The 57,671-nt window shown below is 61.7% G+C and carries 50 protein-coding genes, 1 tRNA gene and 2 pseudogenes (2 of these 53 running past the window's edge); 30 read left to right on the top strand and 23 right to left on the bottom strand.

Annotation, left to right across the window (positions count from 1 at the left end):
* A protein-coding gene (locus V1289_RS46125) for an ATP-dependent helicase (RefSeq protein ID WP_334406216.1) crosses the window boundary here: on the bottom strand, positions 1-1,747 show its 5' portion. It extends 311 nt beyond the left edge of the window; the window shows 1,747 of its 2,058 coding nt (coding positions 1-1,747); it begins with the start codon at positions 1,745-1,747; its stop codon lies beyond the left edge, outside the window.
* A gap of 933 nt (positions 1,748-2,680) precedes the next feature.
* On the opposite strand from V1289_RS46125, the gene V1289_RS46120 reads away from it, so the two are divergent.
* From V1289_RS46120 to V1289_RS46110, 3 genes are all read left to right on the top strand, one after another.
* Positions 2,681-2,833, top strand: coding sequence for a hypothetical protein (locus V1289_RS46120; protein ID WP_309176677.1), 153 nt, complete (start codon positions 2,681-2,683; stop codon positions 2,831-2,833).
* A complete protein-coding gene (locus V1289_RS46115; RefSeq protein WP_309176678.1) occupies positions 2,823-3,050 on the top strand; it encodes a hypothetical protein in 228 nt (75 codons plus the stop codon). The genes V1289_RS46120 and V1289_RS46115 overlap by 11 nt, the downstream gene beginning before the upstream one ends.
* Positions 3,051-3,231: 181 nt before the next feature.
* On the top strand, positions 3,232-3,480 hold the full coding sequence (locus tag V1289_RS46110; protein ID WP_334406214.1) for a hypothetical protein: 249 nt from the start codon (positions 3,232-3,234) through the stop codon (positions 3,478-3,480).
* Between the two features lie 23 nt (positions 3,481-3,503).
* Here the strand turns inward: V1289_RS46110 and V1289_RS46105 are convergent, their stop codons facing one another.
* Positions 3,504-3,704, bottom strand: a complete 201-nt coding sequence (locus V1289_RS46105; RefSeq protein WP_334406212.1) for a hypothetical protein — start codon at positions 3,702-3,704, stop codon at positions 3,504-3,506.
* Positions 3,705-3,993: 289 nt separating this feature from the next.
* On the opposite strand from V1289_RS46105, the gene V1289_RS46100 reads away from it, so the two are divergent.
* Together V1289_RS46100 and V1289_RS46095 are read left to right on the top strand one after the other, a co-directional pair.
* On the top strand, positions 3,994-4,848 hold the full coding sequence (locus tag V1289_RS46100) for a 3-hydroxybutyryl-CoA dehydrogenase (protein WP_334406210.1): 855 nt from the start codon (positions 3,994-3,996) through the stop codon (positions 4,846-4,848).
* A gap of 61 nt (positions 4,849-4,909) precedes the next feature.
* Positions 4,910-5,050: a hypothetical protein gene (locus V1289_RS46095; protein WP_334406208.1), complete on the top strand. Its 141-nt coding sequence runs from the start codon at positions 4,910-4,912 to the stop codon at positions 5,048-5,050.
* 27 nt (positions 5,051-5,077) lie between these two features.
* On the opposite strand, the gene V1289_RS46090 is transcribed toward V1289_RS46095, so the two are convergent.
* Positions 5,078-5,317, bottom strand: a complete 240-nt coding sequence (locus V1289_RS46090) for a hypothetical protein (protein WP_309176683.1) — start codon at positions 5,315-5,317, stop codon at positions 5,078-5,080.
* A gap of 129 nt (positions 5,318-5,446) precedes the next feature.
* Between V1289_RS46090 and V1289_RS46085 the strand changes: the two genes are divergently transcribed.
* Both V1289_RS46085 and V1289_RS46080 read left to right on the top strand, forming a co-directional pair.
* Entirely contained in the window at positions 5,447-5,713 is a 267-nt protein-coding gene (locus V1289_RS46085) for a DUF3551 domain-containing protein (protein ID WP_334406206.1), read from the top strand.
* Between the two features lie 87 nt (positions 5,714-5,800).
* A complete protein-coding gene (locus tag V1289_RS46080; RefSeq protein ID WP_334406204.1) occupies positions 5,801-6,235 on the top strand; it encodes a hypothetical protein in 435 nt (144 codons plus the stop codon).
* A gap of 106 nt (positions 6,236-6,341) precedes the next feature.
* On the opposite strand, the gene V1289_RS46075 is transcribed toward V1289_RS46080, so the two are convergent.
* Both V1289_RS46075 and V1289_RS46070 read right to left on the bottom strand, forming a co-directional pair.
* Complete coding sequence (locus V1289_RS46075) at positions 6,342-6,602, bottom strand: DUF3551 domain-containing protein (protein ID WP_334406202.1); 261 nt, start codon at positions 6,600-6,602, stop codon at positions 6,342-6,344.
* Positions 6,603-7,327: 725 nt separating this feature from the next.
* Positions 7,328-7,489 (bottom strand): hypothetical protein, encoded by a 162-nt coding sequence (locus tag V1289_RS46070; RefSeq protein ID WP_334406200.1) that lies wholly within the window; start codon positions 7,487-7,489, stop codon positions 7,328-7,330.
* 576 nt (positions 7,490-8,065) lie between these two features.
* Here V1289_RS46070 and V1289_RS46065 point away from each other — a divergent pair.
* Positions 8,066-8,926 (top strand): hypothetical protein, encoded by an 861-nt coding sequence (locus V1289_RS46065; protein WP_334406198.1) that lies wholly within the window; start codon positions 8,066-8,068, stop codon positions 8,924-8,926.
* Positions 8,927-9,076: 150 nt separating this feature from the next.
* Here the strand turns inward: V1289_RS46065 and V1289_RS46060 are convergent, their stop codons facing one another.
* The 4 genes from V1289_RS46060 to V1289_RS46045 form a co-directional block, all read right to left on the bottom strand.
* Entirely contained in the window at positions 9,077-9,379 is a 303-nt protein-coding gene (locus tag V1289_RS46060; protein ID WP_334406196.1) for a hypothetical protein, read from the bottom strand.
* A 1,078-nt stretch (positions 9,380-10,457) separates the two neighbouring features.
* Positions 10,458-10,652 (bottom strand): TenA/THI-4 family protein, encoded by a 195-nt coding sequence (locus tag V1289_RS46055; protein ID WP_074273924.1) that lies wholly within the window; start codon positions 10,650-10,652, stop codon positions 10,458-10,460.
* 175 nt (positions 10,653-10,827) lie between these two features.
* A complete protein-coding gene (locus V1289_RS46050) occupies positions 10,828-12,063 on the bottom strand; it encodes an IS701 family transposase (protein WP_334397144.1) in 1,236 nt (411 codons plus the stop codon).
* 173 nt (positions 12,064-12,236) lie between these two features.
* On the bottom strand, positions 12,237-12,656 hold the full coding sequence (locus tag V1289_RS46045) for a hypothetical protein (protein WP_334406194.1): 420 nt from the start codon (positions 12,654-12,656) through the stop codon (positions 12,237-12,239).
* 406 nt (positions 12,657-13,062) lie between these two features.
* Between V1289_RS46045 and V1289_RS46040 the strand changes: the two genes are divergently transcribed.
* A protein-coding gene (locus tag V1289_RS46040) for an IS3 family transposase (RefSeq protein WP_442895933.1) occupies positions 13,063-14,240 on the top strand; the annotation gives its coding sequence in 2 pieces (ribosomal slippage) (positions 13,063-13,354 and positions 13,354-14,240; 1,179 coding nt in all).
* 37 nt (positions 14,241-14,277) lie between these two features.
* On the opposite strand, the gene V1289_RS46035 is transcribed toward V1289_RS46040, so the two are convergent.
* The 5 genes from V1289_RS46035 to V1289_RS46015 all read right to left on the bottom strand — a co-directional run bounded on the left by V1289_RS46035 (position 14,278) and on the right by V1289_RS46015 (position 22,471).
* Positions 14,278-14,928, bottom strand: coding sequence for a hypothetical protein (locus tag V1289_RS46035; protein WP_334406192.1), 651 nt, complete (start codon positions 14,926-14,928; stop codon positions 14,278-14,280).
* Positions 14,929-15,197: 269 nt separating this feature from the next.
* Positions 15,198-16,934 carry a restriction endonuclease subunit S gene (locus tag V1289_RS46030; protein ID WP_334406190.1) on the bottom strand — a complete coding sequence of 579 codons (1,737 nt, stop codon included), beginning with the start codon at positions 16,932-16,934 and terminating at the stop codon, positions 15,198-15,200.
* A 65-nt stretch (positions 16,935-16,999) separates the two neighbouring features.
* The gene (locus V1289_RS46025; RefSeq protein WP_334406189.1) at positions 17,000-18,385 is read right to left on the bottom strand and encodes a type I restriction-modification system subunit M; all 1,386 of its coding nucleotides are present in this window, start codon (positions 18,383-18,385) and stop codon (positions 17,000-17,002) included.
* A 2-nt stretch (positions 18,386-18,387) separates the two neighbouring features.
* Positions 18,388-20,832, bottom strand: coding sequence for an EcoAI/FtnUII family type I restriction enzme subunit R (gene hsdR, locus V1289_RS46020; protein WP_334406188.1), 2,445 nt, complete (start codon positions 20,830-20,832; stop codon positions 18,388-18,390).
* A gap of 820 nt (positions 20,833-21,652) precedes the next feature.
* Positions 21,653-22,471 (bottom strand): aspartyl/asparaginyl beta-hydroxylase domain-containing protein, encoded by an 819-nt coding sequence (locus V1289_RS46015; protein WP_334406187.1) that lies wholly within the window; start codon positions 22,469-22,471, stop codon positions 21,653-21,655.
* A gap of 154 nt (positions 22,472-22,625) precedes the next feature.
* Between V1289_RS46015 and V1289_RS46010 the strand changes: the two genes are divergently transcribed.
* The 5 genes from V1289_RS46010 to V1289_RS45990 all read left to right on the top strand — a co-directional run bounded on the left by V1289_RS46010 (position 22,626) and on the right by V1289_RS45990 (position 26,669).
* The gene (locus tag V1289_RS46010) at positions 22,626-24,368 is read left to right on the top strand and encodes an ArnT family glycosyltransferase (protein WP_334406186.1); all 1,743 of its coding nucleotides are present in this window, start codon (positions 22,626-22,628) and stop codon (positions 24,366-24,368) included.
* Position 24,369: 1 nt separating this feature from the next.
* Entirely contained in the window at positions 24,370-25,215 is an 846-nt protein-coding gene (locus V1289_RS46005; RefSeq protein ID WP_334406185.1) for a phosphatase PAP2 family protein, read from the top strand.
* Positions 25,216-25,301: 86 nt separating this feature from the next.
* Complete coding sequence (locus V1289_RS46000; RefSeq protein ID WP_334406184.1) at positions 25,302-26,054, top strand: glycosyltransferase family 2 protein; 753 nt, start codon at positions 25,302-25,304, stop codon at positions 26,052-26,054.
* Positions 26,047-26,364 (top strand): lipid-A-disaccharide synthase N-terminal domain-containing protein, encoded by a 318-nt coding sequence (locus V1289_RS45995; RefSeq protein WP_334406183.1) that lies wholly within the window; start codon positions 26,047-26,049, stop codon positions 26,362-26,364. The genes V1289_RS46000 and V1289_RS45995 overlap by 8 nt, the downstream gene beginning before the upstream one ends.
* A gap of 32 nt (positions 26,365-26,396) precedes the next feature.
* Positions 26,397-26,669, top strand: coding sequence for a hypothetical protein (locus V1289_RS45990; RefSeq protein WP_334406181.1), 273 nt, complete (start codon positions 26,397-26,399; stop codon positions 26,667-26,669).
* On the opposite strand, the gene metC is transcribed toward V1289_RS45990, so the two are convergent.
* Positions 26,670-27,863: a cystathionine beta-lyase gene (gene metC / locus V1289_RS45985; RefSeq protein ID WP_334406179.1), complete on the bottom strand. Its 1,194-nt coding sequence runs from the start codon at positions 27,861-27,863 to the stop codon at positions 26,670-26,672.
* A gap of 345 nt (positions 27,864-28,208) precedes the next feature.
* Between metC and V1289_RS45980 the strand changes: the two genes are divergently transcribed.
* Genes V1289_RS45980 through V1289_RS45965 form a run of 4 tightly spaced genes read left to right on the top strand, consistent with a single transcriptional unit; the run spans position 28,209 to position 32,723 of the window.
* Positions 28,209-29,225 carry an amino acid ABC transporter substrate-binding protein gene (locus V1289_RS45980; RefSeq protein ID WP_334406177.1) on the top strand — a complete coding sequence of 339 codons (1,017 nt, stop codon included), beginning with the start codon at positions 28,209-28,211 and terminating at the stop codon, positions 29,223-29,225.
* A gap of 21 nt (positions 29,226-29,246) precedes the next feature.
* Complete coding sequence (locus tag V1289_RS45975) at positions 29,247-30,452, top strand: amino acid ABC transporter permease (protein WP_334406175.1); 1,206 nt, start codon at positions 29,247-29,249, stop codon at positions 30,450-30,452.
* Positions 30,449-31,972, top strand: a complete 1,524-nt coding sequence (locus V1289_RS45970; RefSeq protein ID WP_334406173.1) for an amino acid ABC transporter permease — start codon at positions 30,449-30,451, stop codon at positions 31,970-31,972. Before V1289_RS45975 ends, V1289_RS45970 begins: the two co-directional genes overlap by 4 nt.
* A 10-nt stretch (positions 31,973-31,982) precedes the next feature.
* Positions 31,983-32,723: an amino acid ABC transporter ATP-binding protein gene (locus V1289_RS45965; protein ID WP_334406171.1), complete on the top strand. Its 741-nt coding sequence runs from the start codon at positions 31,983-31,985 to the stop codon at positions 32,721-32,723.
* A 138-nt stretch (positions 32,724-32,861) separates the two neighbouring features.
* Here the strand turns inward: V1289_RS45965 and V1289_RS45960 are convergent, their stop codons facing one another.
* From V1289_RS45960 to V1289_RS45945, 4 genes and pseudogenes are all read right to left on the bottom strand, one after another.
* Entirely contained in the window at positions 32,862-33,902 is a 1,041-nt protein-coding gene (locus V1289_RS45960; RefSeq protein WP_334406169.1) for a cysteine synthase A, read from the bottom strand.
* A gap of 88 nt (positions 33,903-33,990) precedes the next feature.
* Positions 33,991-35,220, bottom strand: a complete 1,230-nt coding sequence (locus V1289_RS45955) for a cyclopropane-fatty-acyl-phospholipid synthase family protein (protein ID WP_334406168.1) — start codon at positions 35,218-35,220, stop codon at positions 33,991-33,993.
* A gap of 56 nt (positions 35,221-35,276) precedes the next feature.
* A pseudogene (locus V1289_RS45950) lies at positions 35,277-36,141 on the bottom strand (DUF1365 domain-containing protein).
* A gap of 117 nt (positions 36,142-36,258) precedes the next feature.
* Positions 36,259-36,498, bottom strand: a pseudogene (locus V1289_RS45945) (NAD(P)-binding protein); the annotation flags it as partial.
* Positions 36,499-36,777: 279 nt separating this feature from the next.
* On the opposite strand from V1289_RS45945, the gene V1289_RS45940 reads away from it, so the two are divergent.
* From V1289_RS45940 to V1289_RS45915, 6 genes are all read left to right on the top strand, one after another.
* On the top strand, positions 36,778-38,373 hold the full coding sequence (locus V1289_RS45940; RefSeq protein ID WP_442896151.1) for an efflux transporter outer membrane subunit: 1,596 nt from the start codon (positions 36,778-36,780) through the stop codon (positions 38,371-38,373).
* Positions 38,363-39,799 (top strand): efflux RND transporter periplasmic adaptor subunit, encoded by a 1,437-nt coding sequence (locus V1289_RS45935; RefSeq protein ID WP_334406167.1) that lies wholly within the window; start codon positions 38,363-38,365, stop codon positions 39,797-39,799. The genes V1289_RS45940 and V1289_RS45935 overlap by 11 nt, the downstream gene beginning before the upstream one ends.
* Positions 39,800-39,851: 52 nt before the next feature.
* The gene (locus V1289_RS45930; protein WP_334406166.1) at positions 39,852-42,980 is read left to right on the top strand and encodes an efflux RND transporter permease subunit; all 3,129 of its coding nucleotides are present in this window, start codon (positions 39,852-39,854) and stop codon (positions 42,978-42,980) included.
* Positions 42,980-46,126 carry an efflux RND transporter permease subunit gene (locus tag V1289_RS45925; RefSeq protein ID WP_334406165.1) on the top strand — a complete coding sequence of 1,049 codons (3,147 nt, stop codon included), beginning with the start codon at positions 42,980-42,982 and terminating at the stop codon, positions 46,124-46,126. Before V1289_RS45930 ends, V1289_RS45925 begins: the two co-directional genes overlap by 1 nt.
* A gap of 72 nt (positions 46,127-46,198) precedes the next feature.
* Positions 46,199-46,930, top strand: a complete 732-nt coding sequence (locus tag V1289_RS45920) for a tRNA-uridine aminocarboxypropyltransferase (protein WP_334406163.1) — start codon at positions 46,199-46,201, stop codon at positions 46,928-46,930.
* 171 nt (positions 46,931-47,101) lie between these two features.
* Positions 47,102-47,175: transfer RNA gene (locus V1289_RS45915), tRNA-Cys, on the top strand.
* A 369-nt stretch (positions 47,176-47,544) separates the two neighbouring features.
* Here V1289_RS45915 and V1289_RS45910 read toward each other — a convergent pair.
* From V1289_RS45910 to V1289_RS45900, 3 genes are all read right to left on the bottom strand, one after another.
* Entirely contained in the window at positions 47,545-47,691 is a 147-nt protein-coding gene (locus V1289_RS45910; RefSeq protein ID WP_309176610.1) for a hypothetical protein, read from the bottom strand.
* Positions 47,688-47,963 (bottom strand): hypothetical protein, encoded by a 276-nt coding sequence (locus tag V1289_RS45905; protein ID WP_334406160.1) that lies wholly within the window; start codon positions 47,961-47,963, stop codon positions 47,688-47,690. The genes V1289_RS45910 and V1289_RS45905 overlap by 4 nt, the downstream gene beginning before the upstream one ends.
* Positions 47,964-49,112: 1,149 nt before the next feature.
* On the bottom strand, positions 49,113-49,304 hold the full coding sequence (locus V1289_RS45900; protein ID WP_334406158.1) for a hypothetical protein: 192 nt from the start codon (positions 49,302-49,304) through the stop codon (positions 49,113-49,115).
* Between the two features lie 253 nt (positions 49,305-49,557).
* On the opposite strand from V1289_RS45900, the gene V1289_RS45895 reads away from it, so the two are divergent.
* The 6 genes from V1289_RS45895 (at position 49,558) to V1289_RS45870 (ending at position 56,710) form a co-directional block, all read left to right on the top strand.
* A complete protein-coding gene (locus tag V1289_RS45895) occupies positions 49,558-49,803 on the top strand; it encodes a hypothetical protein (RefSeq protein ID WP_074276987.1) in 246 nt (81 codons plus the stop codon).
* Positions 49,804-49,995: 192 nt separating this feature from the next.
* Positions 49,996-50,910, top strand: a complete 915-nt coding sequence (locus tag V1289_RS45890) for an ABC transporter substrate-binding protein (protein WP_334406156.1) — start codon at positions 49,996-49,998, stop codon at positions 50,908-50,910.
* A complete protein-coding gene (locus V1289_RS45885; protein WP_334406155.1) occupies positions 50,910-52,514 on the top strand; it encodes an amino acid ABC transporter permease/ATP-binding protein in 1,605 nt (534 codons plus the stop codon). Before V1289_RS45890 ends, V1289_RS45885 begins: the two co-directional genes overlap by 1 nt.
* Before the next feature lie 64 nt (positions 52,515-52,578).
* A complete protein-coding gene (locus V1289_RS45880; RefSeq protein WP_334406154.1) occupies positions 52,579-53,820 on the top strand; it encodes an acetamidase/formamidase family protein in 1,242 nt (413 codons plus the stop codon).
* A 137-nt stretch (positions 53,821-53,957) separates the two neighbouring features.
* Entirely contained in the window at positions 53,958-56,309 is a 2,352-nt protein-coding gene (locus V1289_RS45875) for an acetamidase/formamidase family protein (RefSeq protein WP_334406152.1), read from the top strand.
* A 17-nt stretch (positions 56,310-56,326) separates the two neighbouring features.
* Positions 56,327-56,710, top strand: coding sequence for a RidA family protein (locus V1289_RS45870; RefSeq protein WP_334406150.1), 384 nt, complete (start codon positions 56,327-56,329; stop codon positions 56,708-56,710).
* Positions 56,711-56,789: 79 nt separating this feature from the next.
* On the opposite strand, the gene V1289_RS45865 is transcribed toward V1289_RS45870, so the two are convergent.
* A protein-coding gene (locus tag V1289_RS45865; protein WP_334406148.1) for a hypothetical protein crosses the window boundary here: on the bottom strand, positions 56,790-57,671 show its 3' portion. 1,833 nt of this gene lie beyond the right edge of the window; 882 of the gene's 2,715 nt are visible here — the last part of the coding sequence; its start codon lies beyond the right edge, outside the window; it ends in the stop codon at positions 56,790-56,792.

Raw genomic sequence — 57,671 nt, 5'->3', positions numbered from 1 at the left:
CGTCGACCACGTTCATCACGAACACCGACTTCCACTCCTGACCTTTGGCCGAGTGAATCGTCGACAGGATCAGATAATCCTCGTCGAGCAGGGGCACGCCGGCCTGGTCGCTGGTGGCGTCCGGCGGATCGAGCGTGAGCTCGGTCAGGAACCGTTCGCGCGAGGGATAGCCGGCCGCGATCTGCTCGAGCTGGATCAGATCGGCGCGGCGAACCTCGGCGTCTTCGTGAATGCGATCCAGATGCGGCTCGTACCAGAGTCTCGCGCGCTCGAGATCGGCGGGCCATTCGCCATAGCGCAGATTGCCGACCGCCTCGGTGAAGTCGCGCCAGTCCGCGCCGGCGCGGGGCGGCGACGGCAGGCCGCACAGCGCTGCAAGCGGATCGGCGGCCTCACTCATGTGGTCGAGCACGCGCTTCGCCGACGCCGGTCCCACGCCCGGCAACAGATGCAGGATCCGGAAGCCTGCGACGCGGTCGCGGGGATTTTCCACGAACCGAAGCAGGGCCAGCATGTCCTTGACGTGGGCGGCGTCGAGAAATTTCAGCCCGCCGAATTTCACGAAGGGAATGTTGCGGCGGGTCAACTCGATCTCCAGCGGACCGCTGTGGGAAGAGGTGCGGAACAGCACGGCCTGCTGCTTCAGCAGCGATCCCTCCTCGCGATTTTCAAGTACGCGTTCGACGATGTAGCGCGCCTGGTCGGCCTCATCGCGCACCGCGACCAGCTGTGGCTTGCGCGTCGAGGCGCGATCGGTCCAGAGGTTTTTGGTGAAGCGCTCCCTGGCCAGCCCAATGACGCCGTTGGCGGCGGACAGGATCGGCTGCGTCGAACGGTAGTTGCGATCGAGCGTGACGATTTCTGCGTTTGGGCTGAACTGGCCAGGAAAATCCAGAATGTTGCGCACAGTCGCGGCGCGAAACGAATAGATCGATTGCGCGTCGTCGCCGACAACCGTCAGTCCGCGTCCGCCGGGCTTGAGCGCCAGCAGGATCGACGATTGCAGACGGTTGGTGTCCTGATATTCGTCGACCATCACGTGATCGAAGCGCGAGCCGATCTCTTCCGCCAGCGCAGGCTCCGCCATCGTCTGCGCCCAGTAGAGCAGGAGATCGTCGTAATCGAGCACGTTCTGCTTCTGCTTCGCCTCGACATAGGCCGCGAATAATTGCTTAAGCTCACCTGACCAGCCGGCGCACCACGGAAAGAACTGCCCCAGCACCTGGTCGATCGGGATTTCCGCATTGACGCAACGCGAATAGATCGCAAGGCAGGTACCCTTGGTGGGAAAACGCTTCTCGGTTTTCGATCGTCCCTGCTCATGCCGGACCAGGTTCATCAGGTCGGCAGAGTCCTCGCGGTCGTGGACCGTAAAGGCGGGATCGAGACCGATCCGCTCGGCATATTCTCGCAGCAGCCGCGCGCCGATGCCGTGAAATGTGCCGGCCCAGTTCAGCGCGTCGGTCATGACCCCGGCATTGTCGCCGAGCACTTTGCGGGCGATGCGTTCGACGCGCGTGGTCATTTCGGCGGCCGCCCGGCGCGAGAATGTCATCAGGAGGATCCGCCGCGGATCCGCGCGATGGATGATCAGATGCGCGACACGGTGGGCGAGGGTGTTGGTCTTGCCCGATCCGGCGCCGGCGATGACAAGAAGCGGCGGTCCTGCCGAGGCATCCGTTCCTACGCCATGCTCGACCGCGCGCCGTTGTTCGGGATTGAGGCTTGAAAGGTAGGCTGCGGGCACCGTCGAATCATTCCTGGCATGGGCGCCGGAGACTCGCCGTTTCTCGTTTTGTTCGCAAGTGGCGGAAGCGCTGCCTGTATTTGACTCAGTGTCCCAAGCGGAATTTGCCAGCGTCCAGGACGGGTATCAGGACGGCCTTCTCGAAAACAATACGGCCCCACCGATGGGGATCACCCGTGAGGCCGCCGATGGCCGGGCCCAAGCGGGGTGCCTGTCCAGTCATCAATTCCGGATGATTGCATACAATGCGGCAGCCGCAATGGGGTGTTTTACGTATCCGATGTCGTCATCATCGCTTCAAAGCAATTCACCCCGCGGTGCTTAATAGTAGCGGCGCCTCGGACGACGTTCGTAATAATCGTCTTCGTCATATTGGGGACTGCGATAGATCCGGCCCTGTTGAAATTGCGGTGGCACCGTGCCGTTGGGATAACAGAGGCCATCCCGAATATCGACGTCGGCACCGTTGCCGCACGGTACCGGGTATCTGCCACCGCGATACACGGGCCCCGGATATCGCCGGGCTGCCTGATCTTGTGGAGCGAGATAACCGTTGAGGTAGCAGAGCCCGTCACGGGCACTGAGATCGAAACCGTCCCCACACGGTGGCGGATGCGCATAGACCCGGTACTGCGTTTGAAGCACGAAGGCTTCGCCCTGGCTCGGCGTGTGGACAGGGCCGCCCAGTTGAGCAATGAGCCGCGACGGCGGCAAGGCTCACGAACATATTTTACGTTCCCCCCAATGATGACCGGAGCTTCATCCGACGGCAAGTTGCGGCCAAGCGCCACTGCCGGCTCGTGTGCACGCCTTTCGGACCGCGCCGGCCGAAGGCCCCGAGATAGGGTGCAGCCATGGCCGGGGACGCTATTCCTAGCGGCTTGCGATTTGTTCTCTTTTCGTTCACATTGGGCAAAACCGCGAGTGAACGTCATGGACGCCGAAAAAGAGCGTGAAATCATTCGTCTGTGGAACCGGCTGCGCCTTCTCGAGCGGGAAGGCCGCGCGACCGCAGCCATTCGCCGGCAGATTGAAAGAGCCCTGATTGAAAGAGCTCTGGCCGAACGGGAACCTCATGCAGCTTGATGATGTCAGGTCCGAAATCGAACGGATGCGCGCGCAGGTGAACCGGCAGCGCGGGGAAATCCGCCAGCTTCAGCGGGCAGGAATTTCGACGGCCGCGGCCGAGGCGCTGCTGGAGCGAATGCTCAACAGGGTCGACGAGCTGTGCACCGAACGCGACCGGCTCAAGAAGGAACTGGAACCGGTGAAGCGCAGGGCCCTCGGCGGCCGGAGCTGGTGACGCTTCATGAGGCAGTCATCGTTTCGATCTACCGATGCGGGGAACCGAGTCGCCGCAGTCGTTTTTTTTGAGCACGCTGTATCGGATCGGCGTGCCGTTAGAGAATGATACAACCAAGTGCTGATTTAAGGCTGTTTACAAACGATCGTGAATCGAAGATTTTGCCTTGATGGATCGTGGCATGGGCAAATTGAAAATTGGCAGGATTTACCGGCTCGAATTCCCTGGAATTGCCGCACGAGTCATCGAACCGCCTGCCGGGCATAGCTCCGCAAAGTTCCCGTTCCTCGTGGAAAGTCTTGTTCTTCGCAGCCGCTGGTACGTCAACGAACTCGGTGAGCCCGATAACGTTCACAGCCCCAGGCTGGTCGTTCCGGACGGGGATTCGGAACCTCCGCGCCCGGTTTCAAATTACCCGGTGTCGAATTAAACAACGGATAATGAAACAACGGATCACGCGTCGTTGGTCCGCCCCGGATGCTTGGTTGCCCCCGAAAGCGCACCGTCGATCAGAAGCACGACCTGCGTGATAGCCTCACCCCGGCTCTTTGTTTCACCAGTCTTGGTGGTGAGGTCGTCGAGGGTCACGGCCCATCGCCATGAATTCGGCTCGTCGCCTTCAAATATCAAATATTGCTTGCCCCGATATTCCATCGAAAAACACTTCAATTAATTGCGCATGACGGCTAATTGCGCATGACGGCGGCGGTTCAATTCACCGATAATGCATCCGGCAATATCCGATTTCATCGCTCGAAGCGACTCGGTTTCTCGTCTGAGCAATCTATGCAACGCCCGAACGGGCCCCAATTCCGCGCGGTACCGGTTTCGCCCGCCGCAGCGTGTTGGTATGCATGCGTGATGGCGGGCATAGCGCGTCCGCATGTCAAACGGATGTGAGCCGCCGTCGGGCCGCTTGGGCAACGAAAAAGGACCAAACGCAATGATCGAACAGGTTGGCATCATCGGGGCAGGCACCATGGGCAACGGCATCGCCCAGGTCTGCGCGGCCGCAGGGCTCGGCGTGACCATGGTCGATATCTCGGACGCCGCCGTCGCGCGCGGTCTGGCCACGGTGGGCACGAGCCTCGACCGCCTGGTCAAGAAAGAGAAAATCTCCGCCGCCGAGAAGGAGGCCACGCTGGCGCGCATCGTCGCGACGACGGACAAGGCGAAGCTCGCGCCTTGCGACCTCGTGATCGAGGCCGCGACCGAGAACGAGGACCTGAAGGTCAAGATCCTGAAGGATATTTGCGCGACGTTGAACCCGCGGGGACTGATCGCCACCAACACCTCTTCGATCTCGATCACCAAACTCGCCGCCGCGACCGACCGGGCCGACCGCTTCATCGGCATGCACTTCTTCAACCCGGTGCCCGTGATGGCGCTGTTGGAACTGATCCGGGGCCTGCAAACCTCCGACGACACCGTCGCCAAGGCCGAAGCGTTTGCAAAACGGATCGGCAAGGTTTCGATAACCGCCAGGAACAGCCCAGGCTTCGCGGTCAATCGCATCCTGTGCCCGATGATCAACGAAGCCATCTTCGCGCTGCAGGAGGGGATCGCGACGGCGGAGGAGATCGACGCCGGCATGAAGCTCGGCTGCAATCACCCGATCGGCCCGCTGGCGCTGGCCGACCTGATCGGCCTCGACACGATGCTGTCGGTGATGGAGGTGTTCTACAAGGGATTCAACGATCCCAAATATCGTCCGGCCCCGCTCTTGAAGGAGATGGTCGATGCCGGCCACCTCGGCCGCAAGACCGGCAGGGGGTTCTACAGCTACGGCACGTCGTGATGACACGCAGGGCGGGTTCCGACGGTAACCAATGTTTCGCACCCTCCTGCTAGGAGGGAGCATGCAGGCCCTGATCGACACCATCAAAGCCGAGCCGTGGCCCTTTATCGCCGGCGGTATCGTGCTCGTGGTGATGATTCTGTCCGAGTTCTTCGGCAACGATGACGGCACCGAATTCCCCGACATTAGCGGCTGGGACTGAGAGGGGCGCGCAGCCCACGGGCCGAGCCTATTTGCCTGCCGCAGTTTCCAGGCAGTGGTTGATGTGCACGGCCCGGTCCCTCGGCAGCACCTTGGCCTCATCGGCCTTATGCTGGCATTCCACCATTTTGACCTGTTCGGCGCGCCGTTTTTCCGCGGCTTCGCGAAATTCGGGGGCGACGGAATTGGGGTCTACCAGCTTTTGGGCAACGCCGGGCTCGGCAAACAGGATCGCCGCAGAAAAAATCAAATATCGAAACGAAGGCATGGCAAGCCGCTCCAGGGGCCGACCGGAAGGGGTCACCGGTTGGTAGCTCCGCCGGCGGGCGGCGCGTATGAAGGAGGTCACATTCCGGGGAGACAGTGCTATGACCCGCCCATCCCAACGGAGGCTCCGATGCGCATCCCGGCTTTGGGGATTTTGACGATTGTGTTGCTTTTGACGGCGGCGCCGGCCCGGGCCCAAAGGTATGATCCGGACTATCCCGTCTGCCTGCAGACCTACGGCATCGGGGGAGACAGCATCGGATGCGGCTATACCTCGCTGGCGCAATGCGCGCAGTCGGCATCGGGGCGTTCCGCCCAGTGCATCGTCAATCCCTATTTTGCAGGCGCCCGCGTCCCGGCGGGAGCCAATTACCGGCGGCATCGCGGCGCTTATTGAAGGTCTTGCGGCCGGTGGTCCGGCCTCATCTCCAGGTATCGATTAGTCCGCGCCGAAGCAGGTTCGGCAAACCCGGCAGGAATTGACATGCGGATCGAGGCGGTGGTCACCGAGGGCGGTGGCTGGGCGAGCGGCAGAACCAACCCGAACGGCGGTCCCGGGACCATCGAACTTCAGAAGCCGCTGATGCGGAGTTATTTTCCCGAGATCATCCATTGTCACAACGGCACCATCAATTTGCAGCTGGATCGTCCGCTGCAGGTCAGGCTGCCTGATATCGTGACCCCGCCGCTCGATTGGAATCCAGCGGCCTTTCCCGATGGCGAGAGGTTCGGCATAACGGCGATCGAATTCGAGCTGGCGGGAAAATCCCACAGGGCATGGCTCTATACGGCCGAACACTCGCCGCATCGCTTCAACAACAACGTCGCGGAGGTGCTGACCGGGAAGCTGGACGGAATTGCACTGGGGGTCAGGTGCGCCATCCATGTCAGGCGCGTGAGCCAGCTCCTCGTGATCTGACGGTTCGGCGCAGGCCACCCAAAGCATCGCGCGGCGGCTCCAATCCCGACCGCTCGTCGGCGGGATTGGATCGCGTGCGGACTACGGTGAGGCGTGAGGCTTGCCGTTACTTTCGGGATCGCTTTTTGCGCGGGCCAGGTTTCGCATAATATGGATTGACCACGCACTGGGCGGATCGGCCCGACGCCGACGCCGCACACTGCGCCATCGAGGTGTAGCGGCACTCGAAGTAGAAGTGCACCATGTCGTCGTAGATCTGCAGGCAAACCGGGTAGTTTGGATCGTAGGTCTGAGCCCGTGCAGGTGCGGCAAACAAGATCGTGCCGACCGCGAGTACTGTGCAAAGCAAACTTGCTGCGTTCTTCATCTCAGGCCTCGATTTGGTAGTAGGAAATTCTAGATTGCGTTGCGACCATGACACAGATCAGCAAATGCCTTTGTGCTGAAATTTGATCGACCCAAGGCGGCGACTGGAGAGCCAAGGGATTTTAGCGCGCTTCAGGTGGCGGGCGCCATGGCCAAGGGGGAAGGGTGGCGACGTTCGACTCTCGCTTGTCTCGTTCCCCATTTGCCTTCATTTGCGTCGGCTCATCATTGGGCTCAACGTCCCTCTCTCGGTGGAATGCGAGCCCGATAAATCCAATCGCCAACAGGACGGCGCCGGCTATGATCAGCCAATGTGGATATTCCATTTGAAATGGATATTCCATTTGAAGCATTCCCAGCTCTCTCGCAGGTTCTGGCTCCTTGAGTATCTCCGCACTACATTTCCGCGCGGCGCCTGCCGCGCGAGGGCGCGGTGATTAACGCCAACCCTACGGCGGTGCGCAGGCGAGCACGACGGCTCAAATGGGGCACCTCGAAAGAGCGAGCCACCAGGAGCCTATCTGCGTGCTACCAAGCGGATGTGCCGAACCTGTTTCTCGGCACCGACGCATCTCTGCGGCCCCAGCCTTCAGCCCCCCTGCTGGGGCCGGCTCTTTGAAGCCGCACTCTCCCGACCAAGACACCTACCGGCCGCCCGACAGAGCCGAAATCGCCACCACCGCGACAATCAGAAGCTTCGCAAAGATTGCGCGCCGGCCGAGCGGTTCATTCCAGAACCTCATATTCGAACCCTACGCCTTCCGGATCGTTTTCCTGCAGCGAGGTTTCCGCGAGGTAAATCCAGACCGTCATTGCTGATCTCGTTTCAGCTTCCGGCGCCCCCAACGGGGATCCCTCAAACTCGCGCTGCCAGCCTTTGCCGGCCATCAGTGACGCCAGCCACGCTTGTCGAAGGCTGTCAGCGCCCCACTCGTCCCGCTCAATTTAAACGGCCCCAACCGAGGGCCGCCAACCCGAACGATGCGGGTTTTCCTCCAGCAGTCGGGGGGGCACCTTTCGGCTGGAAGCGTCGAATAAGACGTTCTGCCGAGCCGATTGTTCCCTGAGATCTTGAGGCGACCGCTCATCGCGAACTCCAGCCCTTGCTGAACGGCACCGCGTGGACGGGATACCCGGAACGGGGGCCTTTACATCGCAAACAGCGGCCTGACATCGGCGCCGCGGTGGTATGGGTGCAGGACGCGCAGGGCACCGTCACCACCACCAACACGCTGACGATCTCGCGCGCAGGCGCCGACACCATCGACCGGCGGCACGTGGCGAAAGGCCCTGACCAATCATGGCGAGCTGGTCGGAGCCGGCACCAACCCGATCACGCAGCTCGGCGTCGGTACCACCGGACAATTGCTGACTGGCGTCACCGGCGGCGATCCGCAGTTCCAGACCCCATCGCAAACGATCTTTCCGCAGGGTCGCTTGACGCTAACCACGGGAACGCCAGTTTTGACGTCGACCGTCAGCGTTGCGGCGTCGGTGATCTATGCACTTTACGTCGCCAATCTTGTCCCGATCTATGACGGTGCCAACATGGTGCCGACGGCGATCACCGAACTATCGAACGTCAACGCCAATTCATCGGTCGGCAGCGCCGGTCCGGCGGCGGTCGCCAACAATTCCTGTTACGACTATTTCGTCTGGAGCAATTCCGGCACCACGACGCTGACCCGCGGGCCGCTCTGGACCAACACCACGACGCGCTCGGCTGGCACAGCGCTGACCCGCGTCAATGGCATCTGGCTCAACAGCGCCACGATCACCAACGGCCCTGCGGCCTCGCGCGGAACCTATGTAGGAACCGCCTGCTCAAATGGTACGGCAACATTCGACTGGATCATCGGCGGATCAGCATCAGGAGGTACGGCCGGATTCCTTGGCGTCTGGAATTGCTATAACCGAATTAATGCCTCTGGCGTCGTGGTGGATAGCGGCGCCAACTATCCCTATTCAGGCGCAACAATTCGGCAGACCAGGGCGAGCGCGGGCAACCAGGTCAGCTTCGTGCTCGGCCTTCAGGAGGATGCCGTCTCGATCTTCTATGCGGCGCGTTCGCAAACTGCGGCAGCCTCCCTTGCGGCTGGCGGAACAGGCGTCGGGTTGGATTCGACGACCGCGTATGGATTTTCGTCAGGCATATTTCAGGCCCCGGCCGCTGTTGCGGTCCCGGTCGGCAACACAAATAGCGGTCTCTGGCAGGTTGGCATCGGGCAGCATTTTGTGGCCGCGCTTGAGAACTCGGACGGCACGAATGCGAACACTTATGACGGCGCCAGCAATAACACGCTCTCGGTCGGCGTGAGGATGTAGTGCGTTGCGGCGGTTCTGCGCTCGCCCATCCTCGCGGGAGAAAGTAGCATTCAATCCCTAACGACCGCCCATCACGTTCCAGACGATCGCCAGCGCGACGCCGCGATCGTGCTGGATATGATCTTCAATCCCTAGCGACCGCCCAGCTGCTCAATAGTCGCGATAGTAGCGGCGCCGTGGACGTCGATCGTAGTCGTCCTCGTCATAATATCTGCCGCCGCGATACCCGCGATAGTATTGGTATTGGCGCGCAGCCTGATCCTGAGGGGCTAGGTAGCCGTTCGGATAGCAGAGACCATCACGGGCGCTGAGATCAAAACCATGCCCGCAGGGCGGCGGATGAGCATACGCGCGGTATTGAACTTGCTCGAGCAATGGTTGGCTATCGTTTGGCGAGGGGGCGGCCATGCCCACCTGGAGAGCGAGGGCCATACTGGCAATACTTGCAAACATTTCGATGTCCTCCCGTCGGGAAGTGCCACGGCAGGTTTTAGGCTTCTAACGTGTAACGGCCGCTGAACGGGGCATTCATCGCTCATTCACGCCCGGACCGCCCAGCACGTTCCAGATTGTCACCAGCGCGACGATTGCGCTACCAGGACACTACCGATACCCCATGCCGCCGACAGGCCCCCTGGCGTTGAAGTTCGGCCGGACGTCGGCGCCACGTTTGCCGCACGCCCTGCATGCGAACCGTGCTTCCAGATCGGATAGCCGGACGTCATCCGGCCATCGGTCTGCGCTGATCGCGATCGAATGACTTGCAGCGGTAGTCCGCGCAATAGATCGGCAGGCCGCGCACGCCCGACGAGCGCATTTCCCCGAGGGTAATTTTCTGCGGGCGGGTGGCCATGCACCATTGAAGCGCGGCCCAGGACTGTAAGCAATTGCAACGGTCAAGGCGCGACGAAGGCTCTAGGTGTGTCGCTTTCGCAACGTCACAATTGTTCCGTTGGCCTTCGAACCGCTTCTGACTTCACAGGGTGGCAAATCCGGCGTTTGATAATGGCGAGCCCGGGGCAAGGGATTTCATCTCGTACCGGGTTCAAGAGACCGCTGTCCAGCGCCAGTGGTCTCTTCGTTTGCTTTCATTTGCGGGAGGGGACGTCCGATGCCGACGCAGGTATGGGCTCTCGCCACGTCAATCGGCTGGACGGTCATCGTGGGCGTGATTCTGCTCTATGTGATCTTCGGCTATACCTAAACTTGCGGCCCTCGTGAGTGCAAATGCCGCCGGCTGAAAGCTCTCGCCCCGAAAGGGGATGGATTTTTAACGCAACTCAGGCTTTGAGCGCTGGAACTATTACGTGCCCATCCCTCAAAACTGCCTTCAGCACCGAAGCAAACTCCGGATCTGCAAGAAGAACGTCAGCCACGCTAAATGAAGCGTCCTGATTCCAATTCGCGCCATTGCTGGCTTTGGACAGTGAGGCTTCAGTCATCGCGTAGCCTATCCGACCGCCACCAACCTCAACGAACTTCCTGACCCTGTGCACGCTCTATGCCCCCGGTTTTGCCTTCAGGACCGCGATCATCGCGCCGCCGCCGCTTTTCCGCGCTCCGTTACCTTATACAGGACGTCGCTAATGTTGATGGAGAAAGCGTCAAGCCAGCCCAGGTCCACCAGACGCTGATATCTCGTGCGGTCGACGTTGCCGAGCGTCTGTCTATGACCGCCATGTGCCACGATATCTCGAATCAATCTGAAGTCATCTGCGTCGGCCATGGATTTCTCCGGTGCGCCTAGCATTACAGTTGCTTTGTTGATTTGAAGTGGGCGCGTTGAGCGGCGGCCTGGTGAGCTCTGCGCCAGAAAGACCATGCGATGATGTGTGCGGGTTGAATCCGTTTTCGAGCGAGTCTGATGGCAATGCGGCGGATTTCCTGGATTGACCAACGGATCAGTGGCGGCGTGGATATGTTTTGGCTTTTGCCGGGGGGCGCCGTTTCGTTTTTTTGGGCGGTGGCGGGTTAGCGCGATGTCGGATCGCGGCCATCATGGCGAAGGCGAGCATCACCAGGGACACGTGACGGTGCCAGCCATGCCAGGATCTGCTCTCGTTGTGATCGAGCCCGAACTCGTTTTTCGCGGTTTCAAAGCTGTCCTCGATCGCCCATCGATGGCCTTCGACCGCCACCAGCGTTTCGATGGATGTTCCCGCTGGACACCAGGTGGTGAAGAAGGCGAGGTCATCATCGGCGATGCGACGACGGATCAGCAGACCTCGTGTCCAAAGACCATGATTTGCGCTGTAAAATTCTTCGACCTCGAGATCGGCCAATTCGAGATAGCACCAATCGTGCAGCCGCGGTCCTTTGGTTCCGGCCCCTGCCGACAGGCGTTTCCAATCGGACGCGCGCCGCGTCCGAGCGATGTCCGCGGCCTTGCCGGCGACCGATCGCCGCTTGCCCCAGGATTGAAATACATGAGCGCTGCTGACCCCGAGCACGTAGCCTTTGCCTGCCCGGCGTAATTGCTGTTCGATATCGCCAACACCGTAGACAGTATCACCGGCAACCCACTTGAATGGTACAGACGCGGCTATGGCGCGTGCGATCATGCTCGTTGCAAGCTTTGGCTTGGTCGCAAAGCCGGCACCGGGAGGCACATATGCGGCTTCCAGACGATCTGGATCGTCGGTCCATTCCTTCGGAAGATACAGCGCGCGATCGATGAACGCATGACCGTGGCGCGACACGTAGGCGGCGAAGACGCCGATCTGGCAGTTCGTGATCTTGCCGGCGGAACCAGTGTATTGCCGCGCCACTCCGCACGATGCCTTGCCCTGCTTGAGAAAGCCGGTCTCGTCGATCACGAGCACCGCATCGTCATCCGCCAGGTGCTCAATGACATAGTCCCGGACGATGTCGCGCAGGGCATCAGCGTCCCAATCCCTGCGACCCAGGATCGCCTGTTGCCGCCAAGGACCGGGATCGCCAGCTGCCTCCGCGCGCATCCAACCGGTCTTGCGTTGCTCATCTCCGAGCAGGCTTTCCAGAAACAAGCCTGCATTCCTCGCAACACGATCTTGATTGAACAACGGACGTATCCGTTGCTTGATCTCACGAAGCGACGCCGCCCACAGCGCAAGCGTCTCTTCAATCGACGCTGGCCGCGTCCACGATCTTCGAATCATGGTTGCCCATGGATTCAGAAAACTGCATAAAAGGCAACTGTAGTGCTAGTCTAGGTTACCGCCCCGCCAGTTATTTCCCTTTCGTCTTCAGCCCCAGATCAACTAGGCGGCGGATGGCTTCGGAGCGGGTGACGTCATGAGCTACAGCGCGGGTTGCTCCATGTCAGAGCAAATTACATCGAGCAACGGTAAAAGGTAAGCTCCATTCCTGCCATAGCCGGATCGGGGAAAATGCGGGATACGCTGTTGGCATCGAGGATTTTCAGACGCAGATTAGTGCTGGTCGCCATGATTTCCGAGGCACATGCGGCCTGAAAATCGATCGTGTCACCCGTTTCTTTCCTCGACGTGATGGTGCATCGCGCAGTTTTGCTTCTGACGTCATTTCCCTCTGCGACAAAGCCGCCGCCGAACTCTTCGGAAAATTGAGCAAAGCTGATTTTATCGCCTTTTTTGACAAAGACTTGTTTGCACTGGTCGGTGCCCGTCGCCCAGGCTCCGTTCAAATCGAAAGCGTGTGCCTGCGAAGTTAGCAGAAGGCCGCTGCAAAACAGGAGAGCGTATAGTCCGGTTGATCGGCTCACGTTAAACATTGCTCGCCTCCATCAATGGAATGAAAATTTTTCTCATGGGCCCTTTGCCCGGAACAGTGTTTCGCACAGGGGATTTTGGCGCAAGGGGCCGCGCCGAGGCGAGCGCCCCGAAAGGGGATGGATTGTTACTTTGGCCCGAAAGCGCTCAGGAGCCCGATCGCTATGGGGATGAGGGCGGCGCAAGCCCAAAAAACAGGTGCATTGGAGGATAGGCCGGCAACAAGGATCCATGCGCCGAAGCCGAAAATTGCAGCTGAAATCGCGTAGGCGACCGCTTTTCCCATTGGTCGATCCACAAGCAAAAGAGGATCGATATAGCTTTTAGGACTCGCCGCGGGCCAAAACGTTGAACCTCCTCCGAATTGATGGACACCTGTAGTAGGCTCGAGGAGCCAGGAGGTGTCGGATGGAAGCACGTCAACGTCGGTCGTTTACGAACGATTACAAGCGGCAAGCAGTCGATCTGGTGGCTTCGAGCGGTCGCTCGATCGGATCGGTGGCCAAGGAACTTGGCCTGCGCGATTCCGTATTGCGGCGCTGGGTGGAGCAGCGTGGGGCTGGGCGGGAGCCGACGGCACCGGCGCGGCGCCCCACAACGCAGGCGACGGTGCCGTCGGCGGACCACGCGGCGGAGATCGCTCGTTTGCAGCGAGAGAACGAACGGCTGCGCATGGAGCGCGACATTTTAAAAAAGTCGATCGCGATCTTTGCTGGGACGCGGACATGAGATTCCGTTTCATTGAAGATCGCCGCGCTGACTACCCGGTGTCACTGATGTGCGACGTGCTCGGTGTCTCGCCGGCCGGCTACTATGCCTGGCGCGCGCGCCCGGAGAGCCGGCGATCCGCCGCCAATCGTGCGCTCATCGACGACATCGAACGGGTCCACCGCGAGGCCTGCGGACGCTATGGCAGCCCGCGCATCCATGCCGAGCTGAGGGCCCAGGGCCGCGGGGCGAGCCGCGGTCGCATCGAGCGACTGATGCGCCGTCACGGGATCAGGGCCATCATGGCGCGGCCACGGCGAGTGCGCACCACCGACAGCCGTCACGACTTCCCGATCGCCCCGAATCTGCTCGAGCGGAACTTCACCGCCGCCGCGCCGAACCGGATCTGGCTCGCCGACATCACCTACGTCGAGACTGATCAGGGCTGGCTCTATCTGGCCACCGTCATGGACCTGTACAGCCGCAAGATCGTCGGCTGGGCGATGGCGGATCACTTGCGCGCCGACCTGCCATTGGCGGCTTTGCGGATGGCCATTGCAGCACAGCGGCCTGGTGCCGGCCTGATCCACCATTCCGATCGGGGCGTTCAATATGCTTCGGCGGAGTATCGCAAAATGATGCAGTCTGCCGGCTTGCGGGCCTCAATGAGCCGCAAGGCCAACTGCTACGACAATGCCCCGATGGAAAGCTTCTTCCACACTCTCAAGACCGAGCTCGTCCATCACCGGCATTATGCAACACGGCAAGAAGCCACACGTGATATCTTTGCCTATGTCGAGGGCTTCTACAATCGAACGCGTCGTCACTCCGCCATCGGCTATCTCAGCCCGATCGAGATGGAGCTAAAAGCAGCTTAACCCTGTCCATTTTTTCGGGGGAAGATCACGTTCGCTTCTACCGTTGCTCAGGTAAGTCAAATGACTTGGACCAGCTGTCACCTGCAACAACGCGCAACCCATCTGGTTGATATCCACCAGACTTAAACTCATCTTGAAGCTCTTTGGCGGCTTCGCGTGCGTGCAGCCAAAGCGCTTTATCCAGAAGATGGCGGATCTTCGGATGAATCTTGACGGCGACGTCCGCCCTTTCGCGATCCGATCTCAGCGGACCGTCCTCGGACGTCGATGCGAGACTTAGGGCCGGTTCGTAATAGCCCCTCCATTCTACCCCTGGGCGAGGCAGCTCGATCGGTTCCAATCCGTCCGGTTCGGGGTCCCGCCAGTAGAACTCCAGCAGATCGGCGTTGAAGAAAGCGAAAGACCCGACATGCAACGAGCATGGATTGCCACCGATCGAAACAAGACGCTGGGCCTGCAGCTTCGCTTTCGCCTTGTCGGCCGATGATGGTGTTGAAGACCGTCCTTTGCTTTCAAAGGCGTACCAGAGTCCGCCATTGTTCTCGCCGACGAGATCCGGGCGGGATAGGCCTAGGATGACGGCGCTAAGCGAAGAACGAAAAGCATCTAGGTGAAGCAACCACGGCGTGTTCAGCAGCCGTGACGCGAATAGCTTGCAAAGCGTCATTCCAAGGAAATAGCTGACCATTCCCTTCTCCGTTGGATCCAGCGCGACAAAGGCGTCGGTGCGACGGAGACGATTGCCCCAATCTTCCTCGACCGCCAACCGGATGAGCGATAAACGAAATATTGCTTCATGGAGCGAAGCCGTACCATATCTGAATACATGGTAGGTGCTTGGACGGCCGATCGTTATCGCCGCCTAGAGTAGTTCATCCCATGAAGTGTCGAGAGTTCCGGCATAACGCAAACTATAGACGGCGGGGAAAGATCGGCTCCTATAATCGATCCAGAGAGTCATTCCGCCGCTTCCCGTTGGTTATCCGCCGCTGGCGCTAGGGCTTCGGCCAGCAGCGCGTCGAGCAGGCGGCCGCGGGTCGCGGCGGTGGCGGTGAGATTGGTCTCAAGGCGGTCGCAGAGCGCCATCAGCGCATCGACCTTCGCGACGATGCGGTGTTGCTCGGCGAGGGGTGGCAGCCGAATTGGAATCGCCGATATGCTTCTAGCGTTGATGTTTGGTTGTGCCACCCGCGTTGTCCCTAGGCCAAGAGCTTCTTGGCCATCAGGTGATTTTAAGCTCAGGTAAATATACCTCACCAAGATGAAGGGGCTAAATCGGAATCGAATCAGGTATGCGCTGGGGATTGCGACGTAGTCGGCTTCGAAGATCGCCATAGTGCCAATGCTGCCGCTGCGCGTAACGAGGAGGTCGCCGCGCAGACAGCGAAACCCCTGCAATCGATCCTCGGGAACGATAACTCGGGGAGGGTTCCTAAGAACTATGCGTCCATCGGAAGTCATATCCGTGGTGCGGATTGTTGGAATTCCGGCTGCTGAATATTGATAGGCACCAAATCTCGGACCATAGAATGATGATAGAAGCAGATCCCCAAGGCGAATGACTTGCCAGGATGTAGGAAGCTCAAACTGTTCCAGCGGATCCTGCTGAAATTCGGCTCCCTCGATTTTTGCACCTTCAGCTGAACCTTCCTTTTGGGCTGCGATTTGTCTCATTAGTTTAGCCGCCGGCTGATCGTTCGAGTCTTGCGGCACTAGCTTGCCACGTACCGCTAGGCCGAGAATGGTCTGGCGAATTTGCTCGATTTGATCGGGGCGCGTGGTCAAGGCGGGCAGGGCCCCGAGCACAAAGCGGGCGTCGGCCTGGAAGGTCTCGGGATCGGGCGCGTTGAGCCGGGCGAGGCTCGCCGCCGCCAGCCGGTCGCGCGTGGACTCCTGGCTTCCCCGCGCCGCCTCCAGCCGGTCGCACAACCCCATCAACTCATCAACCTTGGCGACGATGCGGTGCTGCTCTGCGAGGGGTGGGAGGGGGATAACCATTTTCTTAAGAGCAGTGCCATTTACGTTCGCTTGCCCGGTCTGCTTCTTGATAAGCGGAATGATCTGCGTTTTGCGAAACTCAGGCGTATTCATCGCCATGTTTACAAAGCGGGGATTGGTGGACTTATGTGATGGACGGAGGCGAATTAGATATGACGCAAATGTTCGAACGCCGTCTTCGCCAAGATAGATTCCAGTCTTTCCAACAAGCTCGGCACTGTTGGTACGATTATAGAGAAGGTCAAACTTCCGCAAATACAGAGCGGGTAAGTCCTCGGACGTTTCCGGGATACGCTTTTCGTTGCTCCAGATCACTAAGCCGTCTTGGACGTTACCCATTGTGAGGACAGGAACACCTTTCTCCGAAGGGTTCGATTTTTGAGAAGTTCCATATTGGGTGAAAAGAACCGCTTCACCGATGCGCGACCAGACCCATCTTGGCGGAACATCAAACGGCATCTCAGTCGATTGGATTGGATCAAGTGGGTCTTCGCGTCTGATCTCTTTCTTCTTGACGAGTTCGTCCCGCTCAACCGCAATCCGCTTCAACAATTCCACCGCTGGTTCGTCCTTGGCGTCCTGCGGCACCAGCTTGCCGCGCACGGCCAGATCGCGAATGAGGCGGCGCAGGCGGTCAATCGCATCGGGCGCGTCCGCGATCTGCTCATACTGCACCAGTAGACGTTCAGCGTTCATCTTGTCAGCGCCTCGGCGAGGATCGCTTTCAACTTGTCACGCAAGCCGGCCGTCTCGACCTCGGCTTAAGCCAAATCCGCCAGCAGTCTCTCCGGGTCGCCGTAATCGTCCGCCATTGCATGAGGGTTCTTGATGTCGAGATTGTAGCCGCGTGCTTTAACTTCCTCGGCCGTGACGCGCCACGCCTGCGGCGTCTCCTCGCGATCTTTGCGTTCCTTGCCGCCCCACCAGTCGATGCAGCCCTGAAAATGCTCCAGCCGGATCGGCTTGGTCATCGAGTAGGCTTTCTGGCCGTCGGGCACGCGGTGCTCGTAGAACCAGATGTCCTCGGTCGGCGTGCCCTTCTCGAAGAACAGAAGATTGGTGCCGATCGAGGCATAGGGCTTGAACACGGAATTGGGCAGGCGAACGATGGTGTGGAGGTTGCACTCCTCCATCAGGTATTCCTTCAGCCGCGTCTTGACGCCCTCGCCGAATAGCGTGCCATCGGGCAGCACCACGGCGGCGCGGCCGTCTGCCTTGAGCAGGCGCACGATCAAGGCGAGGAACAGATCGGCCGTCTCCTTGGTGCGGAAGGTGGGGAAATTGTTCTCGATGCCGTCTTCCTCGCGGCCCCCGAATGGCGGATTGGTTAGCACAATATCGACGCGCTCATCCTTGCCCCATGAGATCAGAGGTCGGGCCAGCGTGTTGCCGTGGCGCACGAAGCTCGGGTCTTCGATGCCGTGCAGCAGCATGTTAGTGACGCAGAGCATGTGCGGAAGCTGCTTCTTCTCTACTGCACGCAGCGCGCTTTGCATCTTTTCACGCTGCTTGGGCGTTTTGACGTAGTTGGTCTCCATGTGGCGGATAGCGCAGGTCAGAAAGCCGCCGGTGCCGCAAGCGGGGTCGAACAGGGTTTCGCCGGGATGCGGATCGATTCGATCAACCATGAAGGCGGTGACGGCGCGCGGCGTATAATATTCGCCCGCATTGCCGGCCGATTGCAGATCGTTCAGTAATTGTTCGTAAAATTCGCCGAAGTGGCGGCGTTCGTCGAGATTGTTGAAATCGACCTGATTGATTTTATTGAGCACCTGCCGGATGAGCTGGCCAGATTTCATGTAATTGTAGGCGTCCTCGAACACATCCCGCACTACGCGTCGGCGGTCGCCCGGCTTGCCGGTCGGCTTCAATTCCTTCAGAGCCGGAAACAATTCGTCGTTGATGAAATCGAGCAATGCTTGCCCCGTGATGCCCTCCGGGTTCGCCGCCCAATTGCGCCACTGGAATTTCTTCGGGAGCGGCGGACGGTAGCCGTCCCGCGTCAGTTCGAGTTCCTGATCCTGATCATCGATGATCTTCAGGAAGAACATCCAGGTCAACTGGCTGATGCGCTGCGCATCTCCATCGACGCCGACGTCCTGGCGCATGATATCCTGGATGGACTTGACGGTGGTACGAACGATCATTCCTAAACTGCTTCCTGATAGAGTGCGTCCTGCATTTCACGGACGGCCTTTTCGAAGCCTTCCTTGCCGCCGAACGCTTGGATGAGCTGAACGACGCTGCCCATGGTGGTAAAGGGTGTTACCCTCAGCACGTTGGTGTCGTCGAGACCAAGAACGCCTTCGTCGCGATATTTTTCGAGCAACGCGTCAAGCACGGCGCGCGCTTGCGGGCCGTATTTGTTGAATACATCTCGCTTCTTGACGTTCTCGGCTCGTTCTCGGCGAGTCAGCGGCTTCCTGTCGAAAGCGACGTGACAGATCAGGTCGAAAGGGTCGAGGTTCTTGCCAAGCTCGTCGGCGATGGCATCGAGAGGCAGGCCCTCGGCTTCAAGTTCCTCGACGATCGCTTGCTTCCGTTCGGCGGATTTCCAGCGCTTGAGAAAATCATCGAGGCTGGCGAAGCGATTCTTCAGCGCCGTCTTGGTAAAATCGCGCAATGTTTCCGTAACGAGCTTGCCGTTCGCGTCGAGATACTCGACACGCTCGGCGATGATTCGGGCACCCACGCCATCGACGTAAATCTTGCGAGGGCCACCGCCATCCGGTAGCGGCACGCCGGGCTGGTAGATGATGGTTTCATCATTGCCCGCTTCATATGATGCCTGGCCGATATCGTCCATGCCGTCCGGAGTCTCATCCGGTGGCATCATTGGCTCATCTTCTCCGGGCTCATAAATCTGCACCGGATCACCATCAAAGTCCGGGTCGGCGAAATGGCTGGTCGCGCCGCGAAAATCGATCAGCGTGAAATAGAACTTCTTGGTGTCTTCGTGTACGCGGGTTCCTCGGCCGACAATTTGTTTGAACTCGGTCATCGATCCCACCGCGCGATCGAGTACGATCAACCGACAGGTCTGGGCATCGACGCCGGTCGATAGCAGCCGGGAGGTCGTCACCAATACGGGATACTTCGATTCCGGATCGATGAAGTTGCCGAGCTGATCCTGGCCTTCCTTGTCGCTGCCGGTGATGCGCATGACATAGCGCATGTTTTCGGCCACCAGATCGGCATTCTCGTTGATGAGCGCCTGCCGCATTCGCGCGGCGTGCTCCTCATCGACACAGAAAACGATTGTCTTTTGGAAACGATCGCCGCTTTCCTTGAGGAACTCGGTGATCTTCCGGGCCGTGAGTTTTGTGCGATCATCCAGCACCAGCGTGCGGTCGAAATCCCTGGCATTGTAAATGCGATCCTCGACCTCCGCGCCGTCACGATCGACCTGGCCGAGTTCCGGGCGATAGCCCTCCACGTCGCGATCGATATGAACCTTTATGACCTTGTATGGCGCAAGGAACCCGTCGCTGATCCCGTCCTTGAGTGAATAGGTGAAGACCGGTTCGCCGAAATAGTCGGTGTTCGATACGTATTCCGTTTCTTTCGGCGTGGCGGTGAGGCCGATCTGCGTCGCGCCGGAAAAGTGGGTGAGGATTTCCCGCCATGCCGAATCAGCCGCCGCGCTACCGCGGTGACACTCATCGATAACAATCAGGTCGAAGAACTCCTTCGAGAACTCCTTATAGAGCTTCTGGTGCTCCTCAGGTCCGGTGATGGCCTGATAAAGTCCGAGATAGACCTCGAACGCGGTATCGATTCGGCGCTTCTTGTCGAGCGCCAGGGTCAAATCGACTTTGGCCCCGTCCTGCCGTTCGATTGTCTTTGCGTTGGTAGAGAGCTTAGCCATTACGGGACCGAACGGGCGAAAGTCGTTCATCATCGTTTGGTCGATGAGCACATTGCGGTCGGCGAGAAAAAGGATGCGCTTTTTACGGCCTGCCTTCCACAGACGCCAGATGATCTGAAACGCCGTCCGCGTCTTGCCGCTTCCCGTCGCCATCACGATCAGGACACGATCCTGACCTTTGGCGATGGCTTCAATTGCCGCGTTTATCGCGTTCACCTGATAATACCGCTTTTGCTCTCCGCTGCCGTCGTCGTAATAGTCCTGAAGCACGATCTGTTCGGCCGCGGTGTCGATACCCTTCCAGGCGCAATAACGCGCCCAGAGATCGGCGGGCGACGGGAAGTCGTCGAGGCCAAGATTTGCTTCTTTGATGCCGCCTGTGCTCGTGCGGTCATGGAACAGGAAGCCGTCACCGTTCGACGAGAAAACGAAGGGAATCTTCAGTGTCTCCGCATAGTCGAGACCCTGCTGGATGCCATCACCGACGCTGTGGTTGTTATCTTTAGCCTCGATCAATGCGATCGGGATGTTCGGCTTGTAGTAAAGGACGACGTCAGCCTTCTTCGCTTTTCCGCGCGTCACCAGCTTGCCGCGAACGATGATTCGGCCCTTGGTGAAGTAGACCTCCTCCCGAACCTGCAACATTTCGTCCCAGCCCGCGCGTTTGACGGCAGGCAGGATGAACTTCGTACAGATATCGCGCTCGGTGAGGCCCCGCTTGTCCATTTCCCCTTGCCATTCAATGGTTTCTTATGGGTGGGTCAACTATAGCGACCTAAACCGTCCATGCAACGCGGGCGAAACGCCGTGGCTCATCAATTGGTAGTTGCCTATGTTGATTTCCCAGAAGCGACGATGCGCTTTTGCGCTCGGCGCGAATCGATGTCGATCAAAATTCGGATTTTCCGAAATTTCTGTTGACGGCCATCCCAAATCAGGTACATAGACCGACCCGTCCTGTCCCTCCAGTGGGGCGTTCGCGATCGTCACAAACGCGGGATGGGATGCGGTGGACGCGGATGCGCCTTTGACGAATGGTGCGTGACGCGTACGGTGAAGTCGTGTGGTTCCGACACCCCGACGCTGGTGTCAAGTTGCGCTGGATTTATCCGCGCAGCGACGGTGGCAACAAAGCCCGGTCGCCGAGGAGAGCACGTTATAAGCCGTAAAGCCACTGCGCAGGGAATGTCGGATCGCCTCCGCTGAACCTGTATGCTCGTGTGCGCACCTTTTTGTGCACATTGCGCACGAGACCGCGGGTGCAGCGTGCATCCGGCATTCCCCGCGCCCTCTGATTACTCAAGGCGCGAAGATACAGGAACAACCCGGGCGAATCGCGCCGCGGGATCGCGAAGGTGCGTCGACACACTACTCGTCATGCCCGGGCAAAAGCGCGAAGCGCGTCTTCGCGCTAGATGACCCGGGCATCCATCGATCGTCGAACGAGCACTTTTCGAAGAAGATGGATTGCCGGGTCAAGCCCGGCAATGACGGAGTCGAATATGCGGCGGCTGTTTGAAATTTGAATCCGAAATAATTCGCGAAATCAGCGGATGAACGACCAGTTCTTGTAAAACACCGTCTTGAACGAGGACGCGACCAGCGCAGCACCTGCGACGGCGGCATCGAATACCGGCTGCAGATGGTTGGGCCGCACGATGTCCATGAACAGGCAGTAGCGCGCCTGGTCGACGTCGTTCACGGAGCGATGGAACAGCGTGTCGTCGAATACGAACAGCGGCTGCTTGTTCCAGAAATGGGTCTTGTCGTCGACATTGATGAAGACCTGATCGCTGTCGACCGGATCGAGATTGTAGAGCACCCGGAAGGTCAGGCGCAGCGGACCGAAATGCCATGAGGTTTTTTCGCGGGTGTTGAACACCGACACCGCGATGGTCTTGATGTAGCGATATTCCTGCTCGAAGGCGGGAATCCGCACCGTGATGTCCTGCTGTTTGGCGTACCATTTGAACGTCAGCATGCCGCGCTTCTTGTCGCCGAGCACTTCGGAGACGCGGGCCTTGATCAGGTCGCCATTGTCGACAAAAGCCTTCACGCAGGCCTCGATCTCGGCGCGGTGCTCCGCCGGCAGATCCTCCAGCCGGTACATGCCGAGGTTGCGCGCCGACAGCATGTCGGCGAACAGGTTGATCGGGGACAGCAGCCAGGTCGGGATACCGTTGCCGAGGAAATACTTCTCGGCCATGTCTGATGTGACCTTGAAATGGCGGCTGATGTCGAGCGCGCCGCAGGCAATGAAGAACAGCGTGACATAGGGCGCAAAATACAGCGCCGGAACCAGCACGATCAGGGCGATTGCGAAACGCCGTGCGCGCTTGCGGTTGATATAATCGGCGATTGCCATATTCTTGAGCGCCACGTTGGATTGCGGGTTCGGGCGGGTGTCACCCTTAACGCTCTCTTAAAACTTCCCCGGCGGCCGGACAAGGTCGGGGAGACCGCAGATTAGATGGAACTGTGGTGTTGTTTGCAGTGCGGTTTCATCGTATGCGAACAAGATGGTTGAACCGGTCCAGGTCAGGCGTTTTGGAGCAGGCCAACAGTCTGTGAAACCTGCGAATTCCAGCCGCAGGCTGCTCGCCGCGTTCGACTTCGCCACGGCCAGTCATCTGCGCGCGATGGTGTTTTTGACGCTGGTCGGGCTGATATTTTTCCTGCCGGGCTTTTTCACCATTCCACCGATCGATCGGGACGAGGCGCGGTTCGCCCAGGCGACCAAGCAAATGGTCGAAACCGGCGATTTCGTCGACATCCGGTTTCAGGACGATGTCCGCTACAAGAAGCCGGTCGGCATCTACTGGCTGCAATCGGCCGCAGTCGAAACCGCATCACAGCTGGGCCTGCCGCGGGCGCAGCTGCGCATCTGGCTTTATCGAGTACCGTCCCTGATCGGCGCGATCGGCGCGGTGTTGCTGACCTACTGGACCGCGCTCGCCTTCGTGACACGGCGCGGGGCGGCATTGGCCGCGCTGATGATCTGCAGCTGCGTTCTGCTCGGCGGCGAAGCGCGGTTGGCGAAGACCGATGCGATGCTGCTGCTCACTGTCGTCGCCGCGATGGGCGCGATGGCGCGGGTGTATCTGTCCTGGCAACGCGGCGAGGATCCGGCGCATCCGCCATGGAGCTCGCCGGCGATTTTCTGGACCGCGCTGGCCGGCGGCATCCTGCTCAAGGGGCCGCTGATCCTGATGTTTGTCGGGCTGACCATCGCGGTGCTTGCGATCCTCGACCGCTCGGCGGTCTGGTTGTGGCGCATGCGCCCGGTATGGGGCCTGACGTGGCTGCTGGTTCTGGTGCTGCCGTGGTTCGTCGCGATCTTCTGGCGCGCGGGTGACACATTTTTCGCCGATTCGATCGGCGGCGACATGTTGAGCAAGCTCGCCGCGCAGGAATCCCATGGCGCGCCGCCGGGACTGTATCTGCTGCTGTTCTGGGTGACGTTCTGGCCGGGCGCGCCGCTCGCCGGGATGGCGGCGCCGGCGGTCTGGCGGGCGCGGCGGGAGCCCGGCGCGCAATTTCTGCTCGCATGGCTGATCCCGTCCTGGATCGTCTTCGAAGCCGTGCTGACCAAGCTGCCGCATTACGTGCTGCCGCTCTATCCGGCGATTGCGATTCTGACCGTCGGCGCGCTGGAACGGCGCGTGCTGTCGCGATCCTGGCTGATCCGCGGCGCGGCCTGGTGGTTCGCGATCCCGGCGATCGCTTCGGTGATTGCCATCGTCGGCGCCATCAAGCTGACGCATCAGCCGGTGTTTCCGGCATGGCCGCTTCTGGCCGTGGCGATGATCTTCGGCCTGGTCGCCTGGTGGCTGTTCGAAGAGAGCCGCGCCGAGCGGTCGCTGTTGAATGCCGTTATTGCCGCGGCGCTGCTGGCAGCGGGAGTCTATGGCGTGGTGATACCGTCGCTGACGACACTGTTTCCGAGCGCCGAAGTGGCGCGCGCGCTGCGCAATGTGGTCTGCGTCGGACCCAAAGCCGCGGCGGCGGGCTTTCAGGAGCCGAGTCTGGTCTTCATGACCGGCACCGACACCCTGCTGACCGATGGATCCGGTGCGGCGGATTTTCTGGCGCAGGGCAGTTGCCGCTTCGCACTGGTGGAAGCGCGCACTGAACGCAGTTTCATCCAGCGCGCCGAAGCCATCGGGCTGCGTTACAACGCGCCGACCCGCATCGACGGCTATAACATTTCGCAGGGCCGGACGGTTTCGATCGCCATCTTCCGCTCCGAGGGCACGGAATAAAATGTCCGCGCTTCCAGCCCTCGCCGAATCCACGAATTATTTTTCGCGCTTTGCGACGCTGGCATGGCTGTCGCTTGCCCAGATCGTGCGCGCGCCGTCGCATTCGCGCCGGGCGGAAGCCGCGCGCCAGTCCGCGCGTCATGTCGTGCTGCTGATGGCCGTCGTCGGCGTCGCCATCGTCACGCTGATGTATGCGCTTGACGTGCGCGAGATCGGTTTGATGCCGCCGCGCGGCAGCCCCGGTCTTTGGTCGGTTCGGATCCTGACCGATTTCGGCAAGGATATTTACGTGCTGGGGGCGCTGGGCGGGCTGTTGATCGCGGTCGCGGTCGTTGCACCGGGGCTGGGGGGAATCCAGCGATCGCTGTTGCTGGGTTTGGGGACCCGTCTGCAATTCGTGTTTCTTGCCGTGCTGGTGTCGGTTCTCACGAGCGAATTGATCAAATGGATCGTCGGCCGCGGTCGGCCGTTCGTCGGCGGCCACGCCAACGCCTTTAACTTTTCGCACTTCGCCGGCACCGAGGCCTATTCGAGCTTTCCCTCCGGGCATGCGACCACGGCCTTTGCGCTGGCCTTCGCCGTTGCCGCCATCTGGCCGCGGGCGCGGATCGCGATGATCGTCTACGCGCTCGTGATCGCGGCAACCCGCCTTGTGCTGCTGGCGCATCACCCCAGTGACGTCGTTGCCGGGGCACTGGTCGGTATTACCGGCGCGATGGCCGTGCGGTACTGGTTTGCGGCCCGCCGGCTGGGCTTTGCGATCCATCGGGACGGCAGCATTGTGGCGCTGACCGGACCCTCGCCAGGGCGCCTCAAAAGGGTTGCCCGGGGGGCTTTCGCCCCATAATAAGCGGACGCCGCGACCGGCCGGACCAGGCGGTTCCAGCCGGATTCAAACCCAACTCAAGCAAAAACCAAGCCGAGAGTGCCGATTTGCCTGCTTCCGACACCGCTGCGGTGACCGTTTCCATCGTTGTGCCCGTGCGCAACGAAGCGGATAACGTCGCGCCGCTGATTGCCGAAATCACAGGCGCGCTCGACGGCCGCTGGGCCTACGAGATCATCTACGTCAATGACGGTTCGACCGATGCGACCGCCGAGCGGCTTGCCGCGATCATGAAGCAGCGCCCAAATCTCAGGCAGCTTCGGCATGCCAATTCGACCGGACAATCGGCGGCGGTGCGCAGCGGCGTTCGCGCCGCGGGCGGAGCCATCGTGGCAACGCTCGACGGCGACGGGCAAAACAATCCTGCATTCCTGCCTGATTTGATCCTGGCGATCGAGAATGGCGGCGGCCGCGTCGGTCTTGCCGCCGGCCAGCGCGTAGGACGCAAGGACACCGGCTTCAAGAAAATGCAGTCGCACATCGCCAATGCCGTGCGCACCTCGATCCTGAGCGACGGCACCCGGGATACCGGCTGCGGGCTGAAGGCCTTTCCGCGCGATGTCTATCTGGCGATGCCTTATTTCGATGGGCTGCACCGCTTCATGCCGGCGCTGGTACGCCGCGAAGGCTTTGACATCGCCTATGTCGACGTGATCGACCGCCCGCGCCATTCCGGCGTGTCAAATTACGGCTTCTTCGACCGGCTATGGATCGGGATCATGGATCTTGCCGGCGTATGGTGGCTGATCCGCCGCAAGAAGCCGACGCCCGATGCGACCGAGGTGACGCCTCATGACTGATCTGCTCAACTATCTGCACGATGTTTTCGTCATCAAGTTCGACGCCTGGGTGGTGCTCGGATTCGTCGCGCAGGGCTTTTTCACCATGCGCTTCGTGGTGCAATGGATTGCGTCCGAACGCGCGCGCAGGAGCGTGATCCCGGTAGCGTTCTGGTTTTTCTCGATCGGCGGCGGCGCGTTGTTGCTGATCTATGCGCTGTATCGCCGGGACCCTGTCTTCATCGCGGGTCAGGCGCTCGGATTGGTGGTCTACGTTCGCAACCTCTATTTCATCATCGCCAACCGACGGCAGGCTGCCGCCGAACCCTAGGCGTTGCGGGCCGCAAGTGCTATCGTCGCGGCATGAGCCACCGTCCTGACGCGCTTGTGCTTGATTTCGTGGAATGGATCGCAGCCAGCCCGCGCCGCTATTCCGAGGTCATGGAGGCGTGGAAGACAAGCTGTCGGCGCCTGACCATCTGGGAAGACGTCATCGATCAGGGGCTGGTGCAGCGCTGCCGCCTCGACGGCCAGCTATCGATTGAAGCCACCGACGCCGGTCGCGATCTGCTGGCGAAGACGCGGCAGGGATTGCAGCGCACGCACGCCGCAATGGCAGCCTCCGCCGGCGATTGATTATCGCGCCGCGTTGAACGCCGCAAAGCCGCGATCGAGATCGGCCTTCAGATCCTCGACATTCTCAAGTCCGATGTGGAGCCGCAGTGTCGGGCCGCCCGGCGCCCATTTGGTGGCCGTGCGATAGAGGTTGCAGTCGAAGGGAATGACGAGGCTTTCAAAACCGCCCCAGGAAAAGCCCATGCCGAACAATTTGACTGTGTCGAGCATGGCGTCGACCGCCTTTTGCGGCGCCGGTTTCAGAACGATGCTGAACAATCCCGATGCACCCGTAAAATCGCGTTTCCAGATGGTGTGGCCGGGATCGGTTTCGAGGGCAGGGTGCAGCACCCGCATCACCTCTGGCCGCGTCGCGAGCCAGCGCGCCATCTCCAGCCCGGACTTGTGATGCTGCGCCAGCCGCACCGCAAGCGTGCGGATGCCGCGCAGCGCCAGGAATACGTCATCCGGCCCGGCACAGACGCCGAGCAGCCGGATGCCTTCGGCCAGCTGCGGCCAGGCTTTCGCATTGGCCGAAATCGTGCCGAACATGATGTCGGAGTGGCCGCCGATATATTTGGTCGCGGCCTGCATGCTGATGTCGACGCCCTGATCGAGCGAGCGATGATAGAGCGGCGTCGCCCAGGTATTGTCGTCGATGACGAGCGCGCCGCGTGCATGCGCCACAGCGACGATGGCGGGGATGTCGGGCATCTCCAGGGATTGCGAGCCGGGCGCTTCGACCAGCACCGCTTTGGTATTCGGCTTGAATAATCGTTCGATGCCGCCGCCGATCAAGGGATCGAAATAGGTCGTCTCGACGCCAAAGCGGGCGAGCATGCCGTTGCAGAAATTCCGCGTGGGCCGATAGACGTTGTCACACACCAGCAGATGGTCGCCGGCGCTGAGCACCGAGAGCAGCGTCGTGGTGATCGCAGCGAGGCCCGACGGCGCCAGGCCGACGCCGGCGCATTGCGGGCCCTCCAGCGCTATCAGCACGTCCTGCAGCGCCCGGGTGGTCGGGGTGCCGTGGCGCCCGTACTGGAACTCGCCGCGATGGGCGTGCAGGTCCTCCGCGGTCGGATACAGCACGGTGGAACCATGGAAGACCGCGGGATTGACAAACCCCTTCTGGGCCTTGGTGTCACGGCCCGCCGTCAGCAGACGGGTTTCGGCCTTTTGCGGGTTGGACGGTCCGTCGTTCGAAAAACTCATGCGTTGCGTTACCCAAAGACGTTTTGCCGCAGCCGCTACGTGTCTCTCATAGGCCGCCTGGCGGCGGGGCCCGGCCGGTTTTGTTAATAACAAGACACAGAAGTCAGCCGTCAACCCCTTGACCCGGATCGCCAGTCGTTCTGTGATGCGTCGCAACTATCCAGTCGCGCACGTTGAGGGGCCTGCCGCGACCTTTGATCCATTGCTTGACCGAATCGCTTGACCGAATCGCACGTCAAACTGCCGGTCAAATCTGCGTTTTCAGCAAGAGATCATGGGGTTGGCCCAATAGCGTCAGGCGAAAATTAACAGACGTTCCCGGACGACCCTTGAAAGGCCTTGCCCATGAAACGCGTATCTCTGGTTGTTACCCTTGCCATCGCCGCCGGCCTTTCGGCCCAGGCTGCCTCGGCGCAAACCCTCAAGACGGTCAAGGACCGGGGCATGCTCTCCTGCGGCGTGAGCCAGGGATTGCCGGGTTTCTCGTCCCCGGACGACAAGGGCAACTGGACCGGGCTCGACGTTGATGTCTGCCGGGCGATTGCGGCGGCGGTCTTCAATGACGCGACCAAGGTCAAATTCGTGCCGTTGTCGGCCAAGGACCGCTTCACGGCGCTGCAGTCGGGTGAAATCGACGTGCTCTCGCGCAACACCACCTGGACGCTGTCGCGCGATACCTCGCTCGGCGCCAACTTCACCGGCGTGACCTATTATGACGGCCAGGGCTTTCTGGTGAAGAAGTCGCTGAAGGTGAATTCCGCGCTGGAATTGAACAGCGCATCGGTCTGTGTGCAGACCGGGACCACCACGGAACAGAATCTCGCCGACTACTTCAAGGGCAACAACATGAAGTATGAGGTGATCGCCTTCGGCACCGCCGACGAAACCGTCAAGGCCTATGAATCCGGACGTTGCGACGTCTTCACCTCCGATGTCTCGCAGCTTTATGCCGAACGCCTGAAGCTCGCCAATCCGGCCGACCACGCCGTGTTGCCCGAGGTGATCTCGAAGGAGCCGCTCGGGCCGATGGTCCGCCATGGCGACGATCAGTGGTTCGACATCGTGAAGTGGACGCTGTTTGCGATGGTCAACGCCGAAGAGCTCGGCGTAACCCAGAAGAACGTCGATGAAATGGCCAAATCCGACAAGCCGGATCTGAAGCGCGCCTTCGGCACCGACGGCAATCTCGGCGAACAGCTCGGGCTGACCAAGGACTGGGTGTCGCGCATCATCAAGGCGGTCGGCAATTACGGCGAGTCCTTCGATCGCAACGTCGGCGCCGGCTCCAAGCTCGGGATCGCCCGCGGTCTAAATCAGCTCTGGAACAAGGGCGGCATTCAGTACGCGCCGCCGATCCGCTGATCGCACCGCGCGAGCCGCGCGATGGCCATCGAACCCCGAAAACCGCCGCCGCAGTTTGTAGCCAAACTGCAGCGCGCGCTTGGGGGACGGGCGGGGTGGGGAGGCTTCGTCGTCCAGATCCTGTTCGTGGCGGTGCTGGCCTGGATCGCCTACGAAATCGTCGCCAATGCCCGCGCCAATCTGCAGGCGCAGCGGATCACCGCGGGCTTCGGCTTCCTGGCCAATACGGCCGGATTTGACGTCAGCCAGAACCTGATCCCGTATTCCGGATCGGATACCTACACGCGGGTTTTTCTGGTCGGTCTGCTCAACACGCTGCTGGTCTCGGTGATCGGCATTTTCTTCGCCACCTTGATCGGATTTATCGTCGCGCTCGGCCGGTTGTCGCCGAACTGGCTGTTCGCGCGCATCGCCGGCGGCTATGTCGAACTGGTGCGTAATCTGCCGCCCTTGTTCCAGATCCTGTTCTGGTATCTGGCGGTGCTCGCAGCCCTGCCCAATCCGCGGCAGAGCATCTCGATATTCGACAGTTTCTTTCTCTCCAATCGTGGATTGGTGATTCCGAAACCGATCGGCAATCCCGGCTTCGAACCTTTCGTCATTGCCGTCGTGATTGCGATCGTAGCGGCGATTGGGTTGTGGCGTTATTCCCGCCGGGCGCTGTTCGAAAGCGGCAGGGTCATCAAGGTTTGGCCCTATGCGCTGGGCTTGTTGATCGGCCTGCCGCTGGTGACCGCGCTGATCTTTGGCGCACCGGTATCGTTTGAGGTGCCTGTCCTCAAGGGGTTCAATTTTGCCGGCGGCTCGCGCGTCATTCCGGAATTCGTGGCGCTGACGCTGGCGCTGTCGACCTATACCGCGGCCTTCATCGCCGAGATCGTGCGCGCCGGCATCCAGTCCGTCCACAAGGGCCAGATGGAAGCCGGCTCTTCGCTGGGGCTGCAGCGCGGCTCGGTGCTGCGGCTGATCGTGATCCCGCAGGCCATGCGCGTGATCCTGCCGCCGCTCACCAACCAGTATCTCAACCTCACCAAGAACTCGTCGCTGGCGGTCGCGATCGGCTATCCCGACCTGGTCTCGGTATTTGCGGGAACGACGTTGAGCCAGACCGGGCAGGCGATTGAAATCATCGGCATCACCATGGGCGTCTATCTCCTGATCTCGCTCATCACCAGCGCGATCATGAGCTTCTATGGCTGGCGGCTCGGCCGGAGCCTTGCGCCATGAGCGATATCACCTCGTCCCCCTTCGTCCGCCAGGACCTCGTTCCCGAACGCCCGGCGCCGGTGAAGACCACCGGCTTTGTCGGTTTCCTGCGCACGCGCCTGTTCAATTCGCCGACCAACATCCTGATCACGGTCGTGAGCGTGCTTCTGCTCTGGTTCGTCGTCGTCCCCGCGCTGAGATTCCTGCTGATCGACGCGGTCTGGAGCGGGACGGACCGCAACGCCTGCCTCGCCGAAAATGTGGGGCACGCGGTCGGCGCGTGCTGGCCGTTCGTGCAGGCAAAAATCGGCCAGTTCATCTACGGATTCTATCCGGAGCCGGAACGCTGGCGGGTTAATTTGACGTTCATTATGGCCGCGATCTTGCTGCTGCCACTGTTGATTCCGCGGCTGCCGGCCAAGGGCCTCAACGCCTGCCTGTTTTTCCTCGCCTTTCCGGTCGTCGGCTTCTTCCTGCTGCATGGCGGCGGGCTCGACGGTCTTGGCGTGAGCTGGACCGCCGGCCTTCTGTCCGGGTTCAACGACAGTATCGGTGAAGGTGGCAAGAAGCTCGCGGCTGCCGGCGAGGCGACGGCCGTGATCGGACCGTTGCTGTGGCTGCTCGGCAAACTGATCGTCCTGATCAGCACCATGATTTCCTGGCTGATTTGGCCACTGACCTGGCTGCGCGACCAGATTCAGATGGCCGGCCGGCCGGTCTGGGCTGACTTTGCCGCCACCGCCATCATCATTTCGACCGTGCTGTTTCTCCTCAGCGGCGGCGTTCGCAGCGGCTGGCGCGCGCTCATCGTCAGCCTTGCGATCTTTGCCGGCCTTGGAATCGTGATCGCGGTGATGGGCCTCGACCATGGCGGGCTGGCTGTCGTCGACACAAGGTTGTGGGGTGGCCTGCTGGTGACGCTGGTGGTGTCGGTGACCGGCATCGTCACGTCGATGCCGGTCGGCATCGCGTTGGCGCTCGGCCGGCGTTCGACCATCCCGCTGATCCGGATCTTTTCGATCGCCTTCATCGAATTCTGGCGCGGCGTGCCGCTAATCACGGTGCTGTTCTTTGCGACCTATATGCTGCCGCTGTTCGTGCCGACCGGTTTCACCATCGACGGATTGATGCGCGCCCTGATCGGGATCGCGCTGTTCGCCGGCGCCTATCAGGCCGAGGTGATCCGCGGCGGGCTGCAGGCGATCCCGCGCGGGCAGGGCGAGGCGGCAAGCGCGCTCGGCCTGTCCTGGTGGAAGACCACGGCGCTGATCGTGATGCCGCAGGCGCTGCGCCACGTCATCCCCGGCCTCGTCAACAGCTTCATCGCGCTGTTCAAGGACACCTCGCTGGTTTCGATTGTGGCGCTGTTCGACCTGCTCGGATCGCTCCGGGCTTCCTTCAGTGATCCCGTCTGGTCGACGCCGACGACGCTGTTCACCGGTTTCGCCTTCACGGGACTGATCTATTTCACCTTCTGTTTTGGCATGTCGCGTTACTCGCTGTTCGTCGAGAACCGGCTGAACGCACACCGTCGCAACTGAGTAAAACATCATGAGCGAGACCCCGATCGTCAGCATCAATGGCCTCAACAAGTGGTACGGCGATTTTCACGTGCTGCGCGACATCAACCTCGACGTCGGCAAGGGCGAGCGCATCGTGATCTGCGGCCCCTCAGGTTCGGGCAAATCGACCCTGATCCGCTGCATCAATGCGCTAGAGGAATTCCAGGAAGGCAAGATCGTTGTCGACGGCATCGATCTCGGGCCGAATCTGCGGCGGGTCGACGAAGTCCGGCGCGAGGTCGGCATGGTGTTCCAGAGCTTCAACCTGTTTCCGCATTTGACCGTGCTCGACAACTGCACGCTGGCGCCAATCTGGGTGCGCAACATCCCGAAGAAGGATGCGGAAGCCGCCGCGATGAAATACCTGGAGCGGGTCAAGATTCCGCATCAGGCCAACAAGTTTCCCGGCCAGATGTCGGGCGGCCAGCAGCAGCGCGTGGCGATTGCGCGCGCGCTGACCATGAACCCGAAGGTGATGCTGTTCGACGAACCGACTTCGGCGCTCGACCCTGAAATGGTCAAGGAAGTGCTCGACACCATGGTCGACCTAGCGAAAGAAGGCATGACCATGCTGGTCGTGACCCACGAAATGGGATTTGCGCGGGAAGTCGCTAACCGCATCGTGTTCATGGATGCCGGGCAGATCATCGAATCGAACACGCCCGGAAATTTCTTCGCCAATCCGGAGCACGAGCGGACCAAACTGTTCCTCAGCCAGATTTTGCGGTGACGATCACCAATTTTTTGGACACCGCCCGGGCTTGTCCTGGCTTGTCCCGGGCATCCACGTTCTTGCATCACATGCAAAATAAAGACGTGGATGGCCGGGACAAGCCCGGCCATGACGTTGAAAGACGCAATTCTGCGCTCACACCTTCTCGAACGGCACCTCGATCTTGCTGCGCTTCTCCAGCCATTCCGGCACCGGCAGGTTCTTGGAGCGCATGAATTCCGGATTGAACAGCTTTGACTGATAGCGGTTGCCGGAATCGCAGAGGATGGTGACGATGGTCTTGCCGGGACCGAGCTGTTTGGCGAGCCGGATCGCGCCGGCGACATTGATGCCGGTAGAGCCGCCGAGGCAAAGGCCTTCGTGTTCGAGCAGTTCGAAAATGACCGGCACGGCTTCCTCGTCCGGGATCAGGAAGGCATCATCGACCTCAGCGGTCTCGATCACGGGCGTGACGCGGTTGAGTCCGATGCCTTCGGTGATCGATCCGCCCGGTGTCACTTTGACCTGGCCGTGCTTGAACAGTTCATACATCCCGGCGCCGTGCGGATCGGCGCAGGCGACGACGATGCCCTTGTTCTTTTCCTTCAGGTAACGGCTGGTGCCGGCGAGCGTACCGCCGGTGCCGACCGAGCAGATGAATCCGTCGATCTTGCCGCCGGTCTGCTGCCAGATTTCGGGACCGGTCGACTCGTAATGCGCCTTGGCATTGTCGAGGTTGTTCCATTGATCGGCGAACAGCACGCCGTTCGGCTCGCTCTTGCGCAAGCGGTCGGCCAGCCTTTTGCCGACATGCTGGTAAGAGTTGGGATTGGCGTAAGGCAGCGCCGGCACTTCGACCAGTTCGGCGCCGCACAGCCGCAGCATGTCCTTCTTTTCCTGGCTTTGGGTTTCCGGAATGACGATCAAGGTCCGGTAACCCCGCGCGCTGGCGACGACCGCCAGACCAATGCCGGTGTTGCCCGCGGTCGCCTCGACCACGAGACCGCCGGGCTTGAGTTCGCCGCGCTTCTCGGCCTCCAGGATCATCCATTTGCCGGCGCGGTCCTTGACCGACTGGCCGGGATTCATGAATTCCGCCTTGCCGAGGATGGTGCAACCGGTCGCCTCGGAGGCGTGCTTCAACTTGATGAGCGGTGTATTGCCGATCGCCTCGACGACGTCTTTATTGAAGGTCATGTCAGGGGAATCTTTGCCAGTCTGTGAAATCCGGCGCGACCCTAGAGCGCGAACAGCAAAAGTGGAAGCCTTTTGCGGTGCGGCGAAACTAGCTGGATTTCGCGAACACAACCTGGCGCACGTCGATATTTCCGGACAGGAAGCCGGCCTCGCAATACGCGAGGTAATATTCCCACAGCCGGCGAAACCGGTCGTCAAAACCTGATGGCATCAGATGCGGCCAGGCTGCGCGGAAATTGCTTCGCCAGATCGCGAGCGTCTTGGCATAATCTTGCCCGAAAATGCGCTCGCGGATGACGGGAACGCCGAACCGCTCGCCAAGCGACTTCAGGACCTGCGGCGAGGGCAGCATGCCGCCGGGGAAGACGTAGCGCTGGATGAAGTCGACTTCGCGCCGATAGGTCTGAAACAAATTGTCCTGAATGGTGATGGCCTGAATACCGGCGAGACCGCCGGGCAGCAGCCGGTCGCGCAACTGTGAAAAATATTTCGGCCAGAACTGCTCGCCGACCGCCTCAATCATCTCGATCGAAGCGATCCGGTCGTAGCGGTCGCGCTCGTCGCGATAGTCCTGCAGGCGGATCTCGACCTGGTCGTTGAGACCAGCTTTCTGAATGCGCGCTTGCGCAAAATCGCGCTGCTCCCGGCTGATCGTCAATCCCACCACCTTCGCGCCAAACGTCTTGGCGGCGAACTCAGCGAAGCCGCCCCATCCGCACCCGATCTCCAAAAGCTTCTGGCCGGGCTGCAGGTCGATCGCTTCGGCAAGCCGGCGATATTTGTTGTTTTGCGCCGCCGTCAAATCCGCAGTGCCGTCCTCGAACAGGGCCGAGGAATAGGTCATGCTCGGATCGAGCCATGCTGAATAGAAGGCGTTGCCGATGTCGTAATGGGCATAGATGTTGCGCCGCGCCTGCCGCCTGGTGTTGCGGTTGAACCAGTGCCTGATGGTCTGCAGGGTACGCACCAGCGGCTTGCCGACCAGCATCGTCTGCATCCAGTCCTGGTTGACGCAGAAGAGATAGAGAAACTGCGTCAGGTCGGGCGTGTCCCATTCGCCGCGCAGATAGGCCTCCGCAATGCCGATGTCGCCGCTGCGGAGCAGCCGCGACGCAAAGCCGAAATCGTAGACCTTCATGGCGGCCGCCGGTCCCGGCCCGTTGCCGCCCAGTCTGACGGTGCGCCCGTCGGGCAGGGTCACCTCGAGCGTGCCGTGCCGCAGCTTCGCGCCGAAGCCAAGCGCCAGCCGGACCACGCGGGGCAACTCGGGGAGCACCGCGTCTACAGTTTCCGATGTGACCGAAATCAACTCGGGCATGGGCAATCCATCGAACGGCGGTTGACCCGGGCGTGGCACGGTCGATTGACCTGACGTCACTTCTTGCCGCGGGCAGACAGCGCTGCTGAAGTATAATGGTTGCTCTTGCCGATCGCCAAGCGGGTATTGGAGGCGGCGGCGTGACGCGGCACCAGCCGCGCGCCCTTGAGCCAGAGCCGCAGCGCTTCCCAATGGCGCGGCCACGATCTTCAGCGTCACCAGCGGCAGCGCGAACACCGATCGCAGCAACTCCCCCGTGTTCAGGGCGCGGCGGCGGCCATTGAAAGTTGCAGCGAGCAGGGGACCGTCGCGGTCGGTTTCCAGGATCCGCAACCGGATGCTGTCCCGGGCGGCAAGAACCGGAAATGGTAGCGCATCGCCATCTCGATGAAGGGCGAGACGTAGAACAGTTTTTCCTGGCCTTGACGCACGCCGGCGTCACTGAGTTCGCCTTCGTTCACGGGAAGCACGTATGCGTGGCGTTCGCCAAAGGTGTTGCGCACCTCGTAGATCAGCAGCTCCAGTTCGCCGTCGGCGCGGTAGCAGAAAAACACCGACAACGGATTGAAGGTGTAACCGAGCAGCCGGGGATAGCAGAGCAACCGCACCCTTCCGCCCGAAAGGCTCGATGCCATGCTCGGCGGCGCAAGCTTGCGCATATTCGCGCAGCGGCGATCCATCGCGGTCGCCATGGTCGGCCTCGTTGAAGCTGTACAACGCCGCCCGATTGACGCCGAACAGGGGCGATTGCCGGTCCGCCGCCTCTAACCGGTCCAGATCCATCAACAGGCTCATCACGCGACAGCTGAAGCGATGGCCGATCGGCTTCAGCCGCGCGTGCATGACCTCGCCAACATAGAGCGCAGCCGCAGCGTCGGCGGGATCGCCGCGGTTGTCGGCGCTGGCGGCTGGATCGGGCATGGCTACTCCGCGGCCTCTGCCAGTTCGGACGGCGGTTGGTGCCATGGCACCACCGCGCCCAGCGCTTCCGCGACCGCAAGGCCGGATCGCAATCCATCCTCATGGAATCCGTATCCGGTCCATGGTCTCGACGCCGAGATGGGCGAACAGCGCGGTCAGGTCGGGATAGTTGATCTCGTTGTAGGCGATGAAGCCGATATCGACGGCAATCCTGCTCCCGTCGTAATCGATGGTGACGGTATGGCTGTGGCCGCCGGGCCGAAGTTCGCGGTCATAGGCGGTGACCGGATAGCATTTCGACAAGGTCCAGTCCGCGGCATTGCCGGCAATTCCCGTCCCAATAACCGCGACTCGCATTCCGCCCACTCCGATGTGCCCCAAGATACGATCCGGGGTCCCCGGAGTTTCAAATCGGCCGCTGGCACGATTTCGCCAGGGAGGGACGGATTTCGACCACCGGAATAGGGGAAAACCCCCATGAAATCTTCGTAAGATTCCGCTACGTGCGGACGTCCCAACCTCGCTCCAAGGCCTGTGAAATAAGGGAAACTGAGTTTTTTCCGTCGAGATGTCGGTTTTGTCTGAACATTGCTGAAGGCTGGACGGGGCTGTCCGCGCCCTGATGCCACGGGTACTATGACAGTTCGGTTCCAACGGAAGCATCACCCCCGTGAACGGGTCGCAGGCCATCGAAACAAGCGTTCATCGCATGCCGCGTCGGGATTTGCCCGGTGGAGAACGGGTGTGAGCAGGGCTCTTCCGGGTGCTGCGGTCGACGGCTGGCTTGCCCGCATTCCCTGCGGGAGCCGCCTGGTGCGATCGCTTGCGGTCCTTGGCCTTGTCGCCAGTTCCGCGGGCTGCATCCTGACCCAGGATATTCCCGATCCGGCGCTCGACGTTCCCGACGGCTACAAGACGGCCCGGCTGACGGCTGCGACCGATGCACCGCCGACGCTGGACTGGTGGCGCGGCTTTCGTTCGCCTGAACTGACCCAGTTGATGGAGGAGGCCCAGACGGTCAATCTGGATATCGCGGCCGCCACCGCGCGATTCGTCCAGGCCGACGCGCAAGCACGGATCGCGGGTGCCGCCCTGTTGCCGAGCCTGTCCGGCAGCGGTTCGGAATCCTACAGCCGCATCTCAGGCTCCAGCGCCAGCGGCTTGACCAATGGCGGCCGCGAGACCGTCAACTATTCGGCCTCGCTCAGCGCCAGTTATCAGCTGGATTTCTGGGGTCAGAACCGCGACGCCGCCCAGGCCGCCGAAGAGACCTCGGTCGGCACTCGGTTCGATCGCGACGTGGTGGCGCTGACCACGTTGACGACGGTTGCCAACGCCTATTTCCAGGTGCTGGCCTCCCAGGACCGGATTCGAACCGCCGAACGCAATATCGCCAGTGCCACGCGCATTCTCAATGCCATCAAGGATCGCTTCAAAGCCGGTACCGGAACCGACCTCGACGTCGCGCAGCAGGAGGCCGTGCTCGCCAACCAGCGCGCGGCCGTTCCTCCGTTACGGCAAACGCTCGACCTGAACATCAACGCGCTGGCGACGCTGGTGTCGCGGCCGCCTGAAGCCGTGCGGATCACCGGCGGCTCCATGAATCAGATCGCAATCCCCCGGGTTACGCCGGGCTTGCCGTCGGAATTGCTGACGCAGCGGCCCGACATCAGGCGGCAGGAAGCGCAACTCGCCTCCGCTACCGCCAATGTCGGCAGCGCGCGCGCGCAATTCTTTCCGAGCATCCAGTTGACCGGGCAGGGCGGCTATCAAAGCTCGGCGTTGTCGGCGCTGTTTCAGCCGCACGCGGCGTTCTTCAGCCTGGTCGGCAGCGCGACCCAGCCGATCTTCGACGGCGGAAGGATCCTCGGCAATTTCGAATTCAACAAGGCAAAGCAGGATGAGCTGCTGCAGACCTATCGCAAGACCGTGGTCCAGTCTTTCGCCGACGTCGACACTGCGCTGATGTCGATCCGCCAGACCACCATCAAGCTGCGGCTGCAGCGCGACGTACTGGCGGCCTCGAAGCGGGCCTTTGAATTGTCCGAGCAGCAGTTACGGGCCGGAACCGCCGACATCGTAACTGTGCTAAATACGCAACTGACGTTATTCCAGGCGGAGGATGTGCTGTGGCAGGCCCAATTGGCCCGGCTGCTCGCGATCGTCAGCCTGTATCAGGCGCTGGGAGGCGGCTGGGAGCCGAGAATGGAGAAGCCGGTCAATGCTCTTTAAGCCGGAAGAAAAGGACGACACGAAAATCGGCGGTACGCGCAAGCCGAGTTTGGTGTCGCGCATTCTCAAGCGCATGGTGTCGCTGACCATTACCCTCGTGATCGTGGGCGGTCTTGGCTATATCGGCTGGCTCGCCTGGCAGCAGAAACAGGCCAGCAATCGCGGGGCCGGCGCTCGCCCGGATCTCCCCGTGCCGGTGCTGGCCGCGACGCCGCGCATCCAGGACGTCCCGGTCTATATCGACGGCGTCGGGTCGGTTCGCGCTCTCAACAACGTGATCGTGCGCGCCCAGGTCGACGGCAAACTGATCGCGGTGAATTTCGTCGAGGGACAGGACGTCAAGAAGGGCGACGTGCTCGGCGAGATCGATCCTGTGTTGTACAAGGCGGCTTACGATCAGGCCGTCGCCAAGAAGGCGCAGGATGAAGCGCTGCTCGCCAACCAGCGGATCGATCTGGCGCGCTATCAGCAGCTCGCCACGTCAAATGCCGGGTCGAAGCAGCAGGCCGATACGCAGAAGGCGGTCGTCGCCCAGCAGGAAGCGCTGGTGAGATCCGACCAGGCTGCGATCGACAATGCGACAGCTACGTTGGGCTATACCAAGATCGTCGCGCCGCTGTCGGGCCGCGCCGGTCTGCGTCAGGTCGACCAGGGCAATATCATCCACGCAGCGGATGCGACCGGTCTCGTCATCATCACCCAGTTGCAGCCGATCGCGGTGTGGTTCAGCCTGCCGCAGCAACAGATCGTGCGCGTCAACGCCGCCTCCGCCAAAGGCGTGCTCGCGGTCGATGTGTTCGGCAATGACGGCGTGACCGTGGTCGATACCGGCAAACTGACCGGCATCGACAACCAGGTCGATCCCACCACGGGAACGCTCAGGCTCAAGGCCGAATTCCCCAACGGCAATTTCCAGCTCTGGCCTGGGCAATTCGTCAATGTCCGCCTCAGGGTCGAGACGCTGCCGAAGGCGGTCGTGGTGCCGACGTCGGCGGTGCAGCGCGGCCCGGCGGGAACCTTCAGCTACGTGATCGGCGGCGACAATATCGTCACGGCGAAACCGGTCGTGGTGACGCAGCAGAACGAAACCGACGCCGTGATCGCGAGCGGGCTTTCGACCACCGACCGCGTGGTGACGACCGGCTTTGCCAATCTGTCCGACGGCGCCAAAATCATCATCGGCAAGGACGAACAGACGCCGGCCGCCGATCTCGCACCGAAAAAGAAACGCAGCAGCCGGGACGTCCAGGCCAAGGATGGCCAGACCAAAGACGGCCAAGCCAAAGACGGCCAAGCCAAAGACGGCCAAGCCAAGGATGGTCAAGGCGAGCGCCGCGGCAAGAAGGGCGAGGGCGATCAAAAAGCACAAACCGGGGCGGGACCGTCGGGGAGCGAGCCGCCGGGCGGCGCAGCGAAGTCGCAGTGACCGAAGCGTTCGTCGCCTGACAATCTGACCCTGCAGCCATGAGTACGCAAACATGAGCGTCTCTGAACCGTTCATCCGCCGGCCGATCGCGACCTCGCTGCTGGGGATCGCGCTGTTGATCGGTGGCGCGCTCGGCTACTGGGCGTTGCCGGTGTCGGCGCTGCCGCAGGTCGATTTTCCGACCGTGCAGGTGACGACGCAATTGCCGGGCGCCAGCCCCGACGTAATTGCGTCGCTGATCACAGCACCGCTGGAGCGCCAGCTCGGACAGATACCGTCGCTGTCGACGATGCAGTCGACGAGTTCGTTCGGCGTCAGCCAGATTTCGCTGCAATTCGATCTCAACCGCGACATCGATGGCGCCACCCAGGACGTGCAGGCCGCGATCAATGCCGCTGCCGGAATCCTGCCGAGAACCCTGCCGTACCCGCCGACCTACGCCAAGGTGAATCCGGCGGATGCGCCGGTGCTGACACTGGCGCTGACGTCGGAGACGATTTCGCTGCGCACCATGAGCGATATCGCCGACACGATCCTGGGCCAGCGCCTCAGCCAGATTTCCGGCGTCGGCCGCGTCGCGATATTGGGCGGTCTGAAGCCCGCGGTGCGGGTGCAGGCCGACCTGGCGCGGCTCGCGGCCTACGGCATCGCGATGGAGGACCTTCGCAACGCCATCGCCGGCGCCAATGTGTCGGGACCGAAGGGCTCGCTCGACGGCGCGCAACAGGCCTACACCATTGCCGCCAACGACCAGATCGCGGCCGCCGAGGCCTACAAGCCGGTCATCATCGCCTATCGCAACGGCGCCCCCGTCACCATCGGCGATGTCGCCGTCATCGTCGACGGGCTGGAGAACGACCGCACCGGCGGCTGGTACCAGGGCACGCCGGCCGTGATCATCGATATCCAGCGGCAGCCGGGCGCCAATGTGATCGAGGTGGTCCGCCAGATCCTCGCCGAGATTCCCAAGGTGCAGCGCGCGATCCCGGCCGGCGTCAATCTGACCGTGGTCTCCGACCGCACCGTCACCATTCGCGCCTCCGTGCATGACGTGCAGTTCACGCTGATTCTCAGCGTGGTGCTGGTGACGCTGGTGGTGCTGTTGTTCCTGCGCTCGCTGCGCGCCACCCTGATCGCCGGCGTGGCGCTGCCGCTGTCGCTGATCACGAGCTTCGGCATCATGTATTTCTCGGGCTTCAGCCTCGACAATCTGTCGTTGATGGCGCTGACGATCGGCACCGGTTTCGTGGTCGACGACGCGATCGTGATGATCGAGAACATCGTGCGCCATATGGAAGGCGGCGAATCCGTCATGGAGGCCTCGCTCAAGGGCGCCAGTGAAATCGGCTTTACCGTGATCTCGCTGACGGTGTCGCTGATCGCGGTGTTCATCCCGCTGTTGTTCATGTCCGGGCTGGTCGGACGCATGTTCCGCGAATTCGCGCTGACCCTGACCATCGCGGTGGTGACCTCGGCGATCGTCTCGCTGACGCTGACACCGATGATGTGCTCGCGGCTGCTGAAGCATGTCGGCGAGGAGATGACGGTTCCCGGACTGGCGGCCGTCAGCCGCGGCATCGATCGCATGATCGCGTTCTACCATCGCACGCTGCTCGTGGTGCTCCGGCACCAGCGCATGACCTTGCTGGTGACGTTCGCCACCATTGCCGCGACCCTGCTGATGTATGTGATTGCGCCGAAGGGTTTCCTGCCGCTGCAGGATACCGCGTCCATCACCGCGGTGACCGAGGCCGGTCCCGACGTTTCCTTCGCGGAGATGCAAAGCCGGCAGATCACCGCCGCGGCCGCCATCCAGTCCGATCCCGACGTCATCGGCGTCGTTTCCGTGATCGGCGCGGGGTCGGTCAACCCGACCACCAATGTCGGCCGCCTGGTCATGACGCTGCGACCGAGGGGCGAGCGGCGCGACGATGTTTCGGCCGTGATCGCGCGGCTGAAGCAAAAGACGGCATCGATACCCGGCATGACCATCTATTTCCAGCCGGTGCAGGACGTGCAGATCTCGACCCAGTCCAGCCGCTCGCAATATCAGTATACGCTGACCGCGACCGACGCCGCCGAAGTGACGCTGTGGTCCAACAGACTGGTTGCCGAAATGCGCCGGGATCCGCTGTTCCGAGACGTCTCGTCGGAGGGCCAGGAGGGCGGCTTGCGCGCAGCGCTCGACATCAATCGCCAGCGCGCCGGGCAGCTTGGCGTCAACCTCCAGGGCGTCACCGACACCTTGAACGATGCGTTCGCGCAGCGGCAGATTTCGACCATCTACGGCCAAGCCAACCAGTATCGCGTGGTGCTGGAGGCGTTGCCGATGTACCAGCGCGACCCCAGCGTCCTGTCAAAGCTGTATCTGCCCGGTGCGGCCGGTGCCCAGGTGCCGCTGTCGGCGGTAGCGACCTTGACGCGGACCACCGCGCCGCTGGCAATTTCGCATCAGGCGCAGTTTCCGGCCGTCTCGCTCAGTTTCAATCTTGCGCCCGGCGAGTCATTGGGCGACGCGGTCGAAACCGTGAAGTCGATCGAGTCGCGGATCGGCATGCCCAGCAGCATCGTCGGCGTCTATGCCGGCGACGCGGCCGAGTTCTCGAAGTCGCTGGCCGGACAGCCGTGGCTGATTCTGGCGGCGATCGTCACCATCTATATCGTGCTCGGTGTGCTCTATGAGAGCTACATTCACCCGATCACCATTCTCTCGACGCTGCCATCGGCCGGCGTCGGCGCCATTCTCGCGTTGATGCTGTTCGGCCAGGATCTCTCGGTGATCGGCCTGATCGGCATTATTCTTCTGATGGGCATCGTCAAGAAGAACGCGATCATGATGATCGACTTCGCGCTCGAAGCCGAACGGCACAAGGGCATGTCCGCGACGGACGCAATCGTGCAGGCCTGCCTGCTGCGCTTCCGCCCGATCATGATGACGACGCTGGCCGCCTTGTTCGGCGCGCTGCCGCTGGCGGTCCAGAGCGGCACCGGCGCCGAGCTGCGCTTCCCGCTGGGAATTTCCATCATCGGCGGGTTGCTGCTGAGCCAGTTGCTGACGCTCTACACAACGCCTGTGATCTATCTGGCGCTCGATCGCATCAACCGCCGCATCGAGAAGGCGGTGCCCGAGCCGGGACCCCAGGGGCCGCCCGTGGCGGGAGCCACCGAGGGGATGCAGTAATGGCATCGATCTCGGAGCCCTTCATTCGCCGGCCGGTAGGCACCACGCTGCTGGCGATCGGGCTCTTTCTGGTCGGCATCGTCGCCTACATCTTCCTGCCGGTCTCGGCGGTTCCCAATGTCGATTTTCCGATGATCCGGGTGTCCGCGACGCGTCCGGGCGCGGACCCTTCGGTGATGGCGTCGACGGTCGCAGCCCCGCTGGAGCGGCGGCTTGGCCAGATCGCCGGCATCGACCAGATCACCTCGACAAGTTCGCTCGGTAACACCAGCATCCAGTTGCAATTCGGGATCGGCCGCAACATCGACCGCGCCGCGCGCGACGTGCAGGCCGCAATCAACGCCTCGCTGGCCGATCTGCCGAGCGATCTGCCGTCATTGCCGAAATTCCGCAAAGCCAACCCGGCGGCGGCGCCGGTTTTCGTGCTGGCGCTGACCTCGAAGACGCTGACGACAAGCGCGATGTATGACGCGGCCGACACCGTGATCGCGCAGCGCATCTCGCAGGTTCCGGGCGTCGGCGAAGTCACCGTCAGCGGCGCGGACCAGCCGGCGGTACGCATCGCGCTCAATCCGGTCGCGCTGTCGAATGCGGGGATCGCGACCGACGACGTCCGGCTCGCGATCATCAATGCCAATCCGCTGGGGCCGGTGGGCATCTTCAATGGCGGGCGCCAGAGCGAGACGCTGTCGATCAACAAGCAGATGCGCACGGCGGCCGAATTCCGCGACATCATCGTCAAGAGTTCGGGCGGCAATTTCGTGCGGCTTTCCGAAGTGGCGGAAGTGGAAGACGCGGTGCGCAACAGCCGCTCGATCGCCTGGTTCAACAGGCAGCCGGCGGTGCTGATCCAGATCACCAAGCAGGGCGACGCCAACGTCATCGAAACCGTCGACCGCGTCCGCGCCTTGATCCCCGAGCTGAAGGAATGGCTTCCCGGGGGCGTGGAGATCTCGACGCTGGTCGATCGCACCGGAACCATCCGCGCCAGCGTCCAGGACATGCAGCTGACGCTGCTGGCGACCGCGTTCCTGGTGATGGTCGTGGTGTTCGCCTTCCTGCGCCGGCTGACGCCGACGATTGCGGCCGGCGTCTCGGTGCCGCTGGCGCTGGCCGGCACCTGCGCCGGCATGTGGCTGGCCGGATTCTCGATCGACAATCTGTCGCTGATGGCGCTGGCGATCTCCGTCGGCTTCGTGGTCGACGACGCCATCGTGATGATCGAGAACATGTACCGCAACCTCGAGCACGGCATGGCGCCGTTTGCGGCGGCGCTGGAAGGCGCCAAGCAGATCGGCTTCACCGTGCTGTCGATCAGCCTGTCGCTGATCGCCGCCTTCACGCCGCTGATCTTCATGGACGGAATCGTCGGCCGGCTGTTGCGCGAATTCTCGCTGACCCTGACCTTTGCCATCGTGGTCTCGACCGTGGTGTCGCTCACGATCACGCCGATGATCTGCGCCCATTACATCAAGGAGGCGACCTCCGACCACGCGACCTGGTTCGACCGGGTTGTCGAGGGCACGTTGTCGCGCATCGTTGCGTTCTACGCGCGGACGCTGCGGGTGGTGCTGGGCTTTCCGTTGCTGACCCTGGTCGTGTTCTTTGCGACCATCGCGCTGACGGTGACGCTCTATATCAAGACCCCCAAGGGCTATTTCCCGGTCGACGACAGCGGTTTCGTGATCGGGGCGACACGCGCCTCCGCCGACATCTCGTTCCAGTCGATGCTGGGGCTGCAGCAGCAATTGGCCGACATCGTGATGGCCGATCCTGCGGTCGCCGGCGTCGGCTCCTCGCTCGGCAATGGCGGCGGCCCGGGCGGCAGCGGCTCCAACCGCGGCGTGATGTTCATCAGCCTGAAGCCGCCGGAGGAGCGGGCCGGGCTGTCGACCCAGCTCGTGATCGACCGCCTGCGCAAGAACCTGTTCATGGTTCCGGGGATCCGGCTTTTCATGTTCGCGGCGCAGGATATCCGGGCCGGCGGACGGCAAAGCGATTCCGACTATCAATATACGCTGTCGAGCACCGACCTCGATCTGTTGCAGAAATGGGCGCCGATCGTCAGCAAGCGGATGGAGACGGTCGACGGCATCACAGACGTTTCCTCTGACCGCGATCCCGGCGGGCTGCAGCTCAATCTGGTGATCGACCGCAACACCGCTTCAAGTCTCGGCGTACGCGTGCAGGATATCGACAACGCCTTGAACAACGCGTTCTCGCAGCGGCAGATTTCGATCGTCTATACCCAGCGCAACCAGTACATGGTGATCCTGGAGATCGACCCGAAATTCCAGAACGATCCATCCAACCTGGACCGTATCTACGTCGCCGGCGCCAACGACGTCCAGGTGCCGCTATCGGCCGTGGTTCACACCCTGCGCGGCCTGTCGGCGCTGGCGGTGTTTCATTCGCAATCGTTTCCATCGACCACGGTGTCGTTCAACCTGTTGCCCGACGTGCCGCTGGAGGTCGCGACGTCGAATATCCAGCGCGCGGTCGAAGAGCTGCATATGCCCGAAGGTATTCGCGGCAGCTTTGACGGCAACGCCGGCGATTTCAACAAATCCAGCGGCAACATGCCGCTGCTGATCCTCGGCGCACTGGTGGCAATGTATATCGTGCTCGGGGTGCTCTATGAGAGCCTGGCCCATCCCCTGACCATCATCTCGACACTGCCGTCGGCCGGCCTTGGCGCGCTGCTGGCGCTGCAGGTGACCAACACACCGCTGACCATCATCGCCTTCGTCGGCATCATCCTCTTGATCGGCATCGTCAAGAAAAACGGCATCATGATCGTGGATTTTGCGCTCGACGCCGAGCGCCACCGCAATCTGTCGTCGGCGGACGCCATTTTCGAGGCCTGCAGCGCCCGGTTCCGGCCGATCCTGATGACGACCATGGCCGCCCTGTTCGCGGGCATTCCGCTGGCGATCGCCACCGGCCCAGGCACCGAACTGCGCCGGCCGCTCGGCATCACCATCATCGGCGGCTTGTTCGTCTCGCAGATCCTGACGCTGTACACGACGCCCGTGATTTACCTGCTGATCGACCGGCTGCGGCAAATGCCATGGCGGGAAAGGCTGAGCTGGATAATGTGGCTACTGCGCTGGCTGAACTTCTTCACAGGTGCGGTCACCCGCTAGTTATGGCCTAGCTAGACCTAGTTTTCAGCGTGTGATGTTGCTGCCTATCCTCGTGGGGCGTATAGCGGGCGGATGTCAAAACAACCCGAATCCAAGGCTGGGACCGCCGAAGAGGTGGTGCCGGAGTGCCCAGATTGCGGCAAGCCGCTGCCGCTGTGCATCTGCGACAGCATTGAGCCGATCGAGAGCCGCATTTCGCTGCTGATCCTGCAGCATCCGCAGGAGCAGGACAGGGCGCTCGGCACCGCCCGGCTGACCGCGCTCCATTTCAAGGATGCGGTCGTCAAGATCGGCTTGTCCTGGCCCAGCCTGTCCAAGGCGCTGGGACGGCCGGTGCACGACCCCTCGCGTTGGGCCGTGCTCTATCTCGGCTCGGCCAAGGTCAGCGAACTCGAGACCGACCGCGATATCGTCGCCATCAACCGCAAGGGCGAAGTCGAGCCCAACCAGCGCGCCATTCTCGGCGATATCGAGGGCATCGTGCTGCTGGATGGCACCTGGAGCCAGGCCAAGGCGCTGTGGTGGCGCAATGCGTGGATGCTGAAGTGCCAGCGGGTGATTCTCGGCCCCGAGCGCCCGTCGCGCTACGGCAAGCTCCGCAAGGAGCCGCGCCGCGACGGCCTGTCGACCATCGAGGCGGCGGGCATGCTGCTGGCCGGGCTGGAGAAGCGGCCGGATATCGCGGACACGCTGAACGTCAGTTTTGAGCGGCTACTGGCGAGGTACCTGGACGTGCAGGCCGAAATGCCGGAACTGGCGCCGAAACCGAAGAAGAAGGATTACCGGCGCCGCAAGCGGGCCTGATCAAAGCGTTTTCGAGCGAAAGCCTCCCCCGGACTTTATCCGGGGTGGACACCGGTTCGTGTCAAGAAAACGCGTCAAATTCAAATACGGAACGAGCCTTAGGTCCTGACCCAAGGCTCGGTCAATTGGTTGCCTATCTGGGAGAGGCCGTATATGAGTGCGCCCCGATGGGGCCACGTGGCGGAGTGGTTACGCAACGGTCTGCAAAACCGTGTACACCAGTTCAATTCTGGTCGTGGCCTCCAACAATTTCAAATACTTAGGCCCTGGCCTTAAATCGATTGCCACCGGACTGCCACCGGCGGGGTAGCAAATCCATTCTTATTCCGTGCCGCGTACCTTGGCGAACGTCGCTTCCATGATATCGGCCGCTCGGCTGTCGGTGTTCGAGAACATATGCCTGTAAACCTTCAGGGTGATCGCTGGTGAGGCGTGCCCGATTCGGCGCAAGCACAGGAGCCATAAAGCCGCAGGACATGATGGCCACGCGGCATTGAGTCCAGAAGCCCGCCGGATCACGCCCGGCGGGCTTTAACGTCCACCCATCACATTCCAGATGATCACCAGCGCGACGATCAGCAGCATGGCGAAGATTGTGCGCCGGTCGATGTGGTTCACTCCAGAACCTCGTATTCGAACGCCACGCCCTCGGGGTCATTCTCCTGCAGCCACGTTTCCGCGGCGTCATCGCTTGCAAAGACTTTCAGGTGATCTTTGTCGCCAACCTGCTTTCTGGTGTCGACGTAAATCCAGACCGTCATTGCTGATCTCGTTTCAGCTTCCGGCGCCCCCAATGGGGATCCTTCCGTGATGCATTGAACTCCCGAACGTAATGCCGGTTCAATGCCTTCATGAAGCCAATGCGAGCCAGCATCGTCGGTCTATTACGGTCAACTGTCAGCATGAGTTCGGAGATTGCAGTCTGCCATTCCGGCTCGGCGGCTTCCTTCTTCGGCAGCTCGGTGATGCAGGTCGCGGCATCCTCGAGTGTGACGAGATGCCCGCCGCCGGGCAGGGGTGATCGGATCGTCAAACCGGCGTTGCCAGCCCAACTCACTCACGCCGTAGCCTTGTCTTCTTTGTCCGCGCCACGCACAACGATCTTGAGCATTTCGTCGAGTAACGGCCGCCGCAGCGGAATGCCGAAGCGACTCTACTTCTGGACGACGCTTCGGCTTTGTTCTCGAATGAGCGCGTTGTATCGGTCGATCTGGCCGGCAAGTCTCGACCAGCTAGATGCGAGATTTCTCAGAACCTGGGCTTGCGCTTCACTGTGCGCCAGGCCCATTAAGCGAACACATTCGGCCGACTGCTCTCGACAATGCTGCGGGCTATCCATGAATTAAATCCCTCATCCGCGATGCCAATATTCAAAAAGTCAATATTTCAACCAACGACGCCCAGGGGATAAGCCCCGCGGACGGTATATCATTAGGGGTACCCCTAAGCCCTTGCCGGGTAGGCTATACGGGGAACGCGCTGCGGCAAATTCACGGCGAGGTGAAGAACAAGATTTGGGCACCGCGAAATTCAGCTTGGGGGACTGGGGCTTAAAATGCGGACACCATCTGTTCGCCACAGGAGAACAAACAGCGGCACGGTCAAACATCTTTTACCTTAGACTTGGTCCCGCGGCTTTTAGACCAATTGGCGCAGGACAAAACGACACAGAGCCCTAGACACGGCGGGCAGCATCGGATCGTCGAAAGGCCTCGACCACGGCACTAGCGATAGCCCATCGCCGCGACGGGCGACTTGTTCCTGTGAAAGTCCGGCCGGACGTCGGCGCCTCTCTTGCCACAGGCCTTACATGCGAAGATCGGTCTGCGCTGATCGCGATCGAATGGCTGCAACGATAGTCCGCGCAACAGACCAGCAGCCGGTGAGGGCCCGATGACCGCATTTCCCCAAGGGTGATTTTCTGTTGGCGCTGTACTTTCACCGCGGCCACCGTGATTGCCACCGGACCGCTTAGTGTAATGCGTAATCAGGTGGTACGAAGGACCGGGGTGGGGGCTCAAGAGCCCGACAAAATCATACTCTATTGGATTGTATGGGACGGTATGGGCTGGGACCGACCAAGTAGAACTGCAAAACCGTGTACACCAGTTCAATTCTGGTCGTGGCCTCCATCCACATAATCAAAGGCTTGCGCCTGACATATGAGAGGTAGCCTCCGGCCTCAGCAGGCGGCGTACCAACCGGTGGGAAACGGAACCAGCGGCCAGGGCGACCGATTGTCGTTGGCGGCGCGCGGCGGTTTGTTGAGCGGCAGGCCGAGGGGCGAGGTCTGAGGCAAAAAATCCTCCTCCGGTACGGGCGCAATGGCCGTTTTCACGGCATCCAGCAAAAGGTCGAATTCAACTTCACTCATCGCGCTCTCCGGGTTCGAGAGCGCATCGTCTCAAAACTGTTTTGTTTCCGGATTGAACCGATCGATCGAATTTTATCGATGAGGCCATCACGGCGAATATGGTTACCGAAGGCTTGATTTCCCGGGGCGGAACCTAGACCGGGGCCGCCAAAACCAAATGTGAGAGAAATCACATTTGGAAAAATCTATTTCACGTAATTGCCCCGATGACACCGGCGCGACCTTGGCGCCGACCGAAACGGGAGAGACAGTTATGAACGCCAGTTTCACACGATTTGCGGTCCGCGCCAATCCAGCCTTCGCGCTCGCGCTCTTGCTGACGCTCTTCGCGGCCGGCTCGGCGCATGCGATCGGCACGCCCGAACAGCGCAAGGCCTGCACGCCGGATGTCTATCGCCTCTGCCCTGGCGAAATCCCGAACGTGCGTGCCATCACCGCCTGCCTGCGCCGGCAGAAGGCCAGTCTCAGCGAGGCATGCCGGGCGTATTTTGAGCAGTGAGGCCATGCTGCGCGGCTAATTGGATCCAGGAAAACCCGTCCACATCTTGTGCAGCGCTGCCCAAATCTCAGGCTCGCCTGATCCAATTTTTTGTACGCCCCCGGACAAGCTTTCCCCCGTCCGCTCCCCGTAGCCTTTCTTCGAGCTTTGGAACATGGCAGGCGCCATGACAACGTCGAAGGAGCTGGCAACATGCGTAAATGGCTGTTTGGGGATGCACGGCGCGCGTCACTTCCGTGGCGCAGGGCTGTTCTTGCTAAGGTTGTCTTTGGGGCGATCGTCGCCGCGGGATTTCTGGCACCTGTTGGCGCACAGGCGGCGCCCGCCGCCTGCGCGGCGCTAGCGGAGAAATATCCGGACTGGAAAGGCAGGACGCTGGTCAATGCGATCAACCCGCATACGCCCGGCTATGAAGCGATCGATCCCAAGGATCCCAACAAATATATCGGCTTCGACATCGATCTCGGCGAGGAGATCGGCGAATGCCTCGGCTTCAAGGTGACCTACAAGGCCGTGACGTTTGCGGCGTTGCTGACGACGCTGGCGAGCGGCCAGGCCGACATCGTGATCTCAGACATCTACGCCACCGAGGAACGCGCCAAGGCGGGCGACTTCATCACCTACTCAAAGGTGTTCGACGGCGTGCTGGTCGCGAAGGGGAATCCGAAGAAGATCACCGGCATCAACACCACGATGTGCGGCGCGGCGGCAGCCGAAAACACTGGCTTCGTCGAAGTGCCGCTGGTGCAGGCGCTGATCCCGACCTGTAAGGCCGAAGGCAAGCCGGAGCCGACGCTGCAGCTCTATGACAACAACGCCAACTGCATCCAGGCGATCCTGGCCGGTCGCGCCGACACCTACGTCAACGACGTCAACACCGTCGATAACGCGGTCAAGGCCAACCCGGACAAGCTCGAGAAGGCGATTGCGGTGACGATCCCGTACTCGGTCGGCATCGCCGTGCCCAAGGATAAGCCAAAATTCCGCGAAGCCGTCATGGCCGTGATGATGGAGATCTACAAGTCGGGCGATCAGGCCGCGCTGCTCAAGAAGTGGGAGCTCGATCCCAATAACCTCAAGGAACCGGGCCTCCTGACGGTCAATTGATGTCGTTGTTCCTGCACTATCTCAGTCTGCCGTATCTGCTCGAGGGCATCGCCGTCACGCTTCAGGTGACCGCCCTGGGGCTCGGCGGCGGACTGATCTTGGGCCTGATCCTGGCCTGGATGCAGCTCAGCCGGTTCTGGTGGCTATCGGCAATCGCGCGAGGCTACACCGTGATCTTCCGCGGCACGCCGTTGATCCTGCAGATGGTGTTCGCCTATGACGCTCTGCCGCATATTGGCATCAAGCTGCCGGCGATCGCCGCCGCAGGTCTCGCGCTGGCCTGCAACGAGGCGCCGTTCATCGCCGAAATGCTGCGGGCCGGCGTGCTCGGCGTCGATCGCGGGCAGGTGCTGGCGGGGCAGGCGCTCGGCATGACGCCGGCGGTGCTGATGCGGCGGGTGATCGCGCCGCAAGCGATCCGCACCATGATTCCCGCATTTGGCAATGAATCGGTCAGCGCGCTGAAGAACTCTTCGCTGGCCTCCGTGATCGCGGTGCAGGAATTGACGTTGCGCAGCACGCAGCTGGCGTCCTCCACCTTCGATTTCTTCTCGATCTTTTTCGCCTCCGGCCTGCTTTATCTGGTGCTGACCGGGGCCGTCAGCGTCATCCAGCTGTTCCTGGAATGGCTGCTCGATCTCGATCGCAGCAAGCCGGAGCGGCGGTTGGCCGACTATCTGCCATGGCGGCGCGTCGACCTGAAAATCGATCTGGTCGAAAAGACCGCGCCGCCGCTCGACGCCGATCCGGTGGTGCCGCCGCCGAGGGCGCTGACCCGCGAAGAGCGCACCAAACGCGCCGTCACCATCGCGCGCAACAATATCGCCGTCGACGTCAAGGATTTGCGCAAGGACTACGGCGCGCAGACCGTGCTGGATGGCCTCGACCTGACGGTCCGCATCGGCGAGGTGGTGGCGCTGCTGGGTCCGAGCGGCTCGGGCAAGAGCACGTTGCTCCGCTGCATCAATCATCTGGAGAGCTGGGATTCCGGAACCGTACGCGTCGGCGGCCGCCGTCTCGGCTTTCGCGACGACGGCAGGCCGCTGTCGCCGCGCGACATCGCCAATGAGCGTGCCAGCGTCGGCGTCGGGATGGTGTTCCAGCAGTTCAATCTGTTTGGTCATCTGACCGCCCGGGAGAACGTTGCCGGGCCGCTGCGCTGGGTGCACGGTATGACCAGGGTCGACGCCGACCGCCGCGCCAACGAACTGCTCGACCGGGTCGGCCTCAGCCACCGCGCCGACGCGCTGCCGCGGCATCTCTCCGGCGGGCAGCAGCAGCGCGTCGCCATCGCGCGCGCTCTGGCGCCGAACCCGAGCGTGCTGCTGCTGGACGAGCCGACTTCGGCGCTCGATCCCGAACTCGTCAACGAGGTGCTGGAGGTGATCCGGCGGCTCGCGGTCGACGACGGCCTGACCATGATCATCTCAACACATCAGGTCCGCTTTGCCGACGAAGTCGCTGACCGCGTTGCATTTCTCAGTGGCGGCGCGATCCTGGAGGAGGGCCCGGCGCACGAGGTTCTCTCCAATCCGCGTAACCCACTGACCGCGCGCTTTCTCAGCGTGATGGAATCCGACAAGGCGCCGGAGGCGGTGCGATGACACGCCCTGCGCCGTTTCGATCTCAAGACCCCGCGATATCAGGGTTTCCCCAGGAGGCACTTGCATGAGGCACTTTACGCTGCCGGTTTCACCGGCGACCGTTCACTGGGGCTATTTCAGCAAGAAGGTCTCACCGGCGCTGACGCTGCGCTCGGGCGACCGCGCCACCATCGAAACGCTGACCCATCACGCCAATGACGATTATGAGCGGATGATCGCCAATGATCCCGGCGCAGAGAGCGTGTTTCACTGGACCCGCGAGCACAAGGCGGTGGCGCGCCGCGGCGCGGGGCCAACCGAAGGCCCGTTCATTCGCGGCGCGGGCGAGGGTGTCGGCGTTCATCTGTTGACCGGACCGGTCGCGATCGAAAATGCCGAGCCCGGCGATGTCGTGGAAGTGCGCATCCTCGACGTGCGCCCGCGGCCTGCCTGCCACGCCTGCCATGCCGGCCGCTGCTTCGGCTCCAACGCGGCGGCGAATTGGGGCTTTCACTATCACGACCTGATCGAGGAGCCGAAACCGCGCGAGGTCATCACGATCTTCGAACTCGACACCTCAGGCGAGCCATTTGCGAAGGCCGTCTACAACTATGTCTGGACCCCGCAAACCGATCCGGACGGTATCGTTCATTCCACCATCGACTATCCCGGCGTACGGGTCGACCACACCACGATACGCAAGCGGGAAAACATCCTGACCAACGTCAAGGTACCGGCGCGGCTGCATTTCGGCACCATGGGGTTGGCGCCGTCGGAAGCGGATTTCGTCAGCTCGATTCCGCCGAGCTACACCGGCGGCAATATCGACGACTGGCGGGTGGGGAAGGGCGCGCGGATGTATTATCCGGTCGCCGTACCCGGTGCGTTCTTCTCGGTCGGCGATCCCCATGCCGCCCAGGGCGACAGCGAACTCGGCGGCACCGCGATCGAGACCTCGCTGACCGGGGATTTCGAATTCATCCTGCACAAGAAGGGCGATCTCGCCGGGACAACCCTCGAGGGTCTCACCCACCCGATGCTCGAAACCGACCACGCCTGGTCGGTCTACGGCTTCACCTATCCGAACTATCTCGCCGAACTCGGCGCCAACGCCCAAACCGAGATCGCCAACCACTCCAGCCTCGACCGCGCCATGCGCGACGCGTTCCGAAAGCTGCGCCGGTTCCTGATGACGGTGCACCGGCTGAGCGAAGATGAGGCGATTTCGCTGATGTCGGTGGGGGCCGATTTTGGCGTCACGCAGGTGGTGGACGCCAATTGGGGCGTTCACGGCACGATCCGCAAGAACGTCTTCAGGTGCGATTAATGCGTTGAACGAAAGCGGCTTTTGGCCGCCGGGGGGGGGGGGAGGAAATGAGCGTCGTTTTGACGCCGCCATCGCGGCGAGCAATCGCGGTCGTCTGGCATGGGGGTTGCTTCGCTCCACCAAGGTGGGTCGATGCGATGAGCTTCCGTCCGTTCACAAGTGAATCCTACGCCAGAGATGACCGCCCCGAGGCATGGCGGGACGTCTTGAGTGCGGTCGGCCTGCAGCCGGCTTCTTCGAACGTCTTTTATGACGGGCACGCAACGGCGTCGCATCGCAACGCCGTTGGCGTGGCGCTGACCAGGATTTCGGCGGGATCGCAGGGCATAGCCCCGCTGCCGCAGTCCGGCGACGGCCTGCCAATCGCGCTACTGCCGACGGAAGATGGCGTGGTGCTGCGCCAAGGCGCCAGCCATCGGATCATTCCCGCCGGCCATCTGCTGCTGCTGCCGCGCAGCGGCGACTGGAGCGTGATCTTCCAGCGCGACATGCGCGCCATCGTTCTCTCCGTGACATCGGAAGCGCTGCATGGCCGCATCATCGGCAAGTCGAGATTCGACGAAGCCCGCGTCGTGTCCCCCGGAGGGCTCGCGGAAGTGTTCTCCCGCATGCTCGATGCCACGGCACGAACGCTGGAAACGCTCGCGGATGTGGAATGGGCCGCGATCGCGCAAAGTCTCGCCGATCTGCTGCTGACCTTTACGCACCAGTTCGCAGGTCCGGCATCGGAGGCCAGCCACACCGCGACGCAGGCCGCGATCCTGCACCGGATCTGTCAGACCATCGAGCGCAGGCTCGACGATCCCGAGCTCGCGCCGGCGCGCGTCGCTCAGTCGGAAGGAATCTCCGAGCGCTATTTGCAAAAACTGTTCGAAGGCGTCGGCGATAATTTTACCCATTATGTTCGGGAGCGGAGGCTGCAGCGGGCCTGGGCCGATCTGTCCAATCCTGCCGAGTCGCATCGGTCGATCTCGGAAATCGCCTATCGTTATGGCTTTGGCGATTCCGCGCATTTCAGCCGGACGTTTCGCCATCGTTTCGGATTGCCGCCGCGCGAATTTCGCCAGCAGGAGGCCGAACGCGCCGCGCCGCCGTCCCATGCGTCGGGCCAGCGCGGCTGGCCGCAGGATGCGCTGGCCCAGTTGCGCGCGCATCCGGCCACCGGCACCACGCCAAAGCTTTCGGCGCTCGCGGCGCCGGGATCCGAAGAATGCCGGAACGAAGCCGACCAATCCCACCATCAAATGGCCGTGGAGGCGAAGCGGGTGCACTGGGGCTATTTCAGCCGCAGCTTGCCGCCGCAGATCGAGATCAATTCAGGCGATACCATCACCATCGAAACCCTGTCGCAGCATGCTTCCGACGATCCGGAGCGGATGATCGCGGGAGATGCCGGCGCCGAAAGCGTGTTCGGCTGGACCAAGCAGCAGAAGAATGTAGATCGGCGCGGCGCCGGTCCGATGGACGCATCCGTGTTTGGCCGCGGCGCGGGCGAGGGGTTCGGCGTGCACATCTGCACCGGGCCGATCGCGGTGAAGGAAGCGCAGCCCGGCGACGTGCTCGAGGTGCGTATCCTCGACATCGTGCCGCGGCCGAGCCGCAATCCGCACTATCAGGGCCGCGTGTTCGGCTCCAGCGTCGCCGCCTGGTGGGGCTATCACTATGACGAGTTTCTTGCAGGTCCCAAGCCGCGTGAGGTGGTGACGATCTATGAGATCTTCGATTCCGGCGAGACACCGCATGCCCGCGCGCTGTATTCCTACCGCTGGGAGCCGCAGACTGATCCGTTCGGCGTGGTCCACACCACCTATGATTATCCTGGCGTTCCCGTCGCAAGCGGCAGCGTGAAGCGCCGGCACGCCGTGCTCGATGGCATCAGCATTCCCTTGCGCCCGCATTTCGGCGTGATCGCGGTGGCGCCGCGCGAGCACGATTTCGTTGATTCAGTGCCGCCGTCCTATTTCGGCGGCAATCTCGACAATTGGCGGCTCGGCAAGGGCGCTGCCGTCTATCTGCCGGTCTCGGTGCCCGGTGCATTATTGTCGGTCGGCGATCCCCATGCCGCCCAGGGCGACGGTGAATTGAGCGGGACGGCGATCGAATGTTCGATGACCGGAACGTTCCAGGTCATCCTGCACAAGAAGGGAAATCTCGCCGGCCGTCCGTTCACCGATCTCAGCTATCCCCTGATCGAGACCGAAACCGACTGGGTGCTGACCGGCTTCAGCCACCCGAACTATCTCGCCGAATTCGGCGCGCAGGGGCAAAGCGAAGTCTACGCGACATCCTCGCTCGATCTCGCGATGAAGGACGCGTTCCGGAAAATGCGCCGCTTCCTGATGAACGTGAAGGGGTTGAGCGAAGACGAGGCGATCGCGCTGATGTCGGCGGCGGTCGACTTCGGCGTCACCCAGGTCGTCGACGGCAACTGGGGCGTGCACGCGATCCTGAGCAAGCGGCTGTTTCAGGATGTGCCGAGCTCGCGCTAGTTGGAGGATCGACGAAATTGAAATTCCACATGATCGCAGGCGGGCCGAAGCCCGTCGCACCGTTCAGCCACGCCGTCGAGACCGACGGCTTTGTCTTCGTCACCGGCCAGATGCCGGACACCCCCGCAACGCCCGGTGTCCTGCCCGACGGCGTCGTCGCGCAAACAAGGGCGGTGATGGAGAATTTGCGCGTCGTACTCGCAGGCCTCGGCCTCGGCTTCGAGCACATCGTGATGACGCGGATCTATCTCACCCGCTTCAGCCAGGACTACGCCGCGATGAACGACACCTACCGCAGCTATTTCCCGCCGGACCGGCTGCCGGCGCGGACCTGTGTGGGCGTGACCGGGCTGGCCTATGATGCGCTGATCGAGATCGATCTGGTGTGCCGGCGACCTTAGCGGTCACGAACAAGCCGCATGTCGCTTCGCCCATGCGACCGCGCGACCAAACGATATTCCCACGTTCCACTGCGATGCGTCAGTTGAACCTCGGATCCGTGCATTTGTACGTGTAGGTGGGAGGATCGTTGTTCAAATCGGCGTAGGTTTGAATTGCAAGCACCACGTAAACGATCCTCCAGCAGCCTGAGCCCGGATCGAGGTTGTTCGGCAGGTAATTTGCGGGATTGTGTTTCGCGGAGTTGGTGTCGCCGTATTTGATCAGTTCCTGGACCCAGTAGCCCGGACAAAGGGGGGCCGGTGCGTCGCTTGATGGATCGGGCAGGAACAACAATGCGAACGTGTACTGAGCGACTACGTCGTTTTCCCAGTTCGGATCGATGGTTTTGGCCTGCTCGGCGGGGACGACGCCCCAATTGGGCGGTCCCCAGGGCGGGCTTGTGCCAAACGGCGCGATCGTGACACCCCACTCGTCACTCGCGGTGGTTGTCGTGCTGCTGGCATAGCCGGCGCTGCCGCCGATCATCAGGTTACCTTTGTTCTCGAGGCCACCGAAGAACGGCACGCCGGCCTTCACATCCCAGTAAAGTCCGGCCGCCATCGAGCCCTGGATGTTCCAGGAAAGCACATCCATGGTGCCCTGAACCGCCGTGAACGCCTCGCCGCTCACAGCGCCGAGACCCCAGCTGAACTCCAGGAACTTCTGCGGGGTGTCGGACCCGACCGCGAAGTCGAACGCCGCCGGCCAGATCACCGTACCGAAATAGTCGGTGATGTCGCCGTTGGTCAGCGCCGCCATCGTGACGTTGATTCCGCACGGCGTGCCGTCCGGACGCGGGCCATCGATCGTGTATGTCATGAGATCACCGGGCGTCACCATGAACGGGATGTAGGGGTTCGGCGCCGATGTGCCGATCTCTGGCGTGCTCGAGGCGAAGATCGGCGCTTGCGGTGCATAGGA

This window comes from Bradyrhizobium sp. AZCC 2289 (assembly GCF_036924615.1).
GTDB lineage: Bacteria > Pseudomonadota > Alphaproteobacteria > Rhizobiales > Xanthobacteraceae > Bradyrhizobium.
The sequence above is the reverse complement of the archived record's forward strand: the minus strand, read 5'-3'. Positions and strand labels throughout refer to the sequence as shown.

Bases quoted from the DNA above. Each gene is read 5' to 3' on its own strand.
- V1289_RS45900 (WP_334406158.1), bottom strand. From the start codon at position 49,304: ATGAGTGAAGTTGAATTCGACCTTTTGCTGGATGCCGTGAAAACGGCC.
- V1289_RS46090 (WP_309176683.1), bottom strand. From the start codon at position 5,317: ATGCCTTCGTTTCGATATTTGATTTTTTCTGCGGCGATCCTGTTTGCC.
- V1289_RS45980 (WP_334406177.1), top strand. From the start codon at position 28,209: ATGAAACGCGTATCTCTGGTTGTTACCCTTGCCATCGCCGCCGGCCTT.
- V1289_RS45955 (WP_334406168.1), bottom strand. From the start codon at position 35,220: ATGCCCGAGTTGATTTCGGTCACATCGGAAACTGTAGACGCGGTGCTC.
- V1289_RS45880 (WP_334406154.1), top strand. From the start codon at position 52,579: ATGAGGCACTTTACGCTGCCGGTTTCACCGGCGACCGTTCACTGGGGC.
- V1289_RS45935 (WP_334406167.1), top strand. From the start codon at position 38,363: ATGCTCTTTAAGCCGGAAGAAAAGGACGACACGAAAATCGGCGGTACG.
- V1289_RS45920 (WP_334406163.1), top strand. From the start codon at position 46,199: ATGTCAAAACAACCCGAATCCAAGGCTGGGACCGCCGAAGAGGTGGTG.
- V1289_RS45975 (WP_334406175.1), top strand. From the start codon at position 29,247: ATGGCCATCGAACCCCGAAAACCGCCGCCGCAGTTTGTAGCCAAACTG.
- V1289_RS46115 (WP_309176678.1), top strand. From the start codon at position 2,823: ATGCAGCTTGATGATGTCAGGTCCGAAATCGAACGGATGCGCGCGCAG.
- V1289_RS45890 (WP_334406156.1), top strand. From the start codon at position 49,996: ATGCGTAAATGGCTGTTTGGGGATGCACGGCGCGCGTCACTTCCGTGG.
- V1289_RS46105 (WP_334406212.1), bottom strand. From the start codon at position 3,704: ATGGAATATCGGGGCAAGCAATATTTGATATTTGAAGGCGACGAGCCG.
- metC (WP_334406179.1), bottom strand. From the start codon at position 27,863: ATGAGTTTTTCGAACGACGGACCGTCCAACCCGCAAAAGGCCGAAACC.
- V1289_RS46030 (WP_334406190.1), bottom strand. From the start codon at position 16,934: ATGAACGCTGAACGTCTACTGGTGCAGTATGAGCAGATCGCGGACGCG.
- V1289_RS45895 (WP_074276987.1), top strand. From the start codon at position 49,558: ATGAACGCCAGTTTCACACGATTTGCGGTCCGCGCCAATCCAGCCTTC.
- V1289_RS46110 (WP_334406214.1), top strand. From the start codon at position 3,232: ATGGGCAAATTGAAAATTGGCAGGATTTACCGGCTCGAATTCCCTGGA.
- V1289_RS45960 (WP_334406169.1), bottom strand. From the start codon at position 33,902: ATGACCTTCAATAAAGACGTCGTCGAGGCGATCGGCAATACACCGCTC.
- V1289_RS46075 (WP_334406202.1), bottom strand. From the start codon at position 6,602: ATGAAGAACGCAGCAAGTTTGCTTTGCACAGTACTCGCGGTCGGCACG.
- V1289_RS46100 (WP_334406210.1), top strand. From the start codon at position 3,994: ATGATCGAACAGGTTGGCATCATCGGGGCAGGCACCATGGGCAACGGC.
- V1289_RS45925 (WP_334406165.1), top strand. From the start codon at position 42,980: ATGGCATCGATCTCGGAGCCCTTCATTCGCCGGCCGGTAGGCACCACG.
- V1289_RS45930 (WP_334406166.1), top strand. From the start codon at position 39,852: ATGAGCGTCTCTGAACCGTTCATCCGCCGGCCGATCGCGACCTCGCTG.
- V1289_RS45885 (WP_334406155.1), top strand. From the start codon at position 50,910: ATGTCGTTGTTCCTGCACTATCTCAGTCTGCCGTATCTGCTCGAGGGC.
- V1289_RS45965 (WP_334406171.1), top strand. From the start codon at position 31,983: ATGAGCGAGACCCCGATCGTCAGCATCAATGGCCTCAACAAGTGGTAC.
- V1289_RS46005 (WP_334406185.1), top strand. From the start codon at position 24,370: ATGTCCGCGCTTCCAGCCCTCGCCGAATCCACGAATTATTTTTCGCGC.
- V1289_RS46045 (WP_334406194.1), bottom strand. From the start codon at position 12,656: ATGTTTAACGTGAGCCGATCAACCGGACTATACGCTCTCCTGTTTTGC.
- V1289_RS46070 (WP_334406200.1), bottom strand. From the start codon at position 7,489: ATGGCCGGCAAAGGCTGGCAGCGCGAGTTTGAGGGATCCCCGTTGGGG.
- V1289_RS46055 (WP_074273924.1), bottom strand. From the start codon at position 10,652: ATGGCCGACGCAGATGACTTCAGATTGATTCGAGATATCGTGGCACAT.
- V1289_RS46015 (WP_334406187.1), bottom strand. From the start codon at position 22,471: ATGGCAATCGCCGATTATATCAACCGCAAGCGCGCACGGCGTTTCGCA.
- V1289_RS46085 (WP_334406206.1), top strand. From the start codon at position 5,447: ATGCGCATCCCGGCTTTGGGGATTTTGACGATTGTGTTGCTTTTGACG.
- V1289_RS46050 (WP_334397144.1), bottom strand. From the start codon at position 12,063: ATGATTCGAAGATCGTGGACGCGGCCAGCGTCGATTGAAGAGACGCTT.
- V1289_RS45990 (WP_334406181.1), top strand. From the start codon at position 26,397: ATGAGCCACCGTCCTGACGCGCTTGTGCTTGATTTCGTGGAATGGATC.
- V1289_RS46035 (WP_334406192.1), bottom strand. From the start codon at position 14,928: ATGGTCAGCTATTTCCTTGGAATGACGCTTTGCAAGCTATTCGCGTCA.
- V1289_RS46120 (WP_309176677.1), top strand. From the start codon at position 2,681: ATGGACGCCGAAAAAGAGCGTGAAATCATTCGTCTGTGGAACCGGCTG.
- V1289_RS46080 (WP_334406204.1), top strand. From the start codon at position 5,801: ATGCGGATCGAGGCGGTGGTCACCGAGGGCGGTGGCTGGGCGAGCGGC.
- V1289_RS45940 (WP_442896151.1), top strand. From the start codon at position 36,778: ATGACAGTTCGGTTCCAACGGAAGCATCACCCCCGTGAACGGGTCGCA.
- V1289_RS46025 (WP_334406189.1), bottom strand. From the start codon at position 18,385: ATGATCGTTCGTACCACCGTCAAGTCCATCCAGGATATCATGCGCCAG.
- V1289_RS46060 (WP_334406196.1), bottom strand. From the start codon at position 9,379: ATGTTTGCAAGTATTGCCAGTATGGCCCTCGCTCTCCAGGTGGGCATG.
- V1289_RS45910 (WP_309176610.1), bottom strand. From the start codon at position 47,691: ATGACGGTCTGGATTTACGTCGACACCAGAAAGCAGGTTGGCGACAAA.
- hsdR (WP_334406188.1), bottom strand. From the start codon at position 20,832: ATGGACAAGCGGGGCCTCACCGAGCGCGATATCTGTACGAAGTTCATC.
- V1289_RS46095 (WP_334406208.1), top strand. From the start codon at position 4,910: ATGCAGGCCCTGATCGACACCATCAAAGCCGAGCCGTGGCCCTTTATC.
- V1289_RS45970 (WP_334406173.1), top strand. From the start codon at position 30,449: ATGAGCGATATCACCTCGTCCCCCTTCGTCCGCCAGGACCTCGTTCCC.
- V1289_RS45875 (WP_334406152.1), top strand. From the start codon at position 53,958: ATGAGCTTCCGTCCGTTCACAAGTGAATCCTACGCCAGAGATGACCGC.
- V1289_RS46010 (WP_334406186.1), top strand. From the start codon at position 22,626: ATGGTTGAACCGGTCCAGGTCAGGCGTTTTGGAGCAGGCCAACAGTCT.
- V1289_RS45995 (WP_334406183.1), top strand. From the start codon at position 26,047: ATGACTGATCTGCTCAACTATCTGCACGATGTTTTCGTCATCAAGTTC.